Source organism: Singulisphaera rosea (assembly GCF_054877945.1).
This window is the reverse complement of the sequence record NZ_JBTYIP020000015.1, coordinates 1-57,671: the sequence shown is the minus strand read 5'-3', so window position 1 is coordinate 57,671 and position 57,671 is coordinate 1. Positions and strand designations below refer to the sequence as shown.

The 57,671-nt window shown below is 64.4% G+C and carries 40 protein-coding genes and 1 tRNA gene (1 of these 41 running past the window's edge); 16 read left to right on the top strand and 25 right to left on the bottom strand.

Annotated features, from left to right (window positions below; translation table 11 throughout):
* On the bottom strand, window positions 1-886 hold the 5' end (the start) of the coding sequence (locus tag ACYOEI_RS23235) for a hybrid sensor histidine kinase/response regulator (protein WP_462851995.1). The gene continues 3,383 nt to the left of window position 1, outside the view; only the first 886 of its 4,269 coding nucleotides appear in the window; it begins with the start codon at window positions 884-886; its stop codon lies off the left edge, out of view.
* A gap of 541 nt (window positions 887-1,427) precedes the next feature.
* Here ACYOEI_RS23235 and ACYOEI_RS23230 point away from each other — a divergent pair.
* Entirely contained in the window at window positions 1,428-1,769 is a 342-nt protein-coding gene (locus ACYOEI_RS23230; RefSeq protein WP_462851994.1) for a hypothetical protein, read from the top strand.
* Between the two features lie 93 nt (window positions 1,770-1,862).
* Here the strand turns inward: ACYOEI_RS23230 and ACYOEI_RS23225 are convergent, their stop codons facing one another.
* The 3 genes from ACYOEI_RS23225 to ACYOEI_RS23215 all read right to left on the bottom strand — a co-directional run bounded on the left by ACYOEI_RS23225 (window position 1,863) and on the right by ACYOEI_RS23215 (window position 9,626).
* Window positions 1,863-4,133: a serine/threonine protein kinase gene (locus tag ACYOEI_RS23225; RefSeq protein ID WP_462851993.1), complete on the bottom strand. Its 2,271-nt coding sequence runs from the start codon at window positions 4,131-4,133 to the stop codon at window positions 1,863-1,865.
* Window positions 4,134-5,040: 907 nt separating this feature from the next.
* A complete protein-coding gene (locus ACYOEI_RS23220; protein WP_462851992.1) occupies window positions 5,041-5,373 on the bottom strand; it encodes a hypothetical protein in 333 nt (110 codons plus the stop codon).
* Between the two features lie 557 nt (window positions 5,374-5,930).
* Window positions 5,931-9,626: a mechanosensitive ion channel domain-containing protein gene (locus ACYOEI_RS23215; protein WP_462851990.1), complete on the bottom strand. Its 3,696-nt coding sequence runs from the start codon at window positions 9,624-9,626 to the stop codon at window positions 5,931-5,933.
* Between the two features lie 720 nt (window positions 9,627-10,346).
* On the opposite strand from ACYOEI_RS23215, the gene ACYOEI_RS23210 reads away from it, so the two are divergent.
* Both ACYOEI_RS23210 and ACYOEI_RS23205 read left to right on the top strand, forming a co-directional pair.
* On the top strand, window positions 10,347-11,717 hold the full coding sequence (locus tag ACYOEI_RS23210; protein ID WP_462851988.1) for a cobyrinic acid a,c-diamide synthase: 1,371 nt from the start codon (window positions 10,347-10,349) through the stop codon (window positions 11,715-11,717).
* Window positions 11,718-12,163: 446 nt separating this feature from the next.
* Window positions 12,164-13,732 (top strand): HEAT repeat domain-containing protein, encoded by a 1,569-nt coding sequence (locus tag ACYOEI_RS23205; protein WP_462851986.1) that lies wholly within the window; start codon window positions 12,164-12,166, stop codon window positions 13,730-13,732.
* Between the two features lie 197 nt (window positions 13,733-13,929).
* On the opposite strand, the gene ACYOEI_RS23200 is transcribed toward ACYOEI_RS23205, so the two are convergent.
* Window positions 13,930-15,330: a nucleotidyl transferase AbiEii/AbiGii toxin family protein gene (locus tag ACYOEI_RS23200; protein WP_462851984.1), complete on the bottom strand. Its 1,401-nt coding sequence runs from the start codon at window positions 15,328-15,330 to the stop codon at window positions 13,930-13,932.
* Window positions 15,294-15,962, bottom strand: a complete 669-nt coding sequence (locus ACYOEI_RS23195; RefSeq protein WP_462851983.1) for a hypothetical protein — start codon at window positions 15,960-15,962, stop codon at window positions 15,294-15,296. Before ACYOEI_RS23195 ends, ACYOEI_RS23200 begins: the two co-directional genes overlap by 37 nt.
* Window positions 15,963-16,141: 179 nt before the next feature.
* Here ACYOEI_RS23195 and ACYOEI_RS23190 point away from each other — a divergent pair, with 179 nt between their 5' ends.
* A complete protein-coding gene (locus ACYOEI_RS23190) occupies window positions 16,142-16,855 on the top strand; it encodes a hypothetical protein (RefSeq protein ID WP_462851982.1) in 714 nt (237 codons plus the stop codon).
* 18 nt (window positions 16,856-16,873) lie between these two features.
* Here the strand turns inward: ACYOEI_RS23190 and ACYOEI_RS23185 are convergent, their stop codons facing one another.
* Window positions 16,874-17,524, bottom strand: coding sequence for a hypothetical protein (locus tag ACYOEI_RS23185; protein ID WP_462851981.1), 651 nt, complete (start codon window positions 17,522-17,524; stop codon window positions 16,874-16,876).
* Window positions 17,525-17,653: 129 nt separating this feature from the next.
* On the opposite strand from ACYOEI_RS23185, the gene ACYOEI_RS23180 reads away from it, so the two are divergent.
* Complete coding sequence (locus ACYOEI_RS23180; protein WP_462851979.1) at window positions 17,654-19,255, top strand: oleate hydratase; 1,602 nt, start codon at window positions 17,654-17,656, stop codon at window positions 19,253-19,255.
* On the opposite strand, the gene ACYOEI_RS23175 is transcribed toward ACYOEI_RS23180, so the two are convergent.
* The 8 genes from ACYOEI_RS23175 to ACYOEI_RS23140 all read right to left on the bottom strand — a co-directional run bounded on the left by ACYOEI_RS23175 (window position 19,244) and on the right by ACYOEI_RS23140 (window position 30,910).
* Entirely contained in the window at window positions 19,244-20,551 is a 1,308-nt protein-coding gene (locus ACYOEI_RS23175) for an MFS transporter (RefSeq protein ID WP_462851977.1), read from the bottom strand. The genes ACYOEI_RS23180 and ACYOEI_RS23175 overlap by 12 nt on opposite strands.
* A 38-nt stretch (window positions 20,552-20,589) precedes the next feature.
* Complete coding sequence (locus ACYOEI_RS23170) at window positions 20,590-23,043, bottom strand: N,N-dimethylformamidase beta subunit family domain-containing protein (RefSeq protein WP_462851976.1); 2,454 nt, start codon at window positions 23,041-23,043, stop codon at window positions 20,590-20,592.
* Between the two features lie 193 nt (window positions 23,044-23,236).
* Window positions 23,237-24,667 (bottom strand): DUF1501 domain-containing protein, encoded by a 1,431-nt coding sequence (locus tag ACYOEI_RS23165; protein WP_462851975.1) that lies wholly within the window; start codon window positions 24,665-24,667, stop codon window positions 23,237-23,239.
* A gap of 92 nt (window positions 24,668-24,759) precedes the next feature.
* Window positions 24,760-27,165 (bottom strand): DUF1549 domain-containing protein, encoded by a 2,406-nt coding sequence (locus tag ACYOEI_RS23160; protein WP_462851974.1) that lies wholly within the window; start codon window positions 27,163-27,165, stop codon window positions 24,760-24,762.
* Window positions 27,166-27,190: 25 nt separating this feature from the next.
* Entirely contained in the window at window positions 27,191-27,859 is a 669-nt protein-coding gene (locus tag ACYOEI_RS23155) for a GntR family transcriptional regulator (protein WP_462851972.1), read from the bottom strand.
* Between the two features lie 10 nt (window positions 27,860-27,869).
* Window positions 27,870-28,775 (bottom strand): alpha/beta fold hydrolase, encoded by a 906-nt coding sequence (locus ACYOEI_RS23150; protein WP_462851971.1) that lies wholly within the window; start codon window positions 28,773-28,775, stop codon window positions 27,870-27,872.
* A complete protein-coding gene (locus ACYOEI_RS23145) occupies window positions 28,772-29,695 on the bottom strand; it encodes a dihydrodipicolinate synthase family protein (RefSeq protein WP_462851969.1) in 924 nt (307 codons plus the stop codon). Before ACYOEI_RS23145 ends, ACYOEI_RS23150 begins: the two co-directional genes overlap by 4 nt.
* Window positions 29,696-29,704: 9 nt before the next feature.
* Window positions 29,705-30,910 carry an enolase C-terminal domain-like protein gene (locus ACYOEI_RS23140; RefSeq protein WP_462851967.1) on the bottom strand — a complete coding sequence of 402 codons (1,206 nt, stop codon included), beginning with the start codon at window positions 30,908-30,910 and terminating at the stop codon, window positions 29,705-29,707.
* 304 nt (window positions 30,911-31,214) lie between these two features.
* Here ACYOEI_RS23140 and ACYOEI_RS23135 point away from each other — a divergent pair, with 304 nt between their 5' ends.
* Window positions 31,215-33,578: an arylsulfatase gene (locus tag ACYOEI_RS23135; RefSeq protein WP_462851965.1), complete on the top strand. Its 2,364-nt coding sequence runs from the start codon at window positions 31,215-31,217 to the stop codon at window positions 33,576-33,578.
* 180 nt (window positions 33,579-33,758) lie between these two features.
* Window positions 33,759-34,412: a hypothetical protein gene (locus ACYOEI_RS23130; RefSeq protein WP_462851964.1), complete on the top strand. Its 654-nt coding sequence runs from the start codon at window positions 33,759-33,761 to the stop codon at window positions 34,410-34,412.
* 137 nt (window positions 34,413-34,549) lie between these two features.
* Here the strand turns inward: ACYOEI_RS23130 and ACYOEI_RS23125 are convergent, their stop codons facing one another.
* A complete protein-coding gene (locus ACYOEI_RS23125; protein ID WP_462851963.1) occupies window positions 34,550-36,625 on the bottom strand; it encodes a hypothetical protein in 2,076 nt (691 codons plus the stop codon).
* Between the two features lie 262 nt (window positions 36,626-36,887).
* Here ACYOEI_RS23125 and rbsD point away from each other — a divergent pair, with 262 nt between their 5' ends.
* Window positions 36,888-37,283 (top strand): D-ribose pyranase, encoded by a 396-nt coding sequence (gene rbsD / locus ACYOEI_RS23120; RefSeq protein ID WP_462851961.1) that lies wholly within the window; start codon window positions 36,888-36,890, stop codon window positions 37,281-37,283.
* 22 nt (window positions 37,284-37,305) lie between these two features.
* Here the strand turns inward: rbsD and ACYOEI_RS23115 are convergent, their stop codons facing one another.
* Window positions 37,306-38,370 carry an Ldh family oxidoreductase gene (locus ACYOEI_RS23115; RefSeq protein WP_462851960.1) on the bottom strand — a complete coding sequence of 355 codons (1,065 nt, stop codon included), beginning with the start codon at window positions 38,368-38,370 and terminating at the stop codon, window positions 37,306-37,308.
* A 166-nt stretch (window positions 38,371-38,536) separates the two neighbouring features.
* On the opposite strand from ACYOEI_RS23115, the gene ACYOEI_RS23110 reads away from it, so the two are divergent.
* Both ACYOEI_RS23110 and ACYOEI_RS23105 read left to right on the top strand, forming a co-directional pair.
* A complete protein-coding gene (locus tag ACYOEI_RS23110) occupies window positions 38,537-39,526 on the top strand; it encodes an aldose 1-epimerase (protein WP_462851959.1) in 990 nt (329 codons plus the stop codon).
* A 196-nt stretch (window positions 39,527-39,722) separates the two neighbouring features.
* Complete coding sequence (locus ACYOEI_RS23105; protein WP_462851958.1) at window positions 39,723-40,238, top strand: hypothetical protein; 516 nt, start codon at window positions 39,723-39,725, stop codon at window positions 40,236-40,238.
* A 124-nt stretch (window positions 40,239-40,362) separates the two neighbouring features.
* On the opposite strand, the gene ACYOEI_RS23100 is transcribed toward ACYOEI_RS23105, so the two are convergent.
* Genes ACYOEI_RS23100 through ACYOEI_RS23090 form a run of 3 tightly spaced genes read right to left on the bottom strand, consistent with a single transcriptional unit; the run spans window position 40,363 to window position 43,493 of the window.
* On the bottom strand, window positions 40,363-41,565 hold the full coding sequence (locus ACYOEI_RS23100) for an ATP-binding protein (RefSeq protein ID WP_462851956.1): 1,203 nt from the start codon (window positions 41,563-41,565) through the stop codon (window positions 40,363-40,365).
* Between the two features lie 35 nt (window positions 41,566-41,600).
* Window positions 41,601-42,440 carry a response regulator gene (locus tag ACYOEI_RS23095; protein ID WP_462851955.1) on the bottom strand — a complete coding sequence of 280 codons (840 nt, stop codon included), beginning with the start codon at window positions 42,438-42,440 and terminating at the stop codon, window positions 41,601-41,603.
* A gap of 57 nt (window positions 42,441-42,497) precedes the next feature.
* Window positions 42,498-43,493 (bottom strand): GTPase, encoded by a 996-nt coding sequence (locus ACYOEI_RS23090; protein ID WP_462851954.1) that lies wholly within the window; start codon window positions 43,491-43,493, stop codon window positions 42,498-42,500.
* 243 nt (window positions 43,494-43,736) lie between these two features.
* On the opposite strand from ACYOEI_RS23090, the gene ACYOEI_RS23085 reads away from it, so the two are divergent.
* Window positions 43,737-43,809 (top strand) — tRNA-Met (locus ACYOEI_RS23085).
* A 140-nt stretch (window positions 43,810-43,949) separates the two neighbouring features.
* Here ACYOEI_RS23085 and ACYOEI_RS23080 read toward each other — a convergent pair.
* Together ACYOEI_RS23080 and ACYOEI_RS23075 are read right to left on the bottom strand one after the other, a co-directional pair.
* Window positions 43,950-44,375, bottom strand: coding sequence for a hypothetical protein (locus tag ACYOEI_RS23080; RefSeq protein WP_462851953.1), 426 nt, complete (start codon window positions 44,373-44,375; stop codon window positions 43,950-43,952).
* Window positions 44,376-44,594: 219 nt separating this feature from the next.
* A complete protein-coding gene (locus tag ACYOEI_RS23075; RefSeq protein ID WP_462851952.1) occupies window positions 44,595-45,227 on the bottom strand; it encodes a hypothetical protein in 633 nt (210 codons plus the stop codon).
* A gap of 323 nt (window positions 45,228-45,550) precedes the next feature.
* Between ACYOEI_RS23075 and ACYOEI_RS23070 the strand changes: the two genes are divergently transcribed.
* Both ACYOEI_RS23070 and ACYOEI_RS23065 read left to right on the top strand, forming a co-directional pair.
* Window positions 45,551-46,228: an ankyrin repeat domain-containing protein gene (locus tag ACYOEI_RS23070; protein WP_462851951.1), complete on the top strand. Its 678-nt coding sequence runs from the start codon at window positions 45,551-45,553 to the stop codon at window positions 46,226-46,228.
* 199 nt (window positions 46,229-46,427) lie between these two features.
* Window positions 46,428-49,772 carry a S41 family peptidase gene (locus ACYOEI_RS23065; protein ID WP_462851950.1) on the top strand — a complete coding sequence of 1,115 codons (3,345 nt, stop codon included), beginning with the start codon at window positions 46,428-46,430 and terminating at the stop codon, window positions 49,770-49,772.
* 155 nt (window positions 49,773-49,927) lie between these two features.
* Here ACYOEI_RS23065 and ACYOEI_RS23060 read toward each other — a convergent pair whose 3' ends face one another.
* The 3 genes from ACYOEI_RS23060 to ACYOEI_RS23050 all read right to left on the bottom strand — a co-directional run bounded on the left by ACYOEI_RS23060 (window position 49,928) and on the right by ACYOEI_RS23050 (window position 53,062).
* The gene (locus ACYOEI_RS23060; RefSeq protein WP_462851948.1) at window positions 49,928-51,220 is read right to left on the bottom strand and encodes a PepSY-associated TM helix domain-containing protein; all 1,293 of its coding nucleotides are present in this window, start codon (window positions 51,218-51,220) and stop codon (window positions 49,928-49,930) included.
* Window positions 51,221-51,395: 175 nt separating this feature from the next.
* Complete coding sequence (locus ACYOEI_RS23055; protein WP_462851947.1) at window positions 51,396-51,911, bottom strand: hypothetical protein; 516 nt, start codon at window positions 51,909-51,911, stop codon at window positions 51,396-51,398.
* Window positions 51,912-52,168: 257 nt separating this feature from the next.
* Window positions 52,169-53,062: a DUF1559 family PulG-like putative transporter gene (locus tag ACYOEI_RS23050; RefSeq protein WP_462851945.1), complete on the bottom strand. Its 894-nt coding sequence runs from the start codon at window positions 53,060-53,062 to the stop codon at window positions 52,169-52,171.
* Window positions 53,063-53,976: 914 nt separating this feature from the next.
* On the opposite strand from ACYOEI_RS23050, the gene ACYOEI_RS23045 reads away from it, so the two are divergent.
* The 3 genes from ACYOEI_RS23045 (at window position 53,977) to xseB (ending at window position 57,145) form a co-directional block, all read left to right on the top strand.
* The gene (locus ACYOEI_RS23045) at window positions 53,977-54,891 is read left to right on the top strand and encodes a hypothetical protein (protein ID WP_462851943.1); all 915 of its coding nucleotides are present in this window, start codon (window positions 53,977-53,979) and stop codon (window positions 54,889-54,891) included.
* A gap of 166 nt (window positions 54,892-55,057) precedes the next feature.
* A complete protein-coding gene (gene xseA / locus ACYOEI_RS23040; RefSeq protein WP_462851941.1) occupies window positions 55,058-56,863 on the top strand; it encodes an exodeoxyribonuclease VII large subunit in 1,806 nt (601 codons plus the stop codon).
* Between the two features lie 3 nt (window positions 56,864-56,866).
* Window positions 56,867-57,145: an exodeoxyribonuclease VII small subunit gene (xseB, locus tag ACYOEI_RS23035; RefSeq protein ID WP_462851939.1), complete on the top strand. Its 279-nt coding sequence runs from the start codon at window positions 56,867-56,869 to the stop codon at window positions 57,143-57,145.
* The last annotated feature ends 526 nt before the right edge of the window (window positions 57,146-57,671 follow it).

Below are 57,671 nucleotides of genomic sequence, written 5' to 3'. Positions count from 1 at the left end.
CCAGAAGTCCATTGCCCAGGAGATCGCCCGGCTCTCGCCCCAGGACCACTTCAGCCTGGGGATTGACGTAAGTGAACCGCCATTCTTGGTCCAAGGCAAAGAATGCGTCTGTGATGCTCTCGAGGATATTCCGGTTTAATGCTTCGCTATAGGCGAGGGCTTTTGCGGCCTTCCGTTTTTCCGTGACGTCGTGGAAGACCAGGACAACGCCTACGAGTTCGCCTGAGTCGTCTCTGATGGGAGCGGCGCTGTCGTCGATGGGGCGTTCAGAGCCGTCCCGGGCGATCAGGATCGTATGGTTCGCCAGGCCCTGGATTCGACCGGTCTCCAGGACCTTGGCGACCGGGTTTTCGACTGCCTCCCTAGTCGTCTCGTTGACGATGACGAACACGTCCTCGAGCCGCTTGCCACGGGCCGAGGCGATATCCCATCCGGTCAACTCCTGGGCGATTCCGTTCATGAACGTGACGCGCCCCTCACCGTCGGTGGCGATCACGGCATCGCCGATGCTTGATACGGTGGCCTGGAACCTTCGTCGCTCCGCACGTTCGAAGGATTCGGCCTGCCGCCGGGACGAGGCGAGGAGCCCGATGAAGAGTGAAACCAGTAAGAACACCAGCGTGGGGACAATGCCTGTGGGACCGATCTGGAAGGAACCGAACGGCTCTAAGAAGAAATATTGGCCGATGAGGATCGAGGCTGCCGTCGCGAGCAGGCTCGGCCCGAAACCACCAAACCAAGCAGCCGTCAGAACGGCAGCGAAGAAGAAAGCCCACGGGGTTGGCTTGAGGAGGGGCCAGGTGATATAAGTCGCGGCAAAGGCAAGGAAAGCGGCCACGAGGGCGACACTGTATCTTCGAAGCCGCCCCGGTTGGGGGTTCATCATCCTCATATCCAAAATCGCTCCGTCGCGTCAGCTATCCCGATAAGGATTTCCCCTCCAATCGTAACAAAAACGCGGGTAACGGGCACCCGCCTAGCTCGGGAGGGGCGGAGCGACCTAAAGTTAAAGACAGCGATCACTTGCGGCCGAATCAGCCCGTTTCGGGTTCAGAACATCCCTTCGTGATCTCCAGGGCTGGCGAGAAGGCCGCGGTCACGTGTAGAGCAAGCCGCTCCCATTCTGGGTAGGCCTGGACTTTTCGATGGCCCGTTATTACCGGGCGGTGGATGGGCCGATCCGGCCGTTAGGTGTCGGTTCTCCTCCGTGTTCCGAGGTTACGCAGTCCTTGGTCATCTTATCGCATAAAATATCGCTTGATCGAAGATAATAATAAGGACATAGCATCCGCTAACGCACGGGCAATGAAACACGGCGATAGGATGGAGAGAATATGGGATGCGATAGACACAGTGATTCGGAAAGACGTGTCATCGGCGTCTGGCAACCTTGTGATGCAAAGCCGTTCGATTGACGTTCGTATGGAATGTTCGGATTCTTGGCCGAGGTTCGTAATTATTCAGCAGTACCGCCGATCTCGAAGCCTCGTGGATTCCCCGAGGATGCGAATATTCTGGTCAGAGTCGAATACGATGAGGGATTGGGATACCATCCTGCCTCTTGGTTGTCTGTGAGCGAGCTCCTCGAATCCGACTACGATGCTCCGATGGAAGATCGGCGGATCATGCGGGATGGATATGGTGGCTGCACCTGCGAACCTGGCGAAGGACAAGCCATGTCGTTCCGGGAGTTTCTTGGGCAGGCCTTCTTCGATGACCTTGCAGCTCAAGAGTTAACGATGTTTTTCGCAAAAAGTAGAGACCTATGAGAAGTGAGAATCGGCTCTACACGGCTTGTGGGCAAAGGATAGCCGCCACGTAAAACCCTCTTGCTCCGGCGCGCACTTCTCACCGGGTTGACTCTACCGAGACTCTTCCAGTTCCGGCAGGTCCGGCAGGCCTTCCAGCAAGAGCTTACCGTCCTCTCCGGTGGCCTTGATATTCCTGAATCTCGCATTCGCGTTCACGGTGGCCACGTTAATCGTTCCATATGTGATCACATCATCAGCTTCTTGAAATATTTCCCGATGATTCACGAAGTAGACGATCAGATCCCCTTTCTTCTCGACTCGCAAATGAGCCCACGTCTCGTCGTCGTGGGCAACGTCGAGGGGTACAGGGGCCGGACCGGACTCGAACTGTCCATTGTCGAAATGCCGTAGGAACGCGACCGAGCGATCGTTCACGACCTGCAGTCCAAAAGTTACGTACTTGGCGGCGCCAAAATGAAATTCGATGAAGCCATTCCCTTGCTCACGCTTGGCTTCGGCTTCGACGGTAAAGTCGGCCAAGTTGACGCGACGGGTGAGCTCCAACATGGAATGCGACCCGGCTCTTCGAATGACGAGCTCATCCTGGCTCATTCTCCAAGGGCTGTTCCACACCATCTTAACGGGATATCGAGGGGTCGGTTTCAAAGGGACGGTCCGTGCCGCCGGGGCTCCTTGACGGTGTTCAACCCGGGTGATCGAGGTCGCCGATTTCCGCTCATCCACGTCGAGCTTGGACTCAGCGTCCTTGACGGACGAATCCTGCTTCACCGAATCAGGCGGCGTGCCCGGCGTGGTCGCCGGTTTCTGCACGCCCGGCCTCGGATCCACCGTGAGATCGACGAGCGGCTTCCCGTCTTCCGCCAAGGTGATCCGGGTCGCCGATTTCGGCTCGCCCAGGTCGACCTTGATCTCCGTATCTTTGGTTTTCAAATAAACAACAACACCCAGCATCAACACGTTGAAACCGGCGGCAGCCGCCCACAGAGGCCACCGCGTCCGGTGACGCGCACGATCATCTGCCGGCACACTCCGGAGCTCGGAACTCGAGGACTCGTTCGTCGACAGTACGATTTCGCGGAAGACGTCCAAATCCTCCCCACGCCCCTCGATGACCTTCGGCGCGGGGGCGTGCTTGGGCCGGTGACTTGCCGAGGGCGTTTCCAGGGTTCGGGTGTCGATCGGAATGGCGATCTGTGGCCGGTTCGTGTCTACCCGCGAATTCGTCTTCACGGTGGTCCTGTTTTTGAAGAAAGGCAGCAACGCCTCGGCCGCCGCGCCCGGCGTTTGGAACCGTCTTGCCGGTTCCTTGGCCATCAGCTTTGCGACCAGGGCCGCCAACTCGGATGGAACTTCCGGCCGGATGAGGTTCAGCGGGTCGGCTTCCCGGGAAATATGGGATTGGTAGACATCATAAAGCGACTTCGCCAGGAACGGCGGACGACCGGTCAGCAGGTAATAGAGTGTCCCGCCCAGGCTGTAGAGATCCGCGCGGATGTCGACTCTGTTTGAATTGAGGATCTGCTCCGGGGCGATGTAGTCCGGAGTACCGAGGGCCTGGCCTTCGTGAGTCAGGCGCAAGTCGTGCGACTCCTCGCGATTCGCCTTGGCCAGCCCGAAATCGAGGACCTTGAGCAGCCTTCGCGAACCGTCATGGGTCAGCATGAGGTTCTGCGGCTTGATATCACGGTGGACGGTCCCACGTTCGTGGGCGTGCTGGAGTCCCAAGGCCACCTGGTACCCGAAGTAGGCGACATGCCCGACGGCCAACGGCCCCTTGGCCTTGACCAATCGGGAGAGGTCGAGGCCTTCGACGTACTCCATCGCGAAGACGAGCCCCCCTTCGATGCGAAAGGCGGTATAAGCCGTGACGATGTTGGGGTGCTGCAAATTGGCGACCGCACGAATCTCGCGCTGGAAGCGATCGAGGACCCCGGGCCGTTCCATGACCTTTCCGCTGATGACCTTGAGGACCTCGTCCCGTCCCATCAGGGAGTTATGCGCAAGGTAAACGACCCCCATCCCGCCCCGCCCAAGCTCTTGCTTGATTTCGTAATCGAGGTGATTGGCGAGTCCCGGCGGCAGAGAATCGACCGTGGGCGTCACCTGCTCGCCGATCGCGGAGTCTCTACCGATCGTCCCCACGACCGACGCGCCCGGCCCGGGCAAATTCAAGGCCGAGTTCCCAATGTCCCGAAGCCTCCCCAGGAACGAGTCGGGCGACAACTCGGCCACCCGTCGTCGGCAATTGGCGCACTGCTCGAGGTGCTCATCAACATGAAGGCTCAAGTCATCGTCGAGCTTCCCCAGCCCGTATGCGACCAAAATCCGATTCTCAGGGTGCTTCGACGTCAACGAGTCCAAAGGTCGGTCTCCTGGGCGGGGACTTTGGCAAGACGAACAGTTCCCTACCGAAAGGAAAGGCGGGATCGACAACGGACCTGTCACGAAAAACGGAAGTTTTCCGGAGAGAGTCCTCGGCTTCCTCTCGGAGGTCGCGCCGGAATCCGAGAGCTCGGGGAGAATCTGACTCTCCACGCAGATCTCCCCTTCGATGGTTCTTTGTGCCTTTGTGGTGAAGCCTTCTTCTGAATCGGGCTCGATGGGGATAAGCGAGGAGTCTCAATAGATCCTCGAAGATTTCCAATTTCCTCTGTGTCAGTCTGCGTCATCTGCGGACCGTCCTGTGCCTCTTTTCGTAGACCGATGTCGGGTCGTTGTCTTATTTTTTGGAAAATCGCCCAAAACAGGCGTGTGATGTGCCGTGGCTCCGGACCTGATTTACGAGTGGAAAGCCGCCGCCCTGGGGCGGCTCGGAGGAGCACTTGCCGCCTTGACCTTCGATTTCTTGTTCTCACTCGTTGGCGCTTCGGCAACAGTATAATGGAGGGAAAACCGAGGTGGATCCTCGCCAATAAAAACGGCATCGTCCCCATCGGATACGAGTGTCAGTGTCCAGGCTGGCTTGAAAGACGGCGAACAGATAATCCTTGCCCCATAATAGTGGGCAGCCCCATTCAACAGGACCTCGCGAAGTCTGGCCGCGTAAGCCAAGGCCCCCTCAGGTTCGTTCAGGGCCCCTCGTTCGGGCCCGAGATGATCCTGAGCGGTGACATCCCAAGCACAACCGAGCAGTGCAACAAAAATAGCGAAATGGACCATATGATCAAACCTTTGGATATTGCTTACCTAAGATGCTTGCCCACTCGCGAGCGGAGGCGACCCAGACCATGTCTACGGTAACGTTACCGGGGATCGTCAAATGCACCAGCTAAAGCGACTCGACCCAAACCCTCACGTGCCTGCCCAGCAATCGGTCCTGCTTATCGAAAAGCCAGTAAACATCCATGGTCCCATTGGATTTCCATAAATCTACATGCACATTCGGAACTTCCGAAATCAGGACCTCTCCGATGTCCTTGAGCCCCAAGCCAACTTCCTTCGCAATGCCTACGTCTTCGAAATGGTTGACCCAAACCCGTCGAAACGGAAACTTCACGAGCCACTCCTCGACCTCTTCTCGAGTCGCTCCCAATCCGGGCGATGCGGCGATTCCTCGCTCAAGTTTCCTCGGAGTCCAGCCTTCCACGTCCAGGGCACGCATCCTGTAAGATCCCCAAACCAACAACGTCAAGATCGAAACCAACAAAACCGTACAACAAACAACGAATAACAGGGCGAACCGCCTTATCCAGACCATAACCGGCCATCCTCCGGTTTGCATGATTACGCTTCGATGGAAGCTGTTGGCTGCACGCCCCGCGCGATGAAATACCAATGCACACAACATTAAAACATCAATTATGTAAACAACATCAAAATTCGATAAATCCAGAAATCCAGAAGGTCCCGGATCTGACTTGGGTGACCTCGCGAAAGGGCTTCGTCCACAAGATCATTATGACCTTGGACGCTGCCGCGATCTGGATACGCATCACCCAAACCCCGACGGAATCAGGCGGGGGGGGGGAATGATAAGGCCGTGCAAGGCGATAGGTCTAGGCTACGACGACCCCAGTGGCTAAGGGAGCCGAAGCATGCGAGAGGATTTGGGGACTGGCACCAGCGCTCCGCAGCGGAGGCAGTCGCGGATCCTGGCTCCGCTCCGAAGTCATGAGGAGACTCTGCAGTGAGCCGTCCGTACGCGAGGTGATCGGGAGACTACTCGTCCACGCCGCGGTGGCAGTCCTCGACGGCGGCCGGGATGGGCTGGGTGGTGGCGTAGCGCGGGGGGGGCGGGACGACGTTGGCGCGGTCGAGGCGGTGGAAGTCGATGACCATCTCGGAGGCCTTGATCGCAGGGTCGCCCATGTTCTGGAGCCGGAGCTCGTGGGTCGGCAACGGGATGACGATGTCGGACTCCACGAACCGCTTCTGGATCTGCGAGAGGAGGCGGTGCCGGACGCGACTCCCCAGGCTCGGGTCGGGGACGTGGACGTGGAGCACGAAGATCAGCGCGGAGTCGCTGAAGTCTTCCATGAACGCGACGGGGAGCGGGTTCCGGAGCACGTCGACGTCTTCTCTGGCGATCTTCAAGAGGAGGTCGGTCACGACGTCCGGGTCGGTGCCGTGCGCGACCTTCATGCGGATCGAGACGCGGATCACCTTATCCTTGAGCGTCCAGTTGATCAGGTCGGTCGTGATGAAGGCGCGGTTGGGGACGATGATGCTCTGGTTGTCGCCGTTGATGATCGTCGTCGCGCGGATGTTGATTCGATCGACCTTGCCCGTCATGCCCGAGACCGTGACGACGTCGTCGACCCGGATCGGCCGCTCGAGGAGGAGGATGATCCCGCAGACGAAGTTCGAGACGATCTCCTGGAGGCCGAAGCCCAACCCGACGCCGAGGGCCGCAAGGACCACTCCGATCTTCTCCAGGCCGAGGTGGATCGAGGACAAGCCCGCCAGGAGGCCGACTCCGAGAACCGCGTAGCGGCAGAGCGTGACCACGGCGAAGCGGACGCCGGGGTCGTCTCGCATCTTCGGGAAGACGGCGACAGCAAAAAACGTGTTCATGTGGATCCAAATCGAGGCCGTCAGGCCCAGCACGACCACGCACTCGAAGACATCCCCGACCGTCACCGGCGTCTTGTTCATCTGGTCGACGATCCAGAGCTGCTGTTTGCCGACGACTTCGAAGAACGTCCAGTCGACGTTCCACACCCAGGCGGTGATGAATACGCCGAGGACCGGGACGAGGTAGCCAACAAGACGTCGAAGACGGTTGGCCAGGTCGTCGGGGGAGTTCGCTCCGGCCGGGGGGGGCTCCGCGGACGGGGTGGCATGTCCCGTGCGAATCCAGCGCCACGCGTGGTGGTCGATCGCGCGGAGGAGCACGGCATAGAACACCCAGCAGCTGGCGAAGACGACGAGCCCCTGCCCGATGGCGATCGAAAGCCGAATCGCCGTGAAGCTATAGCCGAGCGCGTCGAGCGCGATCACACCGCCGAGCCCGAAGAGGGCCGTCCCGAAGACGATCCGGCGCCTCCGGTTCAACCAGCCGAACCGCTCGGAGCACTGGATGAGCCACTTGGACAACGGCGACTGGCCCGAGATCAGTCGGATGACGACGCCGAAGAGCACGACCTCGATCCCCAGGCCGAGGAGCCGGCTCAGTGACGACGCCGTGATCGGGCGGCCCGACGGGGCGATCAGCCCCTGGTCGAGCAGCCAACGGGGCACGAACAAGGGCAAGACGATGGCCGCGACGATCGGCACCGACTTGCGCAACTGCGCGGGCACGTCTTGCGGGGCCGACAACGCGACCTCGGCCCAACCGCCCGGCCTCAACATCCAGCGCAGGAGCCCCGCGAGGAATAGCAGCGGCACGACGATGGCGAATCCCGCCGCGATGGGCAGGCCCACGCTCTTCGGCCAAGGTCCCTGGCGGACGGCATACGCCAGGAGCCCGACGTACGACGGCCAGACCGCCGAAAAGCTCGCCCCCACGAGCAGGACCCGGGCCGACGAGAGCCACGAACTCGTCCGTCTCGACTCCTCGAGCCGACGCTCGAGCAGGGCCCTGAGGCGATACATCGGCCAGGGCAGCAGGAAGAGGAAGGCCACCGCCACGAGGAATTCGAGCGAGACCCGTCCCCAGAGCGTCGGGTTCGCGGCCTCGACCGACAGCCGGACGATCGACTTGCCCACGAGGAAGATCTCGCGCTGGGATTGCGCCAAGGTCGTCGGCCCGAGCGGCTCCTGGTCGCGCACCCAGAAGATGTGGGTGAGGATGAAGCCATACTGGTCGTCGAGGACCTGGAGCCGCCGGGTGATCTGGTCGAGCGTCAATTCGCAGCGCTTGGCCATGTTCTCGAGGGCGGCCCGGTTCTTGTTCAGCAGCTCGAGGTGCTGGCGATCCAGGTCGACGAAAGCGGCCCTCGCCTCCGCGTGCCGCTTCGCGGGGATCTGCTCGAGCAAGGTCTCGTGTTCGTACTGGTCGGCGCGAACATCCGAAGAGATGTCGTATTCGGCACTACTCAACGCATTTTCATAATAAGTCAGTTGTCGCGTGGCCGCCGCGAGCTCGTTGGCGACGATCCTCGCGCGGAGCGGGCCGATCCGCCGGAACTCGTTGTTGAACCGGACGGCGTCGAGATGACTCACCCGATGGTCGGCGAGTAGGTTCTTGAGGTTCTCGAGGTCCGTGTCGGCGGTGTTGGCCAGGCTCAACTGCTCTTCGAAGGTAGGTGGGATGCTCGAGGCCAGGGCGTTCTCGTTCTTGAGCACCTGGGCCTGGAGCTCGAGCAGTTGCGCCGACCAACGGGCACGGTAGCGGTCGAGCGGGTCGTTCGAGAGGTCGGCACGCTTCTGAGCATTGGCCGCCGCTTTCTTGAGGGTGCTCTGCTGACTGTTGGAAAGCGTCTGGTAGGTCGACTGCATCACCTCGAGCGTCTTGGCGGCGAGCGTGGCGTGGGCCTCCTCGACCTGCTGGCCCTGCTCGCCGAGCTTGTCCCGTTTGTTCTCGAGGCTGACCCGGGCCCGGAGCGCCAGGAACGTCTCGGTGTGGACTTTCGCCTCCCAGTCGAAGTTCGCCAGCCGTTCATCGGCGAGGGATTTCTCGTCGGGGGTCTTGGCCGACGCGCAAGCGGCCACGCGCTCGGCCCGGCGCGGCTTGATCGAGGCGACCTGTTGGTGTTGCTTGTCGCGCTTGGTCCGGAGCTCGGTGAGGATCGCCGTGCCCTTGGTCGCTTTCTCGGCCCGCAGTTGGTTGAGCTTCGTCCGTGCTTCCCGCATGTCGGCCTTGGCGCCGTCGATCGCGTCCCGCATCTCGGCGCAGAGGGCTTCGTCGACCTGGGCCGCCGGCTTCTTGAATGCGTTCGGCAGGAGGCCGGTGGGATTTTTGGCAGCCTGCTCGAGCATCGACTTGTACTTGGCGAGCTCGACCTTCAGCTCGCCCGCCTTGACGACCGGGTCGACCTTGGGATGCTCGGCGTCCTGGCGTTCCTTGTAGGCGGCGTCCCACTTGTCGAGCCAGTGGATCCGCTCCTCGAGGATCTCGCGAAGGGCCTTGTCGCCGGCCGCGAGGGTCTTGTCGGGAGTCTCGGTCAGGGACTTGAGACGCCCTTGGAGTTCGACCCGTAGGGCTTTGACGTCGACCGGGGTGGTCTCGGGGTCGACGATCGGCTCCTCTTCGGTCCGAGACGCGTCGGGAGTGGCCGGAGCCGCGGCTTTCGGAGGAGGAGCCGGTGTCGACGGCGTGGGTGGCAGGCTCCCCGCCTTTTGAGGCTTCGGCGCAGCCTTATCTTGAGGAACGTCCGCCGGGGAGGTCGGGGTCCCGGTGGGTTGAGGCTTCGGCGCGTCCGAAGGTGCCGGGGTCGCCGGCGCGGGGGACTCGGCCCCGATCGTCGGTGACACCGTTTTTTCCGTGACAGGTGTCGATACCACCGGTTCCGGGACGGCGGCCGGATCGGTCGGCTCGTCTCCTCGGACTGCGATCGCGCCCGACAACACCACCAAAGCCGGCGCAAGGCGTCTTGCCCAGGTCGCTCCCATCCTTGGCTCGCTCCCCGAGAGTTGTAGAGTCATTGCGGCCATCTTTGGCCGACTCGGATGTCTGGACAACGCAGGGCCGCGTGCAGGGTCGATCATGCCGGGGCGGCCCGAGGGCCGAACATCCCGAAGCACCCGACGCCGTGCCGAGGGGCCTTCTCGAGCGAGGAAAGACCGAGCATGGTCCTCCCTCGCCACCTCCAATCATTACGCAGAATCCGGCTGTCTTGTTAGACGTCTCAGGAGAATCGTCCCAAGGCGCCGAATCGGCCGACTTAGACACGCTTCCGGGTCGATTTCCCCGTCCCAAGGCCCGGGGCGGTGAGGGTAGCCCAAGGCCTCCTGGGGGGCAAGCCGAAATCCCGGAGAGGGAACTCCGGTCTTGACCGGGCCGCGGTTCGCTCTATCATTCCTAACACTCACGATTGGCTGGAGAGCCCCGTCTCCGGGGAAGAAAGCCCGTCAAGCACTCATGCCCGTGTGTTCATTAAGCAGAAGATGAGGAACGGTCGGCGACTCCCCTCTCCGGGAGACCCAACCTCCGTCGTCATCGCGCCCTCAAGAATCCGAAATATCGGTACGCGTATGATCTACCTTCCTCGTCTGGCCTTGGCAACCCCCGCATCGGGGCCGGAGCCCTCGCTGGCGAGCCTGGCTTGGCTCGCGGGCCTTACCGAGCGGCGTTGTCGCGTTCAGCACTTCCGGTCGCGGGCCTGCCCGCTCGGGATGGAAGCCGTGGGTCAGGTGACGGGGTTGCCGGGACGGCACCTCGACGCCTGGCTGATGCCGGATGACATCTGCCGAAAGTTGTTCGCGCGGGGTGTCCGCAACGCCGACCTCGCGTTGGTGGAAGGGACGTTGGAAGGTCTGAGCCCGCTGCCGGAAGAAGCTCCCTTCGACCGCCCCGGCGAGCTCCGCCCCATCGCCGAGGCACTCGACCTCCCGGTCGTGGCCGTGATCCACTGCCAGCCCTGGAAGGACTTCCATCTCCCGAAGCTCCCCGAAGGGATTGATGCGGTCCTGCTCGACGGCCTGGAAAACCCCTCCGATTACGAGGCCTATCGCAGCCTGATCGGCCTGATGGTCAAGAAGCCGGTCATTGGCGCGGTCGAGGCCTTCCCCGAGATCCGCTCGGCCTTGCGTGATACCCTGAAAGACCAGAGGCTCCCCGAGCCGATGGTCCGACAACTCGGGGCAAGCTTCCTCCGATTCGCCGACCTCTCCTTGATTCAATCACTGGCCCGGAGCCGCCCCTGCTCCTGGACGCCGGTCGAGACCGACGAGCCGCGCGAAGCCCATCGCTTCCGGGTCGCGTACGCCCAAGACGAAGCCTTCGGCTCGTACTTCCCCGACACGCTCGAGACGCTCGAGCTCCTCGGCGCCGAGCTGATCGAGTTCTCCCCCTTGCGGGACGAGACGCTCCCCGAGGCGGTCGACCTCGTCATGATCGGCTGCGGCTTCCCCGACAAGCACGCCGACGAGCTCGCCGAGAACCTGAGCCTCATCGCCTCGCTCCGCTCGCACGTCTGCCGAGGCCAGCGGATCTACTCCGAAGGGGGAGGCACCGCCTACCTCGGCCGCTCGATGATCCTCGACGGCCGCCGGGTCCCCGGCGCGAACATCCTCCCCTTCGACGCCGAGCGGCTCGCGGTCCCGACTCCCCCGACCCCGGTCTCGAGGACGTTGACCAGCGACGGCTGGCTCGGCGAACGTGGCACGGTCGTCCGGGGTTACAACCCGGGCCGCTGGCGACTCCTCCCCGGAGGAGGCGACCGGTTCGACTGTCCCTCCTGCTTCGGCCGACTGACCGCCGAGGGCGACATCGCCTATCACCACCACGCCATCGGCAGCCTCATCCACCTCCACCTCGGTGCCCTCCCCGAAGTCGTCTCCGCCTTCGCCGGCCCGCACCGGCCTTCGCTCTCACTCCCCTCGGCCCGCGGCCGTTCCTGTTGACCGACCGGTCAACGGGATTCACCGGTGTTTCGACCCCGACCCCGACCCCGACCCCGCCTCGTTACGAACAGGCGGGGTCGTTCGATTTTTTCCGACCGCGTCCCGAGCCGCACGACAACCCGCGATACTACGTAAGCACATCACATGCTTTGAGATTGGGATTCGTGTTTCTCGCGAGTCCTCGTTGAAGAACCGCTATGATGATGTCACATCGGGAGACCAATTCCCGAAGCAGCCGGGAAATCGTCTCGTAGCCCCGAATCTCGGACAACGGGCCGCTGTCATCGGGGCTGAAGACTTGTCCCGAAACCTGTTTTTCCTTAAAAAACGGGTTTCTGCCGCAACCGTCGTGAGTTGGCACAGAAACTCGTTTTTTAAGAAAAACAACAGGTTTCGGGACGGAGATGGACGCAGGGAGTTTTGATCCCGATACGAGGAAAGCCGCCATGCATTTGAGCCGGCGATCGTTACTGGCCAGACTCGCGAAGCTGGTCGCCGTCATCGCCTGCTCCGCCATGTTCTTCCTCATCGTGAAGCGCGATCATGACACTTCGCCACTCCGGGAGACGATCCGCAGTCTTTCCGAGGGAAACCAGAACGAACGCCTCCTCGCCGCGCGGGATCTTGGCATATCTCAATCCGAGAAGGCCATCCCCGCCTTGATGACGGCGTTGCATGATCCGGCGGACGCGGTTCGCACGGAAGTGATCGTCTCCTTGAAACTCTTCGGCACGCGAGCCTCAGCCGCCGTCCCGGAGTTGTGTGGGATGCTCCGCGAGGACCGGGATCCTCGCTTCCGTCGTGCCGCGGCCGAGGCCCTGGAATTGATCGCAATGCCGACGGCCGTGCTCGGGTTGATCGACGCCTTGGAGGATCCCGACGAAGACGTCCGAGCCGCCGCAGCCAAGGCATTGAGCCGGATCGGACCAGGAGCCTCAAGCAGTCTCCCCAATCTGATCGCGCATCTCGAGCGGGACTCGTCGGCGTCGATGCGAAGAATCTGCCTCGGTGCCCTGATACCTTGCGCGGGTAAGCCAACGAAGGAGCGGGACCGAGTCGTGACATCCCTGGTGCGAGCCCTTCAGGAGGATCCCGATGCGGGGGTCCGTTTTGCGGCCGCGAATACGCTCACCACGGTCGTCAGGGACGCTGCCCCTACGACATTCCCGCCGACTCAACCGCGACGATTACCCAAGGGCCTCGTCGATCAAACGGTCCCCCGACTCATCGAGGCGCTCGACGATCAGAGCCGGGAAGTCCGAGAGGCGGCGGCCTCGGGGCTGGCCTGGATAGGGCTGGAAGACGAGAGGGTCGTCCCGGCGCTTTGCCGTGCCGTCCGAACGAGCCGAGAGCCCTCGGACACGGCCCGTCAGCTCTGGGGAGTCTGGATGTACTTCGCCGACGACGAGCCTTCCCTCGAGACCGCGGCAGTCCGTTCCGCGTTACAGGCGTTGCTGGACCTCCTCGACATGAAGTCACCGGAAGTCCGCGGCCCCGTGTTGTCCGCGCTCTTCAAAATCGTCTGGGTCGACCATGGGACTCGCGACGATTCCTGGCGTGAAGAGACCCTCCGAGCGACTCAGGCCGTCCTGGCCATGATCGAGGACGAGCACGAAGATCGGCAAGTCCGAGTCGAGATCCTCTATCAGATGGGGAACGCAACCGAAAGGATCACCTCGGAGGCCATCCGATCCGTTTGCAAGGCCCTCGCCAGCATCGACTCCGAGGTGCGGACGAACGCCGCACAGGTGCTTTGCACCAGGTCCCGCGAACACCGCGATCCGGCCATGCTCCGAAATGCCTGGCATGCCGCCATCCCAACACTGATCACTGCCCTGCGCGATCCCGAGTTCCAGGTCCGTCGCTTCGCCGCGTCGGCCCTCGGCAACCTGGGTCCTGAGGCCATGGACGCGCGTGAGCCGCTGAGCAAGCTCGCCCGCGAGGATCCAGATCCGGAGGCCCGCCATTTGGCCTCGGAAGCGATCAAGTCCGTCGGCGGCCCATCGAGCCGATGATCGACCGCGGCCTGAAATCAAGCTCCCCTCGGGACGAAACCGAGCCCTAGCCGGAAGAAGGTTTCACCACAAAGGCACAAAGGACACAAAGGACCATCGAAGCAAGTCCGAAGGGTATTGGTTCTCTCTGGCCCCTCTTCTTTGTGTCCTTTGTGCCTTTGTGGTGGAATCCTCACGCGCTGAGAGCCCAGTGGAGATCAGCGAGGAGTGTCGAAATCTTCCTGCCTCGGTGATCGGGAGGAAGCTCCTGGGCCACGCGTGTCTTGGCTCTCATCGACGACTACGACCGAATGAGATCGCCCGCTCGTGATGTCGTGGAGGATCTGATCGATCACCCAGCACCCTCGTGTGTGGGGCCCCGGCTTCAAACAATGTTCAAGGATGTCGGGGCGGTCGCAACCGGCCTCAAGGAGGGCATCGTAGAGCATCGGCAAGTCTTCCCAGGCACGGTCGGCGAGGATCCCTCGAGCGACATCGACGACATTCGACCTGAGCCAGGCCGAGGCAATCCGGTTGGGGTCGTCCGGGGCGAGGTGCGCCGTCGGAGTCGGGGCGAAGAGGGGGCTGATCGCCAGTTCCAGGCGGTTCTTCCAGTGGGCTTCGTCCCCTTCGACCCAGGGATACTCTTCGGCGAAGTGTTCCCATTCGACATCCAGACGGGACACGAAACTGGATGCAGTCAACTCACGAATAAAGCGATGTTCTCCGCCCGCTGCTTGAAATGTTCCGTCGAGGATCACTCGAGACGGCGAGCACCGCTCCGCGAGAAGGACCGCGTCGTACAGGTCTTTCCCCTGCCCGTGCATATCGGACCAGAGCCAGAGGAGTTTCCAGGCGAGCGACTGCGCCTTGGTGGCCGCCCGGACCGAGACGCACCCGCCGTCCGTGATCGGCATGGCCACTCGGGAATCGGGATCGGAGAGGGTCTCGCCGAAAGTCACGTCGACCTGGACGACCCCGCCAGGAAGCCCTTCGACTCGCCAAGGAAAGACGGCCCTGCGGCCTGGAGTTCGCTCGTAGGTCCAGATTTCGTCGGTCGCCACACCCGCGCGATCCAAAGTGATCTCCTCGGGTGCCGGGCCTGCGAACACCGCCTCGACAAGTCGATCGATTAGGAACTGGGAGTCATGGTTCGCCCTGTCAACAACCGAGACCCAATCCAGGTCACCGGGCTCGCGGGAGAGATTACCGAGCCAGGCCTTCAAAAGTCGGCTGCCCCTGAGGATGAGGTGATCTCCCAGTTCCGACTCGGCGATCCGTCGCAGGACGTGATCGGTGATCCGGCGACGATGGGCCGCCCATCGACGGCCGGTCTCCTCATCCTGGAATTCCGGATCCCCGGGCCGGAAGGCGGATGGATAGTGCAACAGCGCGGGGTCGAACCGGCTGGGGCGCAGGGCCCCGTCAACCGGCATCCCCGCTTGGAAGGAGCGGGGTAGCCCGGTCTTCGAGGGGGCTGCCGGCTCGGGGGGCGACGCAGGCGTCGGGACCTCGGAGATGACCGGGAGCGAGCCGGATTCGGGACCGAGTTTCGGTTCGGGCGGAGCCGCCTGCTTGCCGATCACTCGCTTGAAGAATTGCCAAGGATTTCCGGACATGGACGCCCTCCGCGCTCGAGCCATCCCGCGTCGACCTGGGGATTGCTGTCGTAGACAACATACTCTTCCTCGACGTTCAGAACCGCATAGTCATTTGACCGTAGGACGGTCACCAGGCCGCGTAGCCTCTCGACGGCGGTGCTTCGGCCGACGTGATAGCAGCGCTGCGTGACGAACCGCTCGCTCCGGCCGTCGGGCAGACGACTCCTGGCGTTCCTCGAAAGATGCGCCCCATGCGTCTCGGCCAGGTCTCCCAGCGCCTGCAAGTCGGTTTCCGGATCGAGGACCAGTTTGATGTGATGCTCGAAGTAGCGAGTCGGGTGGGAGTCCGCATCAACATCCGAATCCGGGACGTCCCCATTCCAGGGGGCCGCTTCGATCTTGACCCGAGCAGCGACGAACCCCGCCTCGTCCAGGGCTCGGCAAAGCTCGAGCGCCTCGGCCAAATGTTCCGAGAGATGTCCTCGACCTCGGCGACTCACCATCGGCTGCGAGGGAGTCACACCGCGGTCCAGGACGATGTGGTGAAACTTCAGGCCGCGCTCCACCGCCCAATTCCGCACCGCCTCGATCTCGGTATCGTCGAGCCCCCCGACCGTGACGTGCGTCTCGAACTCCCCGGTGAATTCCACGGTGGCCGTCCTCGCCCTGTACGACGACTTCCGGCCAACGACGCCGAATCCTCATTCGAGATCGATGGACCTGGACTTCCACCAGTGTAACGGCCTTCAACGCCCCGGCCAGGATCCCGGTAGAATCTCAGAGGCAAATGGTATGACCCACAGTACGAGCGGGAATCGAGACTGGGACGATGCAGCGAGCAAAACAAGGAGTGAAGGCCTGGTCCCTGATGGCCGCCGTGGCGATCGTGGCCGTGGTCCTCGCGGCGGCCCGTCCCGATAGCGCGCCGGGCGCCGCGGTCGCCATTGTGGGGGCGTGCATCGCCTACCTGGCGTTTAAGACGTACGCCGAGAGGATCTCCCTGCGACAGGCACAGGGGCTCTCGACGAGCCGATGGCTGAAGATATGCCTTGGATTCTCCAGTTCGGCCACCGCGATTCTCATCCTCGGCCTCTCGGATCTCGCCTTCTTGATCGGTTACTTCGGCTTCTTGAAGATCGCCTCCGAGGTGGTTGTAAGTAGCCACTGGACGCCTTACGCCGACGCCGGCTACATGCTCACCGGCGGCTTGTTCGGGATGATCTTCGCCCTCGTTGTCGCATCCACGTTGAGGCGAAGAACCCGGTCGCAGCCAGACCCGGACTCGAGCCGGCCTCGGCGATGGGCCGGGCTCTGGCCGATTGGATTGGTGTTGCTGCTCGGGGCCGCGTTGGTCGCAGAAGAACTGCGACAGCGATATTCGTTCTGCCGGATGATGGCGGAATACCACGCTGGGCCGGAGGCGAAGGCCGACGGCCTGGCCAACGCTGCCACACACGCGTGGCTCAAGCAGTGGTACGAGCGTGCGGCGATCCGGCCATGGCTGCCTATTCATCCCAGTCAAGTCCCGACTGGGATGAAATAGTGCAAACACTTTGGCTCATCAGACAGAAATTGTGGAATCCGTCGAAGAGCGACGCAGCCTCCGGCGATGACGAATGACCAGTCCCGTCGTCAGCGCCAGATAGAGCGAGACGGTCGCTGGCTCAGGCACGGTTGGCGGATCGATCGACAGGGTGGTCTCGAGGACCCCATTCACACCGCCAGAGACGAACCCGCTGAGGTGGATCCGCTCCGGGTGCTGGGCCAGGTCGAGGAGCCAGGGAGAAATTCCGGATGTTGCGTTCCAGGCCGAGTCGGCACCGATTACGGCCGCAGTCCCCGTGAAGCTCCCCGACAGGGCTGAACTCGTCCAGCTCGTGTCATGGTAGACTTTTCCGTCGAGGCTGAGGGAAAGGTCCAGTGCGGGAGACCCCAACGGCGCACCGGAATTGATCCAGACGAAGCCCGATCCCTTGATGGGAGCCGAGAAGTCGCCCCAGGCATTGTGGGGGTTGAGAGGTAAGTCCCAGGTGACTTTCAGGCCTTGCGACGGATCGCTTACCGTGAACGACTGATTGAGATTTAAACTCGTGACACCGCCGAGGTTAACTGATCCCCCGAGATAAAATTCGATAGGATCCGCTACGGCCGAGAGGGGGGCCATCATGAAGAAGCCGACAAAGCATAAGCTGAAGAGCGTGGATCGGCGCATACGGTTCTTCCTTGAACAGAGGATTGAGAGTTCAGGGCCTCTCACACACGAATCGTAAAGAAGTATGATCCAGGATGGCCCGATCTGTCAATACAGTCATCACGTCACCACGGAGGAGAAACCAGTATTATGAATAAATCCACGGAATCCCACGTTTGGATCATCGGCGGGGGCGTCGCCGGCATGGCCGCGGCGGCCTTCGCGATCCGGGACGGGCGCGTCCCCGGAAGCCATATTCATATCCTCGAGCAGCTCCGTATCGAGGGTGGCTCGCTCGATGGCGCACCGGCCCCGAATCAGGCGCACGCCTGGGTGACGCGAGGCGGACGCATGCTCGAGGATGAAGCCTACCTCTGCACGTGGGACCTGTTCGAGTCGATCCCCTCTCTCAAGGATCCGCGACGGAGCGTGCGCCAGGAGATCATCGATTTCAATGAGCGGGTGAGGACCGACGCCAAGGCGAGGCTGATCGGCGACGACCATGAAATCCTCGAGGCCTCGCACTACGGCCTCGACACCGCGGACCGCCTCGAGATGATCCATCTCATGGGCCTGCCCGAATTGAGGCTCGGTGCCCGCCGGATCGAGGACGTCTTCGCCGAACACTTCTTCGAGACGCATTTCTGGCAGATGTGGCGCACGATGTTCGCCTTCCAGAAGTGGCACTCGGCGGCCGAGATGCGGCGCTACATGATCCGCTTCGTCCAGGAATTCGACCGGATCCACACGCTCTCCGGAGTCCGACGTACGGTTTACAACCAGTACGACTCGATGATCGTCCCGCTCCAGCGCTGGATGGACGCGCAAGGGGTCGACGTCCGATTCGGGGTCGAGGTTGTCGACGCGGATTTCGAGGGCGCCCGGTCAGGCACCCCCGGCCCCCGCCGCGTCCGTCGACTGCACCTCATCACCCCGAATGGCCCCGAAGTCATCGAACTCGGCGAGCATGATCACGCCCTCTTCACCCTGGGCTCGATCACGGCCGACACCACATACGGGGGCAATGACGACATCCCGGAGTTGATCCGCGACCGCCGAGACGGGAGCTGGCGGCTCTGGGAGACCTTGGCAGAGAAGGCCGAAGACTTCGGCAGGCCGACGGCGTTCTGCAACATCGACGAGCACAAGTGGGAGTCATTCACCCTCACCATGCGCTCCCCTGCCCTCCTGGACCGCATCGTGGCCTACACAGGGAACGAGCCCGGTACCGGCGGCCTGATGACCTGGATCCACTCGGGCTGGCATCTCTCGATCGTCGTGCCGTTCCAGCCGCACTTCCCCGACCTGCCACCGGGAACGACGACGCTCTGGGGCTACGGCTTCGAGATTGACCGAGTCGGTGACTTCGTGAAGAAAAAGATGTCCGAAGCCACGGGGCGCGAGATCCTTACGGAGCTGGTCTACCAACTCGGCTTCGAGGACATCCTGGAAGAAATCCAGGCCACGACCGACGTCACAACGGTGATGATGCCGTATGCCTCCTCCGTCTTCGCCTGCCGCTCGCCCGGCGATCGGCCGAAGGTGATCCCTGCTGGTGCCGGGAATTTCGCCTTCCTCGGACAGTTCGCCGAGATGCCCGAAGACGTCGTGTTCACCGTGGAATACTCGGTCCACGGCGCTATGCTCGCAGTCTACCAGTTGCTCGGAATCGACCGCGAGATCCCGCCCATCTATCAAGGCCTGCTCGACCCAAGCGTCGCCATTGCGGCGATCCGCGCATCATTCCAATAGTCCCAAGCGAACTTCCGGCTTGGCGGTGGGTGCGACCCCCAACCAGAGGCCCGCACCGACGATCACGATGGCGCCGGCGGTGGCAAGGCTGAGTCGCCAGCCCATGTCGGGTCCGTAGGACTGGGCGAAGAAGGTGCCCAGGAGCGGGGTTAGGCAGGGGGAGAGGGTCCCGCCGGCGTTGCCACCGGCGTTCATGAAGCCGGCGGCGGTGCCGCCGAACCGGCCGCCGAGCTCGACGACGGAAGTCCAGAAGACCCCCTCGCAGACGCCGATCAACGCGGCGGAGATCATGAAGGCGATCACCGTGGTCTGCGCGTTCGGTCCGAGCAGGCCTAGCTCGAAGACGAGACCGCTGAGGAGCATGCCGCAGGTTGGGACGATGATGCGCCGGACCTTCGGGGAGAATGACTTGGGTACGTGGTCGGCCAGCCAGCCGCCAGTGGCCATCCCCACGCCCATGGCGAGGGTGATCGCCGAATTGTATCCGCGCGCGACGCTCACGGGCTGATGCTGGATCGTCTCGAAATAGTAACCAATCCAGTAGAAGAACAAATACTGAAAATATCCGTAGGCGGCATAGCTCAACGTGATGCAGACGATGCTCCGGCTCCGGAGGACTTGAAGAATCGCCCGGGGGTCGAATGCGGGGCGAGCTTCGAGCTCGTCGGTCGTCGCATCATCGGATGATCGCCGCGTGCCGACGGTCCAGATGAGCGTGACGAGCAAGGTGAGACCGCCGGAGATGAGGAACGCGACGGGCCAGTCGACGCGGTCGATCAACATCCCCATGGCGTAGTAGGCGACCGCCATCCCGACGCAGGCGGCGAACGTCACCAGGCCGTTCGCGAAGGCCCTTGATTCCGCGGGGACGTGGCCGAAGACCATTCGGGCCGACGCGGGGTGGAGGGGTGCGTTGACCATCCCCAGGAGGGACCTGACGATCATCAGGCCGAGCCAGACCGAGACGACTTGCTGACCGGCGAGCCCGACGACGCCCGTGAGGGTCACGAACACCGTCGAGCCGAGGCCGAGCAGGATGAGCGAGGCCCTCGCCCCGAACCGGTCGATGAACCAACCACCAGGGATCATCGCCGCGGTGTAGAAGACAAGGAAGGCCGAGTAGATCAGGCCCATATCCTTGGCGCTGATCCTGTAATACGAATCGGGGATGATCCGCTCGGCCCCCGCCACCGTGATGCCGATGCGGTTGAAGTGCCCGCAGGCGACCATCAGCATCAGGAGGAGGACCGTGCTGCGGCTGCGCAAGCTCACCGGGGCGGCGGTTGTTGATGCCACGGGGGGGCTCTCGACGGGTTTGGGGACGGGTACGAGGATCACGCAGGCTTGACGCCGAAGTGGCTCAAGACGTTGTGCATCAGACCGGCCCAGCGCGGGTCGGCCGAGAGGGTGGAGCCGGCGTTGATCGAACCGGCGTGGAAGACCCGGCCGCCGGCCGGTCGCTCCCAATAGATCATCTCCGAGGCGACTGAGATCTGAGGGGCCTTGGCGAGCGGCACCCCGCGTTGGAAGTAGTCCCAGGCGAACGGGAGCTTGGTGATGTCGCCGAACCCTTCGGCCAGGAGAGTGATGCCGGCAGGGTCCTCAGTGGGCTGGATTCCCCCTTCGGGCGGGGGCTCGACCAGGAACTTCGCGATCGTCGAGACACGCACGTCCCCCTCGTGGCCGATCGGCTGCGGGAGGGCCTTGCCCGGCGTGTCGGCGAACGCGTCTCCGACCTTCATCCCGAGATCGTTCGGCTCCTTGAAGAGGGAGTGTTCGGGGTTGCTGACCTTGTACGGGCCCAGGCCCGGGGCGCCGACGCCCATCATCGAGAAATACTCGAGGCCGAACAACTGCCAGGCGGGGGAGCCGCACTCGCGGAGCATGCCCCCGCGCAGGCCGTCGTGACTGTGCCAGGCCTCGCCGCGACGGTCGGCGCGGACCTGGGTGCCCGGCGCATCGGCCTTGCGGCATTCGATGATACTGGCGTCCTCATTGAAGGTCACGCGCCAGAACGCCGTGTTTCCCGAGAGGACCACCGCGTTCCCCCCGCCGTCGAGGAACCGCCCCATCGTCTTCATCATGTCGGTCGACCAGTACTCGCTGTGGCCGACGACATAAACGACCTTGTACCCGTCGAGGGCGTGCGGGTCGAGGTGGAGGTCGGTGTCGCTGAGGACGTCGTAGTTGTACCCCTGGGTCTCGAGCCAGGCCTGCGTGAACCGGTCCTGGCGGCAGAGGTGGCTGTAGTCCCAGTCATCCGGCCCGACGATGGTATATGGCCCGGCCACCGGCCAGGGCATCCGGAACCCGAGTTGATAGGTCCCCTGCCCCGCGCGGTGCGGGCGGTAGAAGCAGTAAGCAGGAGGGTCGCCAGGGCTGTTGTCGAATCCGTTGTTGCCGATCGCCTTCTTGATCCCCTTCCAACTCGGGCTGAAGGGGGTCGCCGAATAGGCCTTCCAGCTATTCGTCGCGCAGAGGAAGGCGACCGGCGCCTTGGGCCTCGAGGTCGCCCGCTTGACGACGAAGAGCGTGTGATAGAGCCGTTCCTCGCCCTCGAACGTGAATCGGAAGCGGCCGACGTAGATCCCCGATCGGGCCGACTCGGGGAACCGATACTCGTGCGTCGCCTTCCACCGACAGTCGAACAGGTCGTCGGACGCAAGCCGCAGGCCGTGTCCGCGTTCCGGGTCACCGGCCGGGGTATAGCCGCCGAAGCGGGGGACGTCGACGTGGAAGCTCGGGCCTCCGATCATCCACGTCCCGTTGTTGATGATCCGACCGTGCCTCGCGTCTGGCCCGGAGTCGGCCAGGCGGTCGCCCTTCTCCTCGTCAAGCGGCCAGCAGGCCAGGAGCTTCGGGTCGGAGGGCTTCACGAGCCCCCGTGTCGCGAACCGCGCCGCAATTTCCGTCGGCGCGAGGGCCCGGCCGTAGATCGCGGGCATGGCCAGGTCGGCGTCGAGGAATGACGAGGCGACTCCGTCGAGTCCCGAGGCTCCGATTCGCAGGGGCGCAGTCCCGGCCTTCGGCGGGCCGGCTTGCGTCCATTCGCCGACCTTCGCACCGTCGACCCAGACTTGCTTGGACGAGCCGTCGAAGACGGCGACCACGTGATGCCACTGGTTCGTGACCACCGAGCTCGGCGTGTTGTCCGGGAAATGCTCCAACCCCTCGGGGTTGATCTCCATCCGGAGTTGGCCGGGCGAGGTCGTGTGGAGATTCGCCGCAACGAACGGGCCGCCGTCCCCCGCGTAGAACCCGAGCGAGCCGTCTTCGTTGACGAAGAGGGCGAAGCCGCATGCGTTGGGCTCGTCGAACTGGCCCAGGATGGCTTGTCGGCCGATTGTTCGCCACCGCCTGATCCAGACCTCGAGAGTCAGGGCCGGCAAGGTTGATCCTGCATCCAGGCCCTTGCCCACGACGACATACGAGCCGGGATGGATCGGTTGAGTCGCCGCGGGAGAGGGGCCGAACGAGTGGAGGACCTCGTCGCGGGAGGGGCCGTCGACGTCGGTCCCGAGCCGGCAGACCTGGAGCTCGTAAGGATACGAGCTGCTGACGTGAAATCGGATCGCGTCCCCCGCGGCGACGCTCACCTTGTCGGTATAGGCGTGGATCCCGACGACCTCGGACGGCCGATGGGGTGGAATTGCCGCGGAATCGACCTTGGTCCCGGCGGCGGCCTCCGGGGCAAAGCCCGCCGCACGCAGCTCGGAGGCGACGATCGTCGAGGAAGCCAGGGCCGTCCCGGCCGCGGCCAGGAACCCACGTCGCGTCTGGTCGGTCATGCTTCGGGGCTCCGGGGGCAGGGTCGTTGGATTTTTAGCCACGGATGAAACACGGATTGAACACGAATCAGAACATTAAATTTTTAAAACACATTTTCATTTTTTTAATAATTTTCAATCTTTCTTATCCGTGTTCAATCCCTGCTTCGTCCGTGGCCAAAAAAATCCGTGGCCAAAGTCCGATACGAATGGGTCAAGCGAGGATGCCGTCGATGATCTCGCCATGGACGTCGGTCAGGCGGAAGTCGCGGCCGGCGTAGCGGTAGGTCAGGCGTTTGTGGTCGAGGCCGAGCAGGTGGAGGATCGTGGCGTGGAGGTCGTGGACGTGGACCTTGTCTTCGACCGCGAAGTAGCCGTAGTCGTCGGTCTTGCCCCAGGTGAGACCGGACTTGATCCCGCCGCCGGCGAGCCACATGGTGTAGCCGTGGGGGTTGTGGTCGCGGCCGTCGGTGCCTTCGCAGGTGGGGGTCCGGCCGAACTCGCCGCCCCAGACCACGAGGGTTTCGTCCCAGAGCCCGCGCGACCGGAGGTCGGTCAACAGCCCTGCGATGGGCTTGTCGATCGATCGGGCGAGGCGGCCATGGTCGACCTTCAGGTTGTTGTGGGCGTCCCAGCCGCCGAGGTTGCACTGGACGAACCGCACCCCACGCTCGGAGAACCGTCGGGCGAGCAGGCACTGGGTCCCGAAGTCGGCGGTCGTGGGGTCGTCGAGGCCGTAAAGCGAGCGGGTGGCCTTCGACTCCCGGGTGAGGTCCTGGGCCTCGGGGGCCTCGGTCTGGAGGCGGTAGGCGAGCTCGAACGAGGCGATGCGGGCTTCGAGCTCGCTATCCGGCCCGCGATCGGGCGTCTGGCGATGGTCCATCCCGGCGATCAGGTCGAGTTCGAGGCGCTGGAGGTCGCGCCGAGCGGAGCCGTCGCCGATGAAAGGGATCTTCGCCTCCTGGGGTTTGAGGCCGGAATGCCCGAGCATCGTCCCCTGGTAGGCGGCGGGGAGGAACCCCGAACCGAAGTTGTTCGCCCCGCCCTGGGAGAGGTCCTGGCAAATCGTCACGTAGCCCGGGAAGTTCTGGTTCTCGCTCCCGAGGCCGTAGGTGATCCACGAGCCCATGCTCGGCCGGACGAAGGTGTCGGTCCCGGTGTGCCACTCGAGCACGGCGCCCCCGTGCCTCGAGTTGGAACAGTGCATCGAGTTGATCACGCAGAGGTCATCGGCCCGACGCGCCAGGTGCGGGAAGAGCGAGCTGACCCAGGTACCCGCGTCCCCGTGCTGGCGGAACTCGAACGGGGTGCCGACGAGGTTGCCCATGCGGTTGGGAAAGGAGACCACGCGAGGGCGCTGGTCTGCCGGGAGGGCCTTCCCGCTGTCGCGAGTGAGCAACGGCTTCGGGTCGAACGTGTCGAGATGCGATGGCCCCCCGAACATGAACAGCATGATGACCCGCTTCACCCTGGGGGCGAAGTGCGTCGGCCGGAGGGCCAGCGGATTCGTCGCCCCCGAGGCGGCCGCCTCTTCCGCGAGCATGGCCGATAATGCCAGGCCGCCGAACCCCGCGCCCATGCGGCCGAGGGCCTCGCGTCGCGAGAGGCGATGTTCATCGCGCGGTGGCTTGGATCGAGAGGTCATCGGCGTTCTCCCGCGGGTGTCGAGTGGCTCGGTCTTCGGAGCCAGTCTTAAAACCCGAATTTTTCTTAAATGCCGGGTTTCCGCATCATCGCTTAATCAACATAGACAAACTCATTTGACGAAAGGAGGGCGCGGCAGAGCCCCTGCCAGGCGAGGCGGCGGCGGCGGTCTGGCGCTTCGGCGGCCAGGCTCGGCGCCTCCTGATAACGTTCCAGGAACGCGGACCAATCGGCGACTTCATCCTCCTCGACCTTTCGGCCGTACAGCAGGAGGCCGGCTCGCTGCATCCGATCGCGGTCGGTCGCGTCTTTGCCAGCGAGAAGACTCGAGGCCAGCCCCTCCGACGCGACGCCCATGACCCAGCCGTTCATCATGAAGAGGGCCTGGGACGCGACGGTCGTCGTCACGCGATCGCCGTTGGAGACGGCCGGGTCGGGGAAATCGAAGGCCTGGAATTGATCGCTCAAGGCGCTGCGGAGGACCGGCAGGTAGACGCTTCGTCGCTTGGAGCGGTCGAGCTCGGCCAGCCGCGCCACGCCGGTGACGGACAGGTTCTGGAACGGCGAGGGCGTGAGCAAGGTTCCCCCCATCGCCGCGTCGAGCTGGCCGCCGACGGCGAGGAGCGCGTCGCGGAGGACTTCCGCCTCCATCCGCTTGCGGGGCATCCGCCAGAGGAGCCGGTCTTCGGGGTCGGACTTGGCAGCCTGCTCGTCCCATCGGTTGCTCATTCGATAGACGCTGGAGAGCATGATCCGGCGATGTAAGGCCTTCAGGGACATCCCGTCCTCGACGAAGGATGTTGCGAGCCAGTCGAGGAGCTCGGGGTGAGTCGGCAACTGGCCGAGCTTGCCGAAGTTGTCGACCGAGGGGACCAATCCCTGGCCGAAATGCCAGCGCCAGACGCGATTCACGATCACGCGGGCCGTGAGCGGATTCTCGGGCCCGGCGAGCCAGCGGGCCAGCTCGAGCCGCCCGCTTTGCGACGCACCGAGGGGAGTCTGCTTGCTACCCGCGAGGACCGTCGGGAACCGCCTGGGGGAGAGCGGGCCTCGCGTGAGGTGGTTGCCTCGGAGGAAGATCTCGACGTCGCCGACGTTCCCCTCGGCGACCGACATCGCCTTCGGGAGTGCGGCGTACTCGGCCTTCGCGTCCTCGAGTAGCTTGGTGCGGGCGACGCGCTCCTCGGCCGACATCGCGTTCGTGTTGCCGTTGACGAGTGCGTTGTCGTGCCGGTCGATGATCTGTTCGAGGTCCTCGAGCCGGAGCGCCGCCTGCGTCGTGCCGAGGCCCGTGGCGTTCCACTTCGAGTCGACGCGGTACGAGATCATCGTCCGGGTGCTCTTGAAGATCCCGGCCAGGGCGTAGTAGTCCGCCATCGCGAGGGGGTCGAACTTGTGGTCGTGGCAACGGGCACAGCCGATCGTGAGCCCGAGGAAGACCCGGCCGGTCGTGTCGAGCTGCTCGTCGACGATGTCCATCTGCTGCTTGACCGGGTCGTCCTCGGCCAGCATCTTCGGCCCGAGCGCGAGGAAACCGGTCGCCGTGATGAGCTCGTCCCTGCGGGAAGGCTCCTGATCCGCCAGGAGGTCGCCGGCGAGTTGCTCCTCGAGGAAGCGGCCGAACGGCTTGTCGGCGTTGAAGGAGGCGATCACGTAGTCGCGATAGCGCCAGGCGTCCGAGTACGCGAGGTTGTCGTCCATCCCATTGCTGTCGGCGAAGCGCGCGACATCCAGCCAGTGTCGTCCCCAGCGCTCGCCGTACCGGGGTGATGCCAACAGGCGGTCAACAACTCCTTCGAAAGCCTCGGGGGATGGATCCTGGAGGAACGCCTCGAGCTCCTCCGGCGCCGGGGGGAGGCCGATGAGGTCGAACGAGGCCCGTCGGATCAACGTCCTCTTGTCGGCGGCGGGCGCCGGTTGCAGTCCGGCGGCCTCGAGTTTGGCGAGGATGAACCGGTCGATGGGCGACTTCGGCCACGACTCGTCGCGGACCTTCGGCTCCTCGGGCGAGACGGGGGGCTGGAATGCCCAGAAGGACCGGGCCGCCTGGTCCCATTCCTTGGCCAGGCCACCTGTCGAAGCCGATGCGGGCGACGACGAAGGTGTCCCCGACGACGGCCAGGGAGCCCCCATCTTGACCCAGGTCGCGAGTGCGTTGATCTCTGCCGGCTCGAGCTTCGACTTCGGCGGCATCGCGACGGCGCCGTCGTGCCGGACCGCGAGGATCAGGAGGCTCCGGTCGGGCTCTCCTCGGACGATCGCGGGGCCGGAGACGCCCCCGCGCAACAGCGAGTCGAGCGAGTCCACGCGGAGCTTGGCCTTCCCCTGGCCGGAGGCGGGCCCGTGGCAGTCGTAGCACTGCTCGACGAAGACCGGGCGGATCTTGTTCTCGAAGAACGCGACCCCTGCCTCGTCGGCAGCCGACGTCGGCCGGGCGATGACAGAGGAAACGAGCCCGAGCGCCAGGATCCCAACTGCGGCAAGCCGTGAGCGGACCAAGGGAATTCCTCCGAGACGGGCAGGTTCACCGGCCGGCGCCGAGGGCGATTTGCAATTGAAGTTGCAACGAATGCTCACAATGCTCGCGCATCGCACGCTCGGCGACGTCGAGGTCTCGGGTGCGGATCGCCTGCACGAGCTCGACGTGCGTGCGGTTGGGGACCGACAACACGCCCCGATTCGCGGCCGACTCGATGGCGAGGAGCCGGACGAGGTGGCACGAGCCGAGAACGGCGTGGAGGGTGGGAGCCCCGGAGAGGTCGGCCACCATGAGGTGGAACTCCAGGTCGCGCCGCCTCGACTCCGAGAGTTTCTCTTCGATGTCGGTCAGGCGGTCGACTTCCTCGGCGAGTGCTTCGAGCTCGTCGAGCTTCCGGTCGGTGATCCTGTCGGTGCAGCGCCGGATCGCCTCGCATTCGATGGCGATCCGGAGGACGTGCTGGCTCCGCACCGTCTCGGCGTCGAATCGCTTCACGCGTGCCCCGTAGTTCGGTTCGAAGTCGACGAGCTGCTCGTGGACGAGCTCGCGGACGGCCTCGGAGACGGCCCCGACGCTCATCCCCAGGGACTTCGCGATCGGCCGCAGGGTCAGGTGGGTGCCGGGGGGGAGCCGGCCGTCGAGGATCTGTTCGCGCAGTTCCAGGAACGCCTGGCGGGCTTTGGACATCGCGGTCCCGGTCAACAAGTCGCTCACGAGAAAAGCCTCACTTGGAATCCCGACCGAACTGGCGGTCGAAGAACCGAAAGGTCGCTTGCTCGGCCTGCTCGAGGTGGGCCCCCGACAGCCCATGACCTCCCCCTTCGATCGGCAGGAGGTAGGCCTCAACCTCGGCCGAACGCAGCCGCTCGTAGATCCAGACCGACTGCACGAACAAGACATCCTGATCCGCCGTCCCATGGACGATCAACGTCGGGGCCGCATTCGGCGTAACCCAGAAAAGTGGGCTGGCGCGAACATGCAGCTTGCGCGTCTCCGCCGAAAGATCCGCCCCGAGGAACCCCTTGAAAGCCTCCGTCGCCCCCTTCCACACCCCGTATTCGCGGGTGAAGTCGCTGGCCTGGGCCCACGCCGCGACGCAGGAGACCCGACTGCTGACCCGGTCGCCGGCGGGGACCTCGCCATCGAACTCGCGGACGTCGTTCGTCACCGCGAGGAACTGGGCGAGGTGCCCCCCAGCCGAGCTCCCCATCGCACCGATCCGTTCAGGGTCGATCCCATACTCGGCGGCGTGGGCTCGGAGCCAGCGGATCGCCGCCTTGCAGTCCTGGATGTGCGCGGGCCAGCGATGCTTCGGCGACAGGCGATAGTCGATCGTCGCGGCCGCATACCCCCGGCGGGCGAACTTGCGGCAGAGCTCGTCGTAGTCCTCGCGACGCCCCCCCGAGAAACCGCCGCCGTGGATGCAGACGACCGTCGGGAACGGGCCGGATCCCTCGAGTGGCCGCACCAGATTGAGCGCGAGCACCTCGCCGCCGGCGCGGGAGTAGACGATCCCCGACTGGAACCTCACGTCATCGCCCAGGACCGAGGACGACGACGCCAGGTGCAGGAGAACGACCAGGCCGATCGAGCTTCGATGGAGGCCCATTCTCGAACGTGTCAGGCTCACGACGCCCTCCCCGCGGAAGTCGCGACGCCGACCGGCATCGGGCCGAGCGACCGGGCTCCCCTTGCGATCATCTCCAGGCCGAATGCATTTAGCTCCTTGCCGAGACGGTGGTGAACGGGCGAGATCCCCAGGCGTCGGGCCAGGACCTCGCGTGAACCGGTGACGAAGTGATTGATCGAGCGCTCGAGGTAGACGAGCGTCGGCAGGATCTCCGCGTACACCGCCTCGGCCTCCTCGACTCGCCCGGCCTGGGCGTGGTCGAAGATCGCGGGGGTGCGGTCCAGGGTCTCCGCGCCGGGGATGATCCCGACGGCCCCGGCCCGGAGCTCGTCGATCATGTCGAGACCGCCGCGGCCGACGAACAGTTGAAAGATTCCGCCGGTCTCCTCGACCAGTCTGGCAGTCACGTCGGGAGCGTCTTCGGTCTTGAGCAGGGTAACGTTCGGGTGCTGCCGGTTCAGCGAGACCAGGCCCGCCGGAGACAACTGGATCCCGAGATAGATCGCGGCGTTCTGGACGGCGATCGGCAATGGGACTGCGTCCGCGACTTTGCCGAAGAAGCGGAGGAGTTCGATCTCGGCGACGTCGCCCACCGGAGGCGGCTGAAGAATCAACCAGTCGGCCCCGACTTCTGCCGCGAACTTGGCGAACTCGACCTGCCCTCGCGTGGTGTTCTCGCCGACGGTGACGGAGAGCGGGAGCCGTCCTCCCAACGCCTCGGCGACCGCAGCCACCGCGCCCCTGCGCTCGAGCATCGAGAGCTTGTTGATCTCGGTCCCGAGCCCCATGACCCCGACGCCGTGGCAGCCGGCTCGGACCGCCGCGTCGACCTGGACGCGCCACATCGAGCGGTCGATCTGGTCGTCGGCCGTGTAGAACGGCAAGAGCATCGGGTAGACGCCCGCAAAGTCGGCTTTCATCGAGGGTCCTCAATCACGGGGCAGCAGGTACTCGGAGACGACGGCCTCGTTGAGCTCGACGCCCATCCCCGGCTTGTCCGAGGGCGTAATGTGCCCGTCGCGGGCCACGGCGTCGCCGATGAACAGCTCGGACAGGAACGTGTCGCCGTCGCGATAGTCGGGGGGGAGATACTCCGACATCGGCGAGTTGACGTGCGACATGATCAAATGCTGGTTGTGGTAATTCTGCGAGTGGGGGATCACGGGGAGGCTGAATGCCGCCGCCAGGGCCCAAATCTTCTTCGCCTCGGTCACACCTCCCACCCGGTTCACGTCGAGCTGGACGTAGTCGACGCACCCTCGCGTGATCAGTTCTTTGAACCCATAGCGCGTGAATTCGTGCTCGCCCCCGGCGATCGCGGTGTGCGTCGAGGCCCGGATCCGCGCGTAGCCGTCGAGGTCGTCGGGGATGACGGGCTCCTCGACCCAGGCCAGGTGGTAGTCCTCGAGCATGCGGATCATCTCGATGGCGTACTGGGTCGTCCACCCCATGTACGCATCCGCCATCAGGTCGACGTCGTCGCCGATCGCCTCACGCACGGTGCGGACGAGCTCGACGTTCTTCCTCATCCCCGGTCGGCCGTCCTGCGGCCCGTACCCGAACCGCATCTTGACCGCCGTGAACCCGTCCTCCACGTATCCGCGGGCCATCCTGGCCAGGCGCTCAAGGTCGCGGTCGGCGTAGAGGTAACTCGCATACGCCCGGATTCTGTCGCGGGTTCGCCCCCCGAGGAGGTTGTAGACCGGTTGCCGCGTCGCCTTGCCGAGGATGTCCCAGAGCGCGATGTCGATGCCGCTGATCGCCTCGAGGACCAGGCCCTTCCGCCCGATATTGATCGTGGAGCGGTACATGAGCTCCCAGAGCAGTTCGACGTCGAATGGGTTCCGCCCGAGGATCAATGGCGCGAGGATCTTCTCGACGATGTCTGCCATCGCCCGCGACCCGAGGCCGATCGCACCGAGACCCGTCAGGCCCTCGTCGGTCGTCACCCGAACCAGGACGTGGAAGACAGGATCGCTGCGGAGGTCGACCGGCATGTTGAAGAGCGCGGCACCTCGTTGGCGCCCGCGCCGGCCCTCGTCGTAGAGGGCGTCCAGCGGACTCGTCAGCCACCAGTCGAACATCTCGAAGTCCGGCTGCCGGATCCGCAACGCCTCAACTCGCGATATCCTCATACCCAACCCTGTTTCCGAATCTTGATCGCACAATGTTCGAACAACCGGATGATACGCTGGCCCCTCGGCCTCGTCAAGCCGCTGAACCCACCTCGGAACAGGCCCGTCAGGCCGGCTCCTCGCCAAAGGTTGCCTTCTGATCTCGGGGCTCGATCGTCGCAATTGGCTGACGGGGGCCCATCTCCCCTGTATACTCATCAAATCTTTCGCCTACTCATGACAGGTCGAGGTACTGCGGCGCCCAATCCGGCACGAGCCGAGCGTCAATTCTCCATTCTTCCGCAAGGAAAGGCAGATCTCGTCGATGAAGAACCGTCGGAGGCGACTCGCCGTCGAACTGGTTGCATTTGCCGCCCTGCTCGGGAATGTGTTCGGGGGCGCCGTGTCCGGCGCGGAGGGTGAACCGGATCGAACGATCCTGCCCATCCCCGATCCGAAACCCGCCCCGATCACCGAGCTCGACGCGCGCGAGGCAACCGCCCCGCCCCGGTTCGAGGTGAAGGTCCCCGACGGAGCGCCCAACGTCGTCATCGTGTTGCTCGACGATTTCGGCTTCGGACAATCCAGCACGTTCGGCGGTGCGGTACAGACTCCGACGCTGGAGCGGCTGGCTCGGAACGGCCTGCGCTACAACCGATTCCACGTCGCGGCCCTCTGCTCCCCGACCCGCATGGCCCTGCTCACCGGCCGCAATCACCATTCGTGCAACGCCGGGGCCGTCATGGACATCGCGACGGCCTTTCCCGGTTACACCGGCGTGCGTCCCAAGAGCATCACGCCACTCGCAGAGATCCTCCGGCTGAATGGATATAGCACGGCCGCCTTCGGCAAGTGCCACGAAGTACCCCCCTGGGAAGTCAGCCCCTCGGGCCCGACCGATCGCTGGCCGACCCGGTCGGGGTTCGACAAGTTCTATGGCTTCATCGGCGGAGAGACCAACCAGTGGGCACCCTCCCTCTACGACGGGTTGGCCCACGTCGAACTCCCCAATGATCCGAAGTACCACCTCCTCACCGACATGACCGACCGGGCGGTGGACTGGATACGTCAGCAACATGGCCTCACGCCCGACAGGCCGTTCTTCGTCTACTACGCACCAGGCGCGACCCACGCCCCGCATCACGTGCCCAGGGAGTGGGCGGACAAATACCGAGGGAAGTTCGACGGCGGATGGGATCGCTACCGCGAAGAGACACTGGCCCGGCAAAAGGCGCTCGGGATCGTTCCTGTCGACACCAAACTCGCTCCCAAGCCCGGAGCGATCAAGGACTGGGACACGCTGTCGCAGGACGAGAGGAAGGTCCTCGCCAGGCAGATGGAGGTCTTCGCAGGCTACGGCGAGATGGTCGACTACGAGGTAGGTCGCCTGGTGTCGGCGATCGAAGACCAAGGTGCGTTGGAGAACACCTTGATCCTTTACATCGTCGGCGACAATGGTGCGAGTCCGGAGGGGGGTCTCGTCGGTTTGTACAACGAGGCCGGCTTCTTCAACGGCATCCCGGAACCGCTATCGGAGAAGCAGAAGCACCTCGATCAGCTCGGCGGCCCGCTCTCTTATCCCCATTACGCCGCAGGCTGGGCGGTGGCCGGCAACACGCCCTTTCGGTACGGCAAGCAGGTGGCCTCGGATTTCGGCGGCACCCGCAACCCGATGGTCGTGCACTGGCCCAAGGGGATCCGTTCGAAAGGCGAGGTCCGCCCCCAATTCCACCACGTCATCGACATTGCGCCGACCGTGCTGGAGGCCGCGGGCCTGCCCCAGCCCCACACGGTCAACGGCACTCCCCAGCATCCGATCGAGGGGGTGAGCCTATTGTACTCCTTCGACAATCCCAAGGCCGAATCCCGACGCCACACACAATACTTCGAGATCGCTGGAAACCGGGGCATCTACCACGACGGCTGGTTCGCCGGCACGGTGCACCGGGCGCCCTGGGAAGTCGTCCCACGCGCCTCGCTCGCGGACGATCGTTGGGAACTCTTCCGCATCGATCAGGACTTCAGCCAGTCGAACGACCTCGCCGCGGAGAATCCCGAGACGCTCAAAGGACTGCAAGGCCTATTCCTGGAGGAGGCCGCGAAGTATCACGTGCTGCCCATCGACGATCGCAGCGTGGAGCGAATGGATCCCGCGATCGCCGGTCGTCCCGACCTCATGCAAGGACGTACCTCACTGACGTTGTATCCGGGCGGAGTCGGCATGGCGGAGAACGTCTTTATCAACGTGAAGAACCGCTCCCATACCATCACCGCCGAGTTGGAGATTCCTAAAGGCGGGGCGGCCGGAGTGATCGTAGCCCAGGGCGGGCGCTTCGGCGGGTGGAGCCTGTATCTCAAGGGGAATAAGCCGTGCTTCGCCTACAACTGGTTGGGCGTCGAACGCTACGCCATCGCGAGCGACGAGGAACTCCCAGAGGGCCGGGTCACCCTTCAATACAAGTTCGCCTATGACGGCACGGGACGGGGCGCGGGGGGCAAAGGGACTCTTCTCGTGAGTGGCCGGAAGGTGGCGGAAGGTCGAATCGATAAGACGATCCCCAACATCATCTCCGCGGACGAGACCGCCAACGTCGGCGTCGATGAGGAGACGCCCGTGGCCGAAGACTACGAGCAGGTCGGCGGCAAGTTTCAAGGGACCATTCGCGCCGTGCACGTCGATTTAAAGTAACTGTTGATTCTCGGTTGATTCCGGGCAGTTGCCATCCATTCGACGGAGGTGGGGATGTGTGCCGACTTTTTTCGTGGGAGTCCGACAGGTTCTCCCACCCCTTGCTTCGGCTTCTGCTCGGATGCAATCCGGGCGTGATCCGCCGTATCCAACCACAAGGTCGAGTTCCTCGACGCCTGCGTGGCGATGCTCGAGCGCGACGACCGGCTCGAGTTAGCCCGACGCGTCCTCGATCGGTACACAGGGCTTGTGCTGAGTGACTCGAAAGCCTGGCGAGGGTGGCTGAAGTTTCACCGCGACCGGCCCTTCTTGAACGAGGCCAGGGAATCCCAATGCATGGTCGCCCCCGAGTCGCTGACCGCCCCGTTCCGGCCGGTACGATTCCGCCTGAATGCGAAGTTCGCACCGACACATCGCGAGCCGGCGGTCGCCGAGGTCGAGTTCACCCCCGCCCGAGCCCGAGCGGGCGAAGACCTCACGATGGTCGTCCGCGTAGCAATCGCCCCGGCCTGGCATATCGCCGCCGGGAGCGTGTCGAGGGGCTCCGAAAACCCCACGAGCCCATCGCTGAAGCTTCCTCCCGGCCTTGATACCGACGGAGATTGGACGACCCGCGGGTCCCGTCCCGAGTGGGAAAGCCGTCGGTCGTACCGCGAGAAGGTCGAGTTCCGCAGCCGCATTCGGGTGTCCAAAGACAGAGCGTCTGGCCCTGTCACCGCAACATGCACGCTGGGTTACCAGGCCTACGCCCCTTCTCATGCCGGCCGCCGACCGAATTTAATCTCGAGGAGTCGCAAACAATTATTTATTAGTGATCAAATCTCGACTCATTAACTGTCTAAAGATCTGATTTTTTTCTCTCGAGCCAGGTTTCTGTGGGGGGGTTACGTCAACTTCCCTCGAGAGGTTGACGGCGTCGACCGCGGCAGAAACCCGGTCTTTAAGAAGCAACCGGGTTTCGGTAGGGGCCCTCAACGGAGTTGATCCTCGACACGTTTCCGCTCGGCGGAGACGACCTCGGCGGCGGATGTATCCTTGAGGGCCTTTTCGGCGGCGAGGAGTTGGACACGCCAGCGTTCGCGCAGGGGACGGGTATCGACCAGGGGGCCGACCCTGCTCGTGACGAGTTCGAGGTATTCGCGAGACGGGCGGGAGCGGACGACTTCCGTCCAAATCTCACTCGCCCTGAGGAAGTTCCGGGTGCTGGCGTCGCGTTGGAGGCAGAGGATTTGGCAGGCCTCGAGGATGCGTCGGACGTCGGGCGACCTGGCGGAGACGGGGATGCTGGCGAGCCGTTCGGCAAGTTCGGTCGGTCGGTTGGCGGCGATGAGGGTGTCGGCCAGGAGGGCGTCATAGTAAGGGAGGCGCTGGGCGGACAGTGATTCCCGGTGGATTGAGCGGAGGACGCCCGCGAGGTCACCCAGAGACGTCGGCTTCGCGGTGGCAACGAACCGAGCAACCGAGGTCCGGACGGCCCAGTTCAGTTTGACGTCATCCGTCTCGTTGCCCTGGAGTGGGGGCATTTCCGCGTAACGCGGCCAGGAGGCGACTGTGGCCCAGCTTTCGGGATTAATCCGGTCGTCGTCGCCTCGAGACCGGACCCGATAGAGTGGATCGCCGATGTACAGCAGGCGCCAAGGCTCGCCGAAGCCTTCCGCAATGGTCTGCCGGAGGGCAGCTCCCAAGGGGAGGACTTCGTTCAGGAGCCCGGCCACGGCGTCGGGCGTCCGGAAGGCGTTCAGGGCCGGCTCATTCATCGAACCGAAGTAGACGAAGGCCCCGTTGGCGAGCCAGCGCGCCGCGATAGTCGATTCGTCGACGGGGTTGGCGGCGGAGAAGCTGTGGATCATCGCCACGGCCGCCGGCACGCTCAAGGGAACGTCACTCGTCGTCGCCGTCCCCCCCGTGACGTGGAACTGCGTGGGCATGCCATGGCTGTTGATCAGGACCAGTCCGTGGCGATTGATCGGGTCGAACGCCTGGTGCCATCCGGAGAGGTTTGCCCGATCGCCAGAGCGGTGGGTCGTCGGGAAGAGCGACTCGAGGCGAGTGGCCGCCTTGGACATCGAGTAGGCCGAGAAGCTTCGGTCTTTCTCGTCGTAGGTGTTGACCAGCAGGGCCGACTTCGGCTCGAGGAAGAGGCTGCACATGGCCCGGTAGAGGCTGGTCTTCGCGTCTCCCAGAAGTCTCCCCGTGAACGCCCAGCGTGAGCGACGATCGGCCGATCGGCCGATCAGGTCGTCGAAGGCGAACGGGCCGCCGTGCTGCTCGGAGAAGCGCCTGACGGGCAGGTTGGGGTCGGTGAAATCCCCCTGGACCTTGTAACGGTAAGGCCAATCGCCGGCGAGGGTCAGGAAGTCGCATTCGTCGCCCAGCCTCGCGTATTTCGGGATAAGTTTGGCGACCTTCTCCTCGAGAGCGAGGGCGAGCGCCAGGGCGTCTTCCTGCGACAGTTCATCGCTGTAGATCTTGGAGACATCCCAGCGCATCAGGGGTTGGAACCGGCCCGCGGCCAGGGCGACGGCGCCCGCGAGCATTGGGCTCCCCGGTGAGGACAACACGACGCCCGGCGTGCCGGGCTCTTTCGCCTGAAGGACGGCATCGCCGCGCGGAGGGGCCTCCCCCGACCGGCCACCTCCCGACCAGGAGCGGCCGACTGCCGAGACGGCGGCCTCCCAGGTGCGTGCGGCTTCGACTTTGGGAACCTTGCGCGGGAATCGGACGACCCGGGCAGGGCGGAACGCGCGGAGGAATTTGAACGAGAGCTCGATGTCATCGATCAGGACCGGAAACCAGTGGCCCGAGTCCCACGTGCCGATCGCCTCGAGAAACGTGGGGAGGTCGGGCACGAGCACGACCTGGTCGACCACGCGTCTCGCGGGACCCGTGCGGATCTCCCAGGAGACCGAGGCCTTGCGGACCTCATCCAGGGCCCTCGGAGGGATCCCGGGGTAACTCTGGGCGAAGGACCGGGATGCCGGCACGACGGCCCCCGACGCGATCCCAAGGGCCAGGACGATCCGGAAAGTCCTCGACGCACCTGACATGCGAGACGTCTCCTTCGGGGCGAAGTGCGAGTCGAGACGGGCCGACCCGCCTCGACTCCTGGGGCTTCCGGGCCCGAGGGCCCGACCGAGGGCCTCCGTCCACCCGCTCGCCCGAGGACCTGGGGCGGACTGTGAAGGTGTGGAGATGGGGGGCGTGAATGGGTATACTCACCCTTGGGGCGTGGCCGCGATCCTCCGTCTCCGATCGATCGCGAGATCTCCGCGCGGGCCGCGCCGCGACGCCGACAAGGGACTTCGTCCGATGAAAAAAGGTGGCATCCTCAATCCGGCAATCTGCTCGTTGCTGGCCGAGTTGGGACATATGGACGAGCTGCTCATCGTGGATGCCGGTTACCCGCTCCCCTCCGACGGGCATGTGATCGACCTCACCCTGACCCCGGGCATCCCCCGGTTCCTCGACGTGCTCCGCGCCGTGGCCGAGGAGCTCGTCATCGAGTCGATCACGGTCGCCAGCGAGATCACCGAGTATAGCCCGAAGTTGTACCAGGAGATCCTCAAGATCGTCGGAGACGTAGACGTGGACGAGATCCCGCACCACGAGTTCAAGGAGCAGTCGCTGGGGGTCAAGGGGATCATCCGGACCGCGGAGTTCACCCCCTACGCCAATGTCAGGATCCTCTCCGGCTCTGCCTTCTGACAGGATGTCGGCCCGAGGCCGATCACACCCCAGGGATCGCGGGCGGCTCGACGCCGAGCTGGCCGGCCAATTCGGTCAGCTTGGCCCAGTGGGCCTCTTCCATCGGGACCCCTTCCGAGGAGCGGCGGGCGAGCACCCGACGCTCGGGGTCCCCGGGCAGCAAGATCGAGTCGACGCCGGCGACCCGAGGGGTCGTCCGGACGTTCTCGGCGAGCAGCGACGACTCGCGGACGAGGGCATCCCGGCCGGCGAACCCTTCGGGGTCGAGCACGAGGAACACGACGTTGTTCCCCCGCACCGGAGGCGCCCCGGGATAGGTCGAGCGGCCGCCGGAGAGCCCCCCCGAGAGCATGTCGAGTACCAGGCTGAGCCCGAACCCCTTGTAGGCCTGCGTCCCTCCCATGGGAAGGATCGAGCCGAGCGGGGGTTCGTAGAGCACGGACGGGTCGGTCGTCGGCACCCCCTCCGGGTCGAGCAGCCAGCCCTCGGGCACGGGTGCCTTGCCGTTGATGTAGTAGACTCGCACCTTCCCCTCGGCGACCACGCTCGTGCCGAAGTCGAGCACGACCGGCTCGTCGTCGGTCGGGACCCCCGCGCAGAGCGGGTTCGTCCCGAGCCTGGGCTCGTATCCGCCCGGAGGCGCGACCCTCGGGCCGGACCCGCCGTTGTTCACGGTGGCGATCAGGACGAGCCCTTCGTCGGCCGCCCGCTCGGCGTACTCCCCGAGCCGCCCGATGTGCCCGCAGTGCCTCGCCGTCCCGGCCGCCAGGCCCAAGGCCTTGGCCTTCGGCAAGACCAGGTCGAGGAGCCGATGCGCCTGGACCTGGCCGAGCCCCCAGTGGGCGTCGCAGACGACCACCGCGGGCGACTCGTGGACGACTTCGAGCGGGGCCCCGACCTCGTACATCCCCTTGCGCAGGAAGTCGACGTATTGAGGGACGCGCATCAGACCGTGCGAGTCGTGCCCTCGGAGGTTGGCCCCGACCAAGCTCCGGGCGACCGTCGCGGCGTCCCCCTCGGGCACCCCGGCCGCGGCGAACAGGCGGGTCGCGAACTCGGTGAGCGTCTCCGCGGAGAAGGTCGGCATCGTCGCAGGGTCCTTTGGGGGTGGCGGGGAGATTTTGATCTTACGCCCCCGCGCGCCATTTGCAATCCGGGGCCGGGCACGGTCGAATGGTCGGTCGACGGGGCTCCTGCATTCGCCCCATCTCCCGAAGGGTCGTCGAGTCGTCAGGCACACGAGGTCATCGCTCATGGCATACCGTGTCAGCACCGAGGCTCGGGGCGGCGGGACGGTCTACACTTTGCTCGACGAGTCGACCGGTTCATCGGCCTCGATCCTACCGGACTACGGGTTCAACCTGTTCGACCTCCGCCTCCCGATGGCCGGCAAGGTGCGGCCGATCATCGCGAGCGCGCCCACCTGGGCCGATCGGCCGAACGGCGCGGGCGGGAACGGGACTCCGATCCTCTTCCCCTACCCGAACCGGATCCGGGCAGGCGTCTATCAGTACAAGGGCAAGGCCTACCGGTTGCCGATCACGCTCGCCCCGAACGCCATCCACGGGTTCGCCCTCGACGCCCACTGGGACGTGATCGAGCAGAAGGCGACCGCCACCGAGGCGAGCGTGACGGGCCGCTACCAGATCTCGAAAGACACCCCCAAGATGCTGGAGAGCTGGCCGGTCGACGCCATCCTCCAGGTCCGGTACGCCCTCTCGGGACGACGGGTCACGATGACGACGACCGTGATCAACCCGACCGCCGAGGAACTTCCCTACGGATTCGGCATCCACCCGTATTTCCGCCTCCCGATCACCCCCGGCGGCGACCTCGAGGCGACTCGCGTCATCCTCCCCGCGTCGAAATACTGGGTCCTCCAGGATTTGCTGCCAACCGGCGAGCGTCGCGACGTGGACGCCAAGTTCGACTTCCGCAAGGGGCAAGCCCGGAAGGGACTCGCGCTCGACGACGTCTTCACCGGGATCGAGTATCAGGGCGACCGCGCCACGTGCCGGCTGGTCGACCTCGACCTCAAGGCCGAGTTCCGACTCGGCTTCGACCGGAACTTCCGCGAGCTCGTCGTCTACACGCCGAGGGCCAACGACGTGATCTCCCTCGAGCCGTATACCCAGACGACGGATGCGATCAACCTCGACGCCAAGGGGATCGACGCCGGCCTGAGGCGCCTCGGCCACGGCGGAATGGACACGATGATCATCACGATGGAGACCGTCGGATGACCCGAGCCCGGCCTCAGGCGATTTCCTCGATTTGGTGATGCGTCGCCGTCGAGGGCATGCCTATGATGGATGGACTCAAGATACGGGAAGGCCGACCGACGATCGAAGGAATGGTGCCGGGTCTCGCCGGAGCGAGTCGGGGGATTGGCGGTAACCGTCGATCCTCAAAGAATCCTCGAAGCCTTTGGGACTGATCATGGAGCCGCGCGGGCCTTCCGACCCCCCCGACTTGCACGCACTGCGAATCGACGTCCTTCGACGGGCGGTGGAGATCTATCTCACCCTGGCTTACCCCGGCAAGACGCCCCCCGAAGCCGTCCGCCGGCGCCTGGAGTGGGCCCCGGAACTCGACGCGGCGACCTTGCTCACGAAGCCACCGTTCGAACGCGCGAGCAAGGCCGGCGGTGGCACGGCGCCGATCTTCGCGCTCCGGCTCGGCAACGCGCGCTACCCCCACATGAAGCTCCAGGTCCAACCCTGGCCGAACGAGGCCGGCTTCATGCTCTCGGTCAACACCCACGACCAGATCCTGTCGCTCGACGCCGCCGACGCCGACGCCTTCCGCGAGCTTCAGACCGAGAACCAGCGGATCAAGGAAGCCATCGAGCAGGCCTGGGCCGTGGCCGACCTGCCCACCTTCCTCGGCTACCTCCGCAAGTACATCGAGGATCGGACCACCTCGGAGTCCCCCCCGAGCTCGGACCCGGCGTGATCACGCCCGGATCCAATGGGATGAAGAGGATCCCGCCTACCGGCGAGAGGGTGCCGCGGTATTATATGCCTGATGCCAGCGAAAGCCGAGACAGAACACCCCGGATCCAAGAGTCGACGAGGACTTAGGACTTCTGCACCCCGACGAGCTGTTCCTGGGGATCCTCGGCGCGGAGGCCTCGGGGGAGGGTGAATGAGAACGTCGAGCCTTCGCCGGGAATGCTGACGACCTCGATCGTGCCGCCGTGGAGCTCGACGAACGCCTTGACCAGGCAAAGGCCGAGGCCGATCCCGCGCTTGCAGTATTGGTATTCGCCCGAGGAGTGGTGCATCGTATCGAAGCCCGTGAAGAAGGGCTCGAAGATGTGCCTGCGATCGGCCGCGCCGATGCCGATGCCGCGGTCACTGATCTGGAACCGGACGCGGTCGGGGCCGTCGGAGGTGGCGACGAGCCGGATGGTGCCGCCGTCCGGGGTGAACTTGATCGCGTTGATGAGCAGGTTCGTGAAAATATCAGAGAGTTTCGCCGGGTCGACTTCCGCCCAGCCGAGGTCCGTCTCGAGGTCGAGGTCGACCGATTGCGACCGCGCGGTGAGGTACGGGGAGACTTCGGAGACGACCTCGCGGATCAGCCCCTCGATCCGGGTCGGCCGGGTCGAGAGCGTTCGGCCGAACTCGCCCGTGCGGATCAGCTTGAGCATCCGATCGACGGTCGACGCCAGCCGCTTGCCGGCGCCGTGGATCCGTTCGAGCCAGCTCCGTTCCGTCGGCGAGGCGGCCTCCGCCTGCGTCATCTTCCAGAGCTCGGTCATCCCCAGGATGACCGCGACGGGGGTGTTCAGTTCGTGGCTGGCGACCTCGATGAACGCCTCCTTGAGGCGGTTCGCCTCGACGAGGCGGCGATTGGTCTCCTGGAGCTCGGCGAGGAGCCTCGACTTCTCGCTCAAGAGCTCGTGGTGCTCGACGGCCTGGCGGACGACCGCCTCGAGCTCCTCGGGCTCCCAGGGTTTGGTGATGTAGCGGAAGACGTTCCCCTCATTGATCGCGTCGACGACCGCCCGGATGTCGGCGTACGCGGTGAAGAGGAGTCGGGTGGCGTCGGGCCGGACATCCTTCGCGTGGCCGAGGACCTCGACCCCGGTCATCTCGGGCATCCGCTGGTCCGACATGACGACATGGAGGTCGCCCGGCGCGTCGAGGATCCTGCACGCGTCGGATCCCCGCTCGCACGTGAGGACGCGGTAGTCCATCCGGAGTAGGTCGTGGACCGACCGGAGCACTTCGGGCTCGTCGTCGACGACAAGGATCGTGGGACGCGCGACGCTCATCTCAAAGAGGCCTCGGGGGAGAGCGGAAATCCGGGTCAGACGGCTCCATCCGGGTCGAAACGCTTGCTGAGGGTCACTTCGTTGCCCGCCTCATTATAGCGCAACTCATCGACCATTCCCTTGCAGATCATGAGTCCGAACCCCCCCGATCGGAGACCCAGCTTGTCCCTCACGTCGAGGTGGGTAAACGGGTCGTCCGCGGCGGCGGCATGGGGGAGGTTGTTCAGGTCGAAGCCCTTACCCTGGTCACGGACAACGATCTCGACCCGGTCTTCGTAGATCCGGTAGGTGATATTCACCAACTGATCGGACTGATGCCGGTTCCCCCACTCGATGGCGTTCTGCGCCAGCTCCATCACGGCCTGTCGGAGTTGGAGGACCTGTTCATCGGCGAACGGGCTGGACTGGCAGAGGGCCATCAGGAAGTCGTTGAGGTCCTGGAGGAGGTCGATTTCGCTGTTGAGCTCGACGTGGATCTCGCCCTGGAGCGCGCCCCGCTCGCAGTTCTCCCTCCAGGCGTGGGCCCTGGCGATGGCGTCGAAGAGCTCCTGGATCCCATACGGCTTGGTCACATACGCGTTGGCGCCGACGCGGAATCCGTTCGATCGGTTCGCGGAGTCGCCGAGCGCGGTGAGCATGACGACCGGGGTCAGCATGGTGCTGCGGTCACTCCGGAGCCGACGGCAGACGTCGAACCCGTTGATATCGGGGAGCATGAGGTCGAGCACGACGAGGTCGGGCATACGCTCCCGTGCCAGCGCCAGCGCCAACTCCCCCGTCTCGGCGACGATGGGCTCGTAGTCGCGGAGGCGGAGCAGCCGCGCCACCAGCTCTGCCTGGTCCGGGTGATCCTCGACGATCAGGGCCGTGCCCATGGGTCCGTTTCCTTGCCCAATCCGGAACGAGTCGGAGCCTCCCGCCTCGATTCCGCCCTAGACGTGCAATTCCACGACGTCGGCATCGTGGAGCTCATGGTCACGCTTGACCGTCTGGCCCTCGAACACCCCGGTCCCCCACACCCTCGCGTATTTTAAGGTGCTCTCAAAATCGCGGTGGATTTCCCGGGCCAGGTCCAGCACGGTCCCCCCGATCGGGATAGTGAACGGCTTCGTCCGGTCGGCCGGCTTACCGGGCAATTTCGTGTAAACTCGCAGGATCCCCAGTGAATCGTACGAGGCCCGTTTCAGGACGTCCAGGCCCTCCCCACGATTGGCGGAAATCGGCAAGATAGGAAACCTAGGCGCAAACCACTCCCGGATCACGTCGAGCCGGTCGGCCGCGCCTTCGGCGTCGAGCTTGTTGGCAACCATCAGCGTCCTGACGTGCTGGATCGACTCGTCCTCCACGTCGTAAGGAAGCTCGCCCACAAGCTCCGTATGGGCTTCCGCGAGCTTCGCGAGGACGACTTCGGTGGCGTCGGCAACGTCGTCGTCGCCGAGATCCGCGACTAGCAACGCGGTGTCGGCCGAGCGGATTAGGCTCGGGACCCAAGGTTCGAAGAAGTCGGCGGTGATCGGCGGCAAGTCCACGAGCTGAATCCGCACATCCTCGTGCGTCATGATGCCGGGGTTGGGCGCCCGGGTCGTGAACGGGTAGGCGGCGATCTCGGGCTTGGCGTTGGTGACGGCCGCGAGCAACGAACTCTTGCCCGCGTTGGGAGCGCCGACGATGACGATCTGGCCGGAGCCCTCTCGAGGGACGCGATGGCTCACGCCCCCCTTCTTACTCCCTCCCGACTTCGCCCCCTCGATCTCGTCCTTCGCCCGGCTGATCTTCTGCTTGAGATCCGACTGGAGCTTCTCCGTCCCCTTGTGCTTGGGGAGGAGTCGGAACATCTCTCGAAGTTTTTCGAGCCGATCGGCGGGGGACGTCGCCCGGCGAAACTCCTCCTCGGCCTTACTGTATTGAGGAGGAAGGTTGGCGGGCATTCGTTGAGGAGGCTCCGAGATGGGCTGGGGACGCGGTCAACCAACGAATTGGCCGAAAAATCGGCATTCGCACCGTACCGCGTCCCGATTCTCAAATCAAGTACCCAAAGGTTCAGGAGCCCGGTCGGCCCCCGCACGCAGAATCCTTCGGGGCGCCTCTGCACATCACCAAGCAAGTCGTCGATCTCGCATGAATCGGGGGCCGCCCCTTGACTCCGGACCGGTCATCACGTATTCTTCGAGTGCGCCGTGGAGCAGCGGCTAGCTCGCCAGGCTCATAACCTGGAGGTCGTAGGTTCGATTCCTGCCGGCGCAATTTCAGGGAATCATTCGAGGCCGGGAGACGATGCGATCGTCTCCCGGCCTTGTTTCGTTATCCACCTCAAACGTGACGAGCCCTCCGTGAACCTTCGCCCGCGACTCTGCCCGGAGACGGGTTGAACGAACAGGACGCGGTTACCGAAGATCAAAGTCGAACTGATTCGACGCGACACCTCGGATCTCAACCTCGAGTCCGGAGGTATTCGGAAGCGTATACCGGACAGGGAGGCTTTTCTTTGAATCTTGGACGCCGATGGCATAGCGGCCGGGAAGCAACCCTTCTTTCACAACGTAGCTGCCATTGACGACAACTCCCGAAGCTTTCCGACCGGTCGCGTCGAGGGGGTTGAAGAGGATGATCCCCGATCCGATCGGTTGGCCCAGATAGGCAACAACCCCGGACATTCGTGTCGGCTTCACGCTGGGGGGGGCCCGCCACACGCCGAGAAAGGCCGCCGAAAGGGCGACGACGCCCAGGAGCGTCGCCAAGCGGAATTGCGACCGCTTCCGCTTCCGCTTCGGGGTCGAGAGGCGGAGTAAGAAGTCCGGATGGCCTGACATGGACAGATCCTCCCAGAAGAGGCGTTGCTTGCGAACTCACGCCGCCGAAGAAAGCGTCGGTCCCGCGCACACTTGGGAATACGTAAACCGTGTGGAAGTTCCCAGGATGCCGGGCGCACTCCTCTTCGTCAAGGCTACCGGTCAGAGGTCTCAGGCAACGCGACTCGACTTCGCCGCGGGCGCTCTCGAGGACGTGTGCGCACGGCTGCCGGCCGGGCGCTACGGGGTCCAGAACGGCTCCGCAATGAAATAGATCACGCGCCAGGCGAAATGCAGCAGGGCATTGATGCCGAGGCACCCGAGCCCGACAAGGCATCCGAGGCGGTCGACCCAGGATAGACCTGGACGGGCGCGCCCGGCCAGCACGAGGGCGAGCCAGGCACCGAAGATCACGGTCCCCGCCTGGGTCGTCATCATGAACGCCGCCTGGGTGTAGCGTACGAACAGCGACGACAGCGTCGGATCTCCGCTCAAAGCCACGCCCGCGGTCGCATCGACCGCGGCGAGGATCACCGCCAGGCTGGCCACGAATCCGGGTCGACCGACGGCGATGGGGAGCGAGGGCCAAGGCTTCCGTAGGGTGAGGAGCACGACCAGGCCCGCCCAGGGGACGAGCAAGGGCCCGCTGTAGCTGACAAGCCGACGACCGATGAGCCCTTTGACGGCGATGAACTGCCCATCGTCGGGCAATCCGTGCGCGAGGCGCATGCCCGCCAGCCCGAGGGATGTCGCCGCCACGATCCACATCCCATCCGAGATCGTGAACGGCGGCGGATCCGTGGAGGGTACCCTCAACGGTCGCGAAGGTCGTCCCCCAAGGTCGGTTGCGTTCTGGCCGTTGAACTCAGGCATGCCCGAGCTCCCCCTCTGCCCCGATGATCGAGCCCTGTCTTCAAGGGATAGGCGATTCAATGCCGGGTTGCGGCAGGAAATTTCGGATGCTCGCCAGTGGGCATGAAAGCTTGTAGGGAGGATGCACCATCCTCCCAGGACCATCAATAAACATACCAAAACACCAACATTGCATCTGGACCCGCCCTCCCCTGCGCTTCCATCGCCTTCGCTTACGGGTTTGAGGGGAGCCGGGGATTGTTCTCGGCCGACCTATCTGTTGATCTTCTGTGGGAGGCCCCGGATTGGGCTCACGGAAATCTCAACAATCCTAAGGGGACATCATGCCTGGCTCATCAATTCATGAAGCATGCGGAAGGGGCGACATCGATCACGTACGAGCGCTGATCGCGGCGGATCCAGCCATCGTCGATCGCGATGACGAGCACGGCTGGCGCCCCATTTTTCACGCCGCGCTTTGGCGACGTGAACAGGTCGTTCGATTGCTCCTCGAGGCGGGGGCGGACCTCGCGGCCCAGGATGGGTTCGCCTTGCACTACGCGGGCGAAGTCCCCGATAACAAGGCGATCGTCGCCTTGCTGATTCAATATGGGGCGCTGGACGCCCACGTCCGGCCGACGTCGGATCTGTCCCGCCAGTTCCTCGCCGCGGTCTTCCTCGGGGATGAGGCGAGGGTGCGCTCGCTGCTCTCCAGGCATCCCCACCTGGCGACGGTCGAGGATGGGAGCGGCAGCCAGCCAATCCACCACGCCGCTCGGAACGGCGATACGGAGATTGTCCGCCTCCTGATCGACCACGGCGCAGAGATCAAATCCGAGAGCACGCGCGGGCACACGGTGCTGTATTGCGCCGGCGGTCATGGCCATCTCGAGACGGTCAGATTGCTCCTCGACGAAGGTGCCGAGGGCTCGGCCTTGATGCAATGGCTGGCCCAGTATCCGAACGATCCACGATTCATTCCGATCATGAATGCGTTAAGAGAGCACGAGGCGAAGGGCTGAAACTCGCCTCGATCCGCACGGGTAAGGGAACCTGCGTGCCGAAGTGGCGTCGTCTTGCGACGACCTCGGGATCGGTTAACGTGGCCACGCGGCGGAAGGCCGAATTCTCGGCGCGAGGGTTCTTCACCTCGCCGCAACCGTCGAATCGGGATGGGGAGATTACGTCGTGCGAACGCTCCGATCGAGGATCGGTTTAGGGATGTGGATACTCGCCTCACTGGGATGGGGCCCCGGTGCCTGGGCGGTGGATACGATCGACACGCGATTCCTCCACGAGCCGGCGATTGGCGCCGAGAGGATCGCGTTCGTCTACGCGGAAGACCTCTGGACGGCGAAGCCCGACGGCTCCGACCCGAGGCGACTCACGGCGCACCCTGGTCCCGAGTCGGGCCCGTACTTCTCGCCCGACGGCCGCACGGTCGGCTTCACCGGGACGTATGACGGCAATGTCGACGTCTACGCCGTGCCCGCCGAAGGGGGCGAGCCGACTCGGCTGACCTGGCACCCCAAGGACGACCGGACCTGCGGGTTCACGCCCGATGGGACGATCCTGTTCCGTTCGCAGCGCTCCGTCTTCACCAACCGCTTCGAGCAGTTCTTCACCGTGGGTCTCAAGGGCGGGTTTCCCAAGGCGCTGCCGATCCCCAGCGGGTCTCGAGGATCGGTCTCGCCTGACGGGAAGTTCGTCGCGTACAACCCGCTGAGCGAGGCCTTCCGCCAGTGGAAGAACTACCGAGGGGGACGGACCTCGCGGATCTGGATCCTGGCGCTCGACGGCCTCGCGGTCGAGTCGGTCCCCCAACCCGAAGGACGTTGCAACGACACGTATCCGATGTGGGTCGGCGACACCGTCTACTTCCTCTCCGACCGCTCGGGGGAGTTCAACCTCTACTCGTACGACCGCAAAGCGAAGACGGTCAAGGCGCTGACGGACCACGACGACTTCCCGATCGAGTCGGCCTCGTCAGGTGCGGGGAAGATCATCTATGAGCAGGCGGGCCGGCTCCACGTCTTCGACCCCGAGGCCGGGAAGGCGGTGCGTCTCAAGGTGGGCGTCGCGGCCGACCTGACCGAAGCTCGGCCGAGGTTCGTCAGCGGCGACAAATGGGTCCGGTCCGCGGACCTCTCCCCCTCGGGCAAGCGCGCCGTCTTCGAAGTCCGAGGCGAGATCGTCACCCTGCCGGCCAAGAAGGGGGACGCCCGCAACCTGACCGATTCGCCCGGCACCCACGACCGGTCGCCGGTCTGGTCGCCCGACGGCAAGTCGATCGCATACTTCACGGAAGTCTCGGGCGAATACGCCTTGCGGATCGCGCCCCAGGATTCCAAAGGGGAACCCAGGACCTTCACGCTGAAGGGCTCGGGGTTCTATGAACGACCGTCGTGGTCTCCTGACAGCAAGAAGATCGCATACATCGACAACTCCCGCGCCCTCTCGTGGATCGACGTCGGCTCAGGCAAGGTCACCAAGGTGGCCTCCGAGCCGATCTACAGCCCCATGAAGACGCTCACGGCGTCGTGGTCGCCCGACTCGAAATGGCTCGCATACACCCTGACCAACCCCGCCTGGTTCCAGGAACTCTTCCTCTACAACCTCGACACCGACAGGTCCCAGCGCATCACCGACGGCCTCGCCGAAGTGGGCCAGCCGGCCTTCGACGTCGGGGGCAAATACCTCTATTTCATCGCCTCGACGGATGCCGGTCCGATCAAGAATTGGTTCGACCAATCGAATGCGGACATGCACCTGTCGACGTCTGTCTTCATGGCCGTCCTCGCCAAGGGCACCGCAAACCCGTTGCTCAAAGAGAGCGACGAGGAGTCCGACGAAAAGGCGAAGGACGAGAAATCCTCCGACGACAAATCGAAGGACGAAGACAAGTCGAAGAAGGAAGGGAAGGACGCGGAAAAGGACAAAGATAAGGCCAAGGCCGAAGACAAGGAGAAGGACAAAGCCAAGCCGGTGGTGATCGACCTCGACGGTATCGAGTCACGTGTCCTGGCTCTGCCGATCAAGGCGGGATCCGTCTGGGACCTCGCGGCGGGGACGGAGGGGCAGATCTATTATCTCAGGGGCCCGGGCGACCAGGGCTTCGGTTCAGGCTCCGGGGAAGAAACGTCGTGGGCTCTCAAGAGGTTCGACCTCAAGACCCGCGAGGAGGAGGACCTGGCCGATCACGTGGATGAGTTTCGGATCTCGGCCGATCGCAAACATCTCCTGTACCGATCCAAGGAGACCTGGGGGATCGCCGAGACGGGCAAGTTCACGGTCGGCAAGGATTCGCTCAAAGTCGCGTCGATCTCGATCCGGGTCGACCCCCGCGCCGAGTGGGCGCAGATGTTCCACGAAGCCTGGCGGATCAACCGTGATTACTTCTATGCGAAGAACATGCACGGGGCCGATTGGCCCAAGGTGCGCGAGACGTACGCGAAGCTGCTCCCGGACCTGGCGTGCCGCTCCGACCTGAACCACGTCATCCGGCAGATGCTCAGCGAGCTCGCGGTCGGCCACAGCTTCCTCAACGGAGGCGATCGCCTCTATACGCCCAAGTCGGTGCCGGTCGGACTGCTGGGCGCCGACTACGATGTCGCCGATGGCCGTTACCGGTTCAAGAAGATTTACGGGGGCCTGAACTGGGACACGAAGCTTCGCGCCCCGCTCGTCGCCCCGGGGGTCGAGGTCAAGCCCGGCGACTACCTGCTCGCGGTCGACGGCCGAGACTTGAAGGGGGATGACGAGATCTATCGCCTCTTCGAGAACAAGGCGGGGCGTCGGGTCGAGCTGAAGGTCGGCCCCAAACCCGACGGCGAGGGGGCGAGGACGTTGGTCGTCGAGCCGATCGAGGACGAAGCGGCCCTGCGCAATCGGGACTGGGTCGAGGGGAACCTCCGCAAGGTCCGCGAGCGGACGGGAGGGCGCGTGGCGTATGTTTATGTCCCGAATACCGCGGACATGGGCCACGCCTACTTCAAGCGCTACTTCTTCCCGCAGGCCGGCAAGGACGCGGTCATCGTCGACGAGCGATTCAACGGCGGCGGCCAGGTCGCCGACTACTACATCGACATCCTCCGCCGCCCCGAGGTCAGCCACTGGGCAACCCGCCACGGCGCCCCCTTCCGCACCCCAGGCGCCGCGATCTTCGGCCCCAAGGTGATGCTCATCGACGAGACCGCCGGGTCGGGAGGCGACATGCTCCCCTGGATGTTCCGCAAGTTCCACCTCGGCAAGCTCGTCGGCCGTCGGACCTGGGGAGGCCTCGTCGGGATGCTCGGATTCCCCGACCTGCTCGACGGCGGCTCGGTCACCGCCCCCGACCTCGCGATCTTCACCGAGGACGGCTGGGTCGTCGAGAACGAGGGGGTTCCCCCCGATATCGAGGTCGAGCAATGGCCCGCCGACGTCGCCGCCGGCAAGGACCCGCAGCTCGACAAGGCTATCGAGGTCATCCTCGACGAGCTCAAGGCCGCTCCGAAGGGAATCCTCCCTCGCCCCGTGGACCCGATCCGCGTGCGGCAATCTTCGCGACGCGCCCCTAAGGGATAAGGGCGACGTCCGGGGATGCGATTCACCACGAAGGCACGAAGACACAAAGGGAAAGAGATTCCCAGAGAGAAAAGCTCTCGGATCTCTTCCCCAATTCCTTTGTGCCTTTGTGGTGAGTGAATCCTCCGAGCCGATCACAATCCCCTGGGGCCGGATCAGGCTAAGGATTCCCTGGATCGCCGAGAGCGAACGAGGCCCGCGAGACCTTCGCCGGCCAGGATCAGGACCATACTCGCTCCCATGACCGGGAGCAGAACGCCGAAGACCCCGATCGTGGCAACGAGCGCCGACGGGAGTCGACGATCCGGCCGGCGAGGGAAGCCGGTCCGACCGGTAGGCCGTCGCAGGAGCCACATCCAGAGGCCCGTCACAGGTAAGGCCGACAGGATCAGGCAGGAGATCAGCCAGAGGACCTTGGTCGTGGGCCCGTAGATGCTCCCCACATGCAGCGGATAGACCCAGCCATGCCACCAATACCGATCGTCCTCGGCCAGGGTCTTGTGGGAAACGATCCGGCCGTCGGTTCGGTCGATCGCGAACTGGGCCGACAAGTAAGGGCCATAAGAATTGTTGAAATCATTGCCGGCTCGGACCTGGACCTCCGGGGCATTCGGCTTGGGGAGCTCGATCCAGAGGCTCCACTTGCGATGGCGGGCACGGGCCAGGGCCTCGATCCGGTCGAGCGCGAGGGCCGGAGCCTTGAGCTCCTTCGGATGAGTCGCCTTCGAGGGGATTTGGGGAGAGACCCCGCCGGGGGGGGAACGGCGGGGGTCGCGCGTGGCGAGATAGAAGGCCTCTCCCCAGACCAGCGTGTAGAAGAGGCCCGTCACGACGATGATCACGATCGGGATGAGAAGGTAGAGGGCGGTGATCGTGTGGAGGTCGCGGAGCACGACATACGGCTTCGCCCGCCAACGCGGCCACCAGACCCCAGCCCATTGGCTCAGGCGCTTCGGCCACCAGAGGCAGACGCCGGTCACGATCAACACGACCGACCAGCCGACCACCAACTCAACGATCAGACGGCCCGTCGTGCCGAGGAAGAGCTGGCGGTGGATGTCGAGCACGACGTCGAAGAACCGCGCCAGGCCATCCGACTCCGGACGGCCGGGCGAGGCGAGGACGCGTCCGCGGTACGGGTCGACGTACACCGGCACATCCCCCTGCCCTTTCGGGCCTGCAAACCGGACGATCGTCGAGCGTGACGGATCCGAGGGGAGTTCCAGGGAGGTTGGCGTCCCGGAGGGTTGAGTTGCCCGAGCCGCGTCGACCAAAGCCTGCGCCCCCAGCCTCGTCCCTTGTGGGACCACGAATCGATGCCGGGCGTGGCGGGCGTCTTCGATTTCGGAGCGGAACACATAGATCGCCCCCGTCATCGCCACGACGAGCAGCACGGGCGAGACAAGCACACCGGCATAGAATTGCCAGCGCCAAAGGACACGATACAAGCTTCCGCCTCCGGCCGGAGCCTTGGAAGGCCCACCGACGGGGGACGTCTCGAGAGCCTGAGCGGGTTCCAACGCGGGACCAGAAGTCACAAGACGCCCTCAGTCGTTCGCCGGTTACGGGTTTCGGCCGCAGTCAACGCCATCCCCGAATCCACGAGTCATCCCCGCGAGTGATTCAACGTCGCCCCGCCTTCTTCGGCAGTTCGAGACGCATCGGCGGCGCCATCGACGCCGTGGTGGTCGTGCCCGCCTTCATGTCGACGTCCACACCCGTCAGCTCGATGGGCGGTAGGACGTTGGTCCCCGCACGGATCGAAAGCGGAGCCCTCGACGAGTCGGGCTTCGCGAATTTGGACTTCAGGCGGTCGACCATGGAGGGGCGCGAGGCATCGGGCGGCCAGGTGATCGTGAAGGCGTAGTCGCCGACGGGTGCGCCGGGCGCGCCGTCATAGGTCGAGAGGGTGAAGGTCCCGTCGTCCTTCACGAGTCCCCAGGGACGCGAGTTGCGCGCGTCGACCTTCTTTTCCCCGACCGGGACCAATTGCACCAACGCACCGACCGGTGGCTGCCCGTTGATCGAAACGCGGCCAGATGCCGGGTAGACGTCGGATTGCCAGCTCTCGCCACATCCGGCCGTGGCCAGGACTGCGACCGTCATCGCGAGAAGACCAGGACGTGTTAAGATTCTCACTTTTCCAAGATCCTCTCGTCTCTACAGTACGTGTCCTAAAGCAAACCTGTTTGGCTCAAGGGGCGAGATCGGTGGTGTCACGCGCGTTGGCCGTGAGACGCGACTCCTGGGCCGTTGGGGTAGCACCGGTTGGCACAACCGGTGCTACCCTTAATCCACGACTTTCAGCACCGATTTAACTCCATGAATCAGCCCGGTTTCTGAGGAGAAACCGGGCTTCAGGACCATCACCCGGCGGGGCTTCTGATGAGCGATCGTCAGAAATCGCTGGCGCTGATGACTTCGCCGCCGTCGCGGGACGACAGGGCGCTGAGGACCTCGACGGAGGTCTGCTGCTTGAGGAAGCGGACCGAGCCGTCGCCCATCCCGGCGTTGATCCCGCCGGCGTGGAACGAGTAGGGGGCGCCATAAAAGTTGCTGACGTTGACGACCGACGAGCCCACGAACCAGACAATGTTCGGCGAGCCCCCTCCCGGCACCAGGCTGATCACGACGGGGAACATCCAACCCGCGCCGTAGTTGCCTGCCCAGGGTTCGACCGAGGTTCCCCAGGGGGCTGTGCCATAGTAATCCCAGGTCGGGTTCGTCGGGTTCTTGGTGCGGTAGACGTACCAATTCTGCCGCCCGGCGGACTCGTACTGCATGATCGTGTTCGACAGCCCGTCCGTCGTCGCCTGGAACGAGCCGTACCGGGTGATCTCGAGCATCGCCTTGTGGCTGCTGTAGTTCATCGCCGACCGCAGTGCGGCGTAGTCGGTCGTCGCGAATCCGCTCGTGGGGTTTTCGGCGGCGTCCGGATTCGAGGGACAGACGAAGGCGTTGATCCGGACCTTCGTCACGGTCGAGTTCGCCGGTTGGTTCCAAACCACGCTGAAGTTGTAGGCGTTGGACAGGCTCGACTGCTCGAGGGACGTCAGGATGGCGACGTAGGGGCCGGCCGCCTTCGCGACGTTCACCCCGGGCAGGCTGTTGTTGGTGTCGTGGTAGTTGTGCATCGCCAACCCGAGCTGCTTCAGGTTGTTCGTGCATTGGATCCGCCGGGCCGCCTCGCGGGCGGACTGCACCCCGGGAAGCAGCAGCGCGATCAAGACGGCGATAATAGCGATGACGACGAGGAGCTCGATCAGCGTGAACGCGCGACGGCGGTTCATCGGTCGGACCTTTCAATCAGCGGGGAGATAAACGCCCGAGCCCGGCCATCCGAGCCGGGCTGCAACCTTGGGGATCCGGAAGTGAACCTCGGGATTCGTCGGAGAGAGTGACACCATCCGCCCGCCGAGGAGGCCCGCACTCAACCCGTTGCCATGCTTGGGCCCAACATCAACCCCTCCGTCGGATCGTCCCGACCCGAAGGCGATGCGAAGGCGGCCCCGGCCCGGATTCGTACTCGAGGACGGCTTCGAACAAGACGTGGAAAGCGGGGTCACAAGAACGACTCGCGAGGAAAAGGCGTCGTGCCGACGGGACCAGCGTCGTCAAAACGAAGTATTTCTGAGAATGAGACCCAGTGTCAATCACGGACGTATTTCACCAAGGAGACCCGCAAGTGTCAAGGGTCCCATCCAACGTTTCTTTCGAGAAACGGCCCGCAGCACGCGAGTCATGAGTTGAAGGAGGGAGCGGAAGGGACGTTTCCCTCAGGACAATCCAACGATCATCCGGACCTGCCCTATGGTCAGGAACGGCTCACCATTTTCTCGTCCCGATTTCTGGATCGCCGATACCGTTTCGTTGGTCTTGGCGAACGCCCGACCCTTTGGAATGGATCGACGCGAGACGCCGCCCGAATTCCTACTCATCCTCACACAGGTGACCCCCGCTCTTCCAACGCAACATGGCACGCGGTGTCCTCGAGGATCGAGGATGATGGCAGGGAGAGGCCGGAATCGATTCAAAATTCCATGATTTGAAAATCACTAAAATCCACAAGAATACCGATCGAGCTTGACGCCCCTGGCCTTCCGGCTCATAATCTGGCCCGCCCGGGATCTCCTCGGGCAAAATCACCTCGCGTCACGCACATCGCCGCGGATTCCCGCTCATATCCCAAGGAAGGGGATGATCGATGCGCACAGGACTTGCGCTGTTCTTGGCGATCGTCGGTGGGGTCGAAGACGCCCCGAATGGAGTCAAGGCTCCGGACGCTCCTCGGATCGAGCCGAGCCGGACTGGAGTGGGCGAGGGCCTGACGGGCCCGAGGATTTCGTATGACGTCCGATACGTCTCGACCAACCAGATGGGTTGGCGAGGCAAGTTCGACCCCAGGCTCCGGCCGCTCGCACGGCAGGGGGGGACGGCGATCTGGGCAGTGGACCAGTCGACGGTCGAAGAGATCCTGGCGTATTGCGAGGGAGATCCTGCGGCCAAGGTGGTCAATGCCCCCAAGGTGTCGGCGCAGGGCGATGGTGAAGTTCGGTTCGATCAGGGGGAGAACATCCACTACGTCGCCCACCTCGAACGGATCGCCGACGGCCCGGTCAACCATGCGACACGACTGGCGTTCCGTCCGGAGATCGCCGAGCTTCACAACGGGGTCGTCACGCGCCTCTCGTCGGGCAAGGTCGAAGGGGAAGGGCTCAGGGCGAGCGTGGCCATCGACCGAGACCGCCTGGTCTCGTTCCAGACGACCTCGTACACCGAGACGGTTCTCCCGGCGCCTGAGGCCGACGGTGAGAACGGCCGCCACGCCTCGGGAGCGGGCCGACGGGCTCGTCCCAGGCCCTCGAAGCTCTCGGGGACGATCCAGGTCCCCGTGGTCGACTCCGCGCGAGTCGCCGGCCAATGGGTCATTCCCAAGGACGGCGCCCTGATCGTCAGCCTCGGGACCGGCGTGAAGACCGGTAAGGTCCTCGGCGAGGTGCGGCCCGAAGAGCTCGTCGTGATCCGATACCGGCCGGAACCCGACCGTCTGCCAAGCCCCATCCAACCCTCGAAGACGGCCGCGACACAGACCGGCCTGCGATCGCTCTCGGCGAATTGAGGGGAACTCTTCACCACAAAGGCACAAAGACACAAAGGGATGATTCCGAGAGCACAAATCGCTCTCGGACATCTTTCGAGTTCTCTTGGTGCCTTCGTGCTGAGTCTCCTTCAAGGCCGAGCGGACAGGATCTGGCGGACTTCTCCTTCTTTCCCCAACGGGCGCCATGACCCTCAACACCCGAGTCGACTTGATTGTCCCTTATGCGCGCAAGGAGGAGGCCAAGGCCCTCGGCGCGCGTTGGGACGGCGTCCGGAGGACCTGGTACGCGCCCCCAGGAACCGACCTCCAGCATTTCGACCGTCAATGGCTCCCGGCGATCTTCGGGAGCCAGGCCGAGGAGGAAGACGCGACAGCCCCGGCCGAGGAGCGTCCCAACCTCGCGGCGGAAAAAGGCGTATCGCTCAGCGAGCTGCTCGCGAGGGTCAAGGGGGCCATCGACCGCGAGATGGACGGGCCCGTCTGGGTCCGGGCGGAGATCAGCGAGCTCCGAGGCAAAGGGGGGAACCTTTATCTGTCGCTGACCGAGCGCGACGAGCGTGGCGACGTGCTGGCGAACAGCAAGGGGATCCTCTGGAAGAGCCGGGCCCCGGGGGTCTCGGCGAAGTTCGAGCGGACAACCGGTGAGGGACTCCGGCCGAACATCAAGATCCTCTGTCTCGCGAGGATCCGGTTCGACCCACTCTTCGGGCTCGACCTGATCATCGAAGACATCGACCCGTCGTACACCCTCGGCGACCTCGCGGCCAAGCTCGCCCGGATCCGCGAGAAGCTCGAAGTTGACGGTCTCTACGCCCGAAATCGCGGCATCCCCGCGGCGGTCGAGTTCCTCCGGGTCGCGGTCATCAGCCCCGAGAGCTCCGCCGGTCTCGGCGACTTCCGGCGCGAGACCGACCGGCTCCACGGCGCGGGACTCTGCGAGTTCCTCTTCTTCGGGGCGACCTTCCAGGGCCCGGACGCCCCCTCGTCGATCCGCACCGCGTTCAACGAGGCACTCGCCGCCCATCGTCGGCGAGGAATCGACGCCCTGGTGATTATCCGAGGGGGCGGTGCCGCGACCGACCTGGCCTGGATCAACGACCTGGAGCTCGCCCGACTCGCCTGCCTGGCGCCGGTGCCGGTCCTCACCGGGATCGGTCACGAGCGAGATTCGACCATCCTCGACGAGGTTGCTCACCGACGTTTCGACACCCCTTCGAAGGTCGCCCTCCACATCGCCTCGACGATCCGCGACAACGCCCTGGCGGCCCTCTCGGCACTGGGTCAGATCCGGATGGAGATCGCGCGGGCCCTCGCCAGGGAGCGGACCGCACTCGCGACCCAGGCCGATCGCCTGACCTTGGGCGTCTCGGCGATGACTCGCGAGGCGGAGGAGGATCGTCAAACCTTCATGACGGTCATCCGCACGGCCGCCCACTACCAGCTCCGCGAAGCGGCCCAGGCCCTCGACGCCGGCCGCGACCGCGTGGTCGAGCGGGCCGATCAGGCCCTCGACGACGCGAAGCGAGAGCTCGACCAGGCGATGGAGGCGACGGTACAACGGTCGCAGGTTCGTCTCGAGGCCCAGGCGGCCGCGCTCGAGTCGACGGCCCACGCGATCGCCTTGCAGGCCTCGGCGAAGCTCGAGGCGGCGGCGAATGAGATCCAGGAGCGACAACTCCAGGTCGCCCGTGACGCCGGACGCCTCGTCGCGACCGCCCAGGACGAGCTCGGCGAGGCCCTGGCCGACGTCGACGCCAGGACCGGCTCCGCGATCGAGCTTGCCAACGGTCAGATCGAAACGTTCGTGAAAATCGTCGTCGGCCTGGGACCGCAGGCCACGCTCAAGCGTGGTTTCGCGATCACCCGCGACGCCCAAGGTCGGCCGGTCACCAGTGCCTCGGCCGCCTCGACGCTCGAGGAGCTCACCGTCGAATACCACGACGGCCGAATCACAACGGTCACCCAAGCCGACCGCGCCAAGGAGGGATGAACCATGAGCGAAGTTCTCGATAGCGCCAGCTTCAACAAGAACTACAAGGTCCTCAAAGACACCGCCGACTGGCTCTCCGGCCAGAAAGAGCCGGACATCGACCAGCTCGTCCCCAAGGTCGAGAAGGCCATGCGGGCCTACTCGATCTGCAAAGAACGGCTCGACAAGGTCCAGGCAACCCTTGGCCAATACTTCCAGGTCGAGGCTGATGGCGCGGACACCCCAGGCCCTTCCAACGGCCGGAAGGAACGACCGAGGTTCCATGTCGATGGTGACGAGTAATAATCTGCCCCCGAAGCCCGGTTGGCTCATGGAGTGAGCTCGGCGCTGTTACGGAGGTCGTCCGTGCGTCATCGTTGGTGCGAGAATTGGGTAGCACCGGTTGGAACAACAGGGGTCGCTCAGCGACAAGAGGTCGGAGGCAAGTCAGCGCGTTTGAAGTTCGACCGGCAGACATGATCTTCGTCCAAGTCCCTGTCCGCTTCATCGATCCGTATACGGCGTCACTGGGAATGTCGATGCGATAAGCAATAAGCCTCTTGTCGCTGCGCGACCCTCGTTGTTCCAACCAGGGCTACCCGCTCCAGTAGGATCCAGGAAACGACAAGGCCTGGTGCGAAACATCGCTCCAGGCCTTATCGCGTGAGCTAGAGCGGCCAACGTGCGGCTGGTACAGGGCACGACGTGTCGCTTGACCCGAGAGCGGAGGCGGAAACGGGGACTGGCTCCGCAGCGAAGCGCAGGTGCCTGTCCCCGTTTCCGCCGCAGCGGACGGCGACGGCCCGGAAAATGGGGACAGGCACCCGGC

Excerpts from the sequence above, each read along its gene's own strand:
- ACYOEI_RS23230 (WP_462851994.1), top strand. The coding sequence starts at position 1,428 with ATGTTCGGATTCTTGGCCGAGGTTCGTAATTATTCAGCAGTACCGCCG.
- ACYOEI_RS23220 (WP_462851992.1), bottom strand. The coding sequence starts at position 5,373 with ATGCGTGCCCTGGACGTGGAAGGCTGGACTCCGAGGAAACTTGAGCGA.
- ACYOEI_RS23210 (WP_462851988.1), top strand. The coding sequence starts at position 10,347 with ATGATCTACCTTCCTCGTCTGGCCTTGGCAACCCCCGCATCGGGGCCG.
- ACYOEI_RS23205 (WP_462851986.1), top strand. The coding sequence starts at position 12,164 with ATGCATTTGAGCCGGCGATCGTTACTGGCCAGACTCGCGAAGCTGGTC.
- ACYOEI_RS23200 (WP_462851984.1), bottom strand. The coding sequence starts at position 15,330 with ATGTCCGGAAATCCTTGGCAATTCTTCAAGCGAGTGATCGGCAAGCAG.
- ACYOEI_RS23190 (WP_462851982.1), top strand. The coding sequence starts at position 16,142 with ATGCAGCGAGCAAAACAAGGAGTGAAGGCCTGGTCCCTGATGGCCGCC.
- ACYOEI_RS23185 (WP_462851981.1), bottom strand. The coding sequence starts at position 17,524 with ATGCGCCGATCCACGCTCTTCAGCTTATGCTTTGTCGGCTTCTTCATG.
- ACYOEI_RS23180 (WP_462851979.1), top strand. The coding sequence starts at position 17,654 with ATGAATAAATCCACGGAATCCCACGTTTGGATCATCGGCGGGGGCGTC.
- ACYOEI_RS23170 (WP_462851976.1), bottom strand. The coding sequence starts at position 23,043 with ATGACCGACCAGACGCGACGTGGGTTCCTGGCCGCGGCCGGGACGGCC.
- ACYOEI_RS23165 (WP_462851975.1), bottom strand. The coding sequence starts at position 24,667 with ATGACCTCTCGATCCAAGCCACCGCGCGATGAACATCGCCTCTCGCGA.
- ACYOEI_RS23145 (WP_462851969.1), bottom strand. The coding sequence starts at position 29,695 with ATGAAAGCCGACTTTGCGGGCGTCTACCCGATGCTCTTGCCGTTCTAC.
- ACYOEI_RS23140 (WP_462851967.1), bottom strand. The coding sequence starts at position 30,910 with ATGAGGATATCGCGAGTTGAGGCGTTGCGGATCCGGCAGCCGGACTTC.
- ACYOEI_RS23135 (WP_462851965.1), top strand. The coding sequence starts at position 31,215 with ATGAAGAACCGTCGGAGGCGACTCGCCGTCGAACTGGTTGCATTTGCC.
- ACYOEI_RS23125 (WP_462851963.1), bottom strand. The coding sequence starts at position 36,625 with ATGTCAGGTGCGTCGAGGACTTTCCGGATCGTCCTGGCCCTTGGGATC.
- rbsD (WP_462851961.1), top strand. The coding sequence starts at position 36,888 with ATGAAAAAAGGTGGCATCCTCAATCCGGCAATCTGCTCGTTGCTGGCC.
- ACYOEI_RS23115 (WP_462851960.1), bottom strand. The coding sequence starts at position 38,370 with ATGCCGACCTTCTCCGCGGAGACGCTCACCGAGTTCGCGACCCGCCTG.
- ACYOEI_RS23110 (WP_462851959.1), top strand. The coding sequence starts at position 38,537 with ATGGCATACCGTGTCAGCACCGAGGCTCGGGGCGGCGGGACGGTCTAC.
- ACYOEI_RS23105 (WP_462851958.1), top strand. The coding sequence starts at position 39,723 with ATGGAGCCGCGCGGGCCTTCCGACCCCCCCGACTTGCACGCACTGCGA.
- ACYOEI_RS23100 (WP_462851956.1), bottom strand. The coding sequence starts at position 41,565 with ATGAGCGTCGCGCGTCCCACGATCCTTGTCGTCGACGACGAGCCCGAA.
- ACYOEI_RS23095 (WP_462851955.1), bottom strand. The coding sequence starts at position 42,440 with ATGGGCACGGCCCTGATCGTCGAGGATCACCCGGACCAGGCAGAGCTG.
- ACYOEI_RS23090 (WP_462851954.1), bottom strand. The coding sequence starts at position 43,493 with ATGCCCGCCAACCTTCCTCCTCAATACAGTAAGGCCGAGGAGGAGTTT.
- ACYOEI_RS23080 (WP_462851953.1), bottom strand. The coding sequence starts at position 44,375 with ATGTCAGGCCATCCGGACTTCTTACTCCGCCTCTCGACCCCGAAGCGG.
- ACYOEI_RS23075 (WP_462851952.1), bottom strand. The coding sequence starts at position 45,227 with ATGCCTGAGTTCAACGGCCAGAACGCAACCGACCTTGGGGGACGACCT.
- ACYOEI_RS23070 (WP_462851951.1), top strand. The coding sequence starts at position 45,551 with ATGCCTGGCTCATCAATTCATGAAGCATGCGGAAGGGGCGACATCGAT.
- ACYOEI_RS23065 (WP_462851950.1), top strand. The coding sequence starts at position 46,428 with ATGTGGATACTCGCCTCACTGGGATGGGGCCCCGGTGCCTGGGCGGTG.
- ACYOEI_RS23050 (WP_462851945.1), bottom strand. The coding sequence starts at position 53,062 with ATGAACCGCCGTCGCGCGTTCACGCTGATCGAGCTCCTCGTCGTCATC.
- ACYOEI_RS23045 (WP_462851943.1), top strand. The coding sequence starts at position 53,977 with ATGCGCACAGGACTTGCGCTGTTCTTGGCGATCGTCGGTGGGGTCGAA.
- xseA (WP_462851941.1), top strand. The coding sequence starts at position 55,058 with ATGACCCTCAACACCCGAGTCGACTTGATTGTCCCTTATGCGCGCAAG.
- xseB (WP_462851939.1), top strand. The coding sequence starts at position 56,867 with ATGAGCGAAGTTCTCGATAGCGCCAGCTTCAACAAGAACTACAAGGTC.